This is a genomic window from Bradyrhizobium iriomotense, from assembly GCF_030160715.1.
GTDB lineage: Bacteria > Pseudomonadota > Alphaproteobacteria > Rhizobiales > Xanthobacteraceae > Bradyrhizobium > Bradyrhizobium iriomotense.
This window is the reverse complement of the sequence record NZ_BSOW01000045.1, coordinates 1-56,097: the sequence shown is the minus strand read 5'-3', so window position 1 is coordinate 56,097 and position 56,097 is coordinate 1. Positions and strand designations below refer to the sequence as shown.

Sequence of the window (56,097 nt, the reverse complement as noted above, 5' to 3'; positions counted from 1 at the left end):
CCGGCGACCGAGGTGGCCGCAGCGACCCCCACCGAGCCTGAAGCCGCCGAGAGCGAAGCACCGGCACCGGCGATCGCCGTTCAGCAGACCCGGTTTGCCGTGGATCTCGGCAGCGCCAACTCGATCGGCGGCTTGCGTGCATTGTGGCAAGGACTGATCAAATCCAATCCGGAGATCGCCAACCTCCGCCCGATCATCATGATCCGGGAGAGCAAGACCGGCGCCGGCATGCAGCTGCGCCTCGGCGCGGGTCCGCTTGTGAATGCGGCCGCCGCTGCCAAGATCTGCGCCGGCCTCACCGAGAACGAACGGGCTTGCGAGACCACCGTGTTCGACGGCCAGCGGCTGTCGATGCGCGGCGGCCAGGACGCGTCGCCGCAGCAGGCCTCTCCCCAGGCCGAGACGCCGCCGGCCACAGCCAAGCCCGAGAAGCCGCAGCACCGGCGAAGCTACTCCTCCAGGCGCGCCAAACGCGAGGAGCCGCCGCCACCGCCTCCACCGCCACCTGCGACGCCGCCCAAGCAGGAGACGACGGCCGCCTCGACCATATCCTCGTTCTTCAGCCGCAACAAAAACTGAAGTCAGATCAAACCATTACCGCAAGAACCTGAGGCGAGCTCACAAGGCCTTCGCCTTGCCTGTTGCCCGCATCCGCCTTCCCGACCATATTGGCCCCATGAAGAAGAAACCGTTCCGCCTCACGCCCTACCAGGTGCAGTTCCTGCTCGTGGTCGGCTTCGTCACCGTCGGCTATGCGATCTACCTGCGCTATTTCGCCATCGAGTTCTCGCAAGTCTCGCTTGCCTGCGATGCCGGCCTGCAAACGGTGATGTGCAAGGCGCGCGCGACCGCGACCGTGCTGTTCAAGAACTCGGTTTTCGGCATCGTCGCGCTGGTGATCGCGACGCTGAACCTGATGCGGCCCTCGATCGTGCTGTTGACGCTGGGCGTGGTCGCCGCAGGCCTCGGCATCGTGCTCTACAACATCGCGTTGTCGGGGATCGCGATCGGGCTGCTTATCCTGGGCTTTGCGCGGCCCGCGCCCGCCACAGCGTAAGCGCGAGCAGCAGATACATCGCGCAGGTCCACAGCGACTGCCAATTGTCGCGACCCTCGTTGATCAGCACGTAGGCCGCCGACAGCGCCAAGAGGCCGGCAAAGACCGACTCCGCGATCGGACGTGCGCCGGTCTGCGGGCGGTTCAGCATCAGAAGCGCAAACGGCACCACGGCCATGGTCAGCGAGGCAAACGGAAAATCGCGGTAGCGCGGGTCGAACACGAAACCGAGCGCAGTCTCGGCTGCGATCACGGCGGTCACCGCAAGCGTCAGCCCAAGCGCCGCGGTGAGCTTCGACCATTTGCGCTCCTCACGGGGACCCAGGATATCGAGGAAAGTCGGCAGCCCCCGTCCCGACACCAGCGCCTGCGCGCAGAAGATCGGCGACAGCACGCCGGCCGCAAGCAGCGCACCCCATTGCAGCCAGCCACCCCAGCCGTAGCTCTCGTAATACATCTTGTCGGCGGCGATCCCGAACAGCATGCCGGCTGATGTCGCCGAGATGCCGACGCCGAGCCAGGCCGAGAAGCGCGGCGTCCAAGGCCGGCGGCGTAACGTCAGGCCCGCGACCGCGAACACCAGCACGCTGACGGCCATGCCGGCGCCAATGTACCATTTCCAGAGCGGGAAATTGCTGATCGGCTCGCCCGGAGGGTATTTCAGGGCGCGCCGGACGGAATCAAACAGGCCCCAATAGCCGCCCATGGTGCCCTCGATCTGGCGTTTCCACGGCTGGTCATAGGCCTCGATCAGGTTGACGCGAAATCCCTGCTCCTTGGCCAGGCCCAGGATCTCCGACACAACCCGCGCCTGATTGGTGCGCGAGGGCAGCGCGCCTTCGCGCATGCGCCCTTGGCTAGGCCAGCCGGTCTCGCCGATCAGGATCTCCTTGCCGGGGAACGCCACCGCCATGCGCTGGCGGATCTGGTTGACGTGGGACGCCGCGAACTTCGCGCGGATCGGAAAGTCCTCCCAAAAGGGCAGGATGTGGATCGTGACGAAGTCGACGGCGTCGTAGACCTCGCGATTCTTCAGCCAGTATTCCCAGACGTCGGCATAGGTCACGGGAACGGTAACCTGAGCCTTTACCGAGCGGATGATGGCCACGAGATCGGCCGTGGTCATCTCGCCGCGCAGCAGCACCTCGTTGCCGACCACGAGCGAGGTGATGGTGTCGGGGAATTCCTTGCTCAGGCGGACCGCGGTCGCGACCTGGGAGAAGTTCTTGGAGCGGTTGCTGCCGAGCCAGATGCCCTGGATCACCTTCAGCCCGCCGACCTTGGTAGCGATCGCGGGCACCTGGTCGAGCCCGTTCTCGATCGAATAGGTGCGGACGCAGTCGGTGATCTCCTTGAGCTGCCGCAGGTCCTGCTCGAGCTGGGCGGCCTCGATATGGGTCGAGGGGTCGAGCGGCGTCTGGTCGCCGCGGAACGGCGCGTAGGAGACGCATTGCAGCTTGGAACTGGGATCGATGGGCGCGCGCGCGAGCGTGATCGGCGTGGCCAGCCACCACCACACGGCAGCAATCGCACCCAACGATATGAGCAATAGCGCCAGTGGCGTACGAAGAGAAATCGGTTCCGTCCTCCGCGAAGGGTCCGTCGATTACCTGCTTGTAGGCCGTCTGCCAAGGGGGGCCAGTACGGCCAGGCGGCAATTGCACCCGCCATCCCGCATGTTTCGCCTGCGGCGCTTCGACCGGCGCATAGGATGGTGACTTTGCTGGACAAAATTCGAAATACCAGTCAATGGATTTCGCGGGACTTTTCCGCCGCATTGGAGACCCATTTGGACGGCATCACACCGCGCGTCCTTGGCGTTCTCGCGCGGGCGGCCAGAGAGATCGGGGAATTTATGCGGCGACGGGTGCTTGAGTTGACGAATGCGGTCCTGCGGCATGTTGCCGTCCCCTCCCTTATCGTTCTGCTCGGCCTGTCAAGCGCACTCGCCCAGAGTGGCGGTCCCGCCGCCCAGGACCAAGGCAAGCCGGCCGCAAACGCACCGGCCGATGCCGCCAAGGATGCCAGCCAGAACCAGCGCCGGACCGACGAGTTCGCCGAGGCCGCGCAGGCCATCAACGGCCCGGCCGGAAACCCCGAATGCGTCTGGCTCGGACGCCGCGTGGTGCGGCTGATGTGGCGGGACGACCTCGATACCGCGTTCCGCCATCTCGATCTCTATGACCGCTTCGGCTGCCCCGGCGGCCACATCCAGGCGGCGTTCCGCTGCCTGACCCGCTTTGGCGGCCAGATCGATCCCAAGGTCGCCGAGACCCTGGACAGCCGCGTGCACGCCTGCTGGATCAATCCGGCGGCGCAGCCCCAGCAGGCCGCAGCCGCCGCGTCCCAGCCGCCGGCGCCGACGACCGGCACCTCGCCGCAGCCGGCCGCAAGCCCTGCGCCCGCCGCGAGCCCCTCGCCCGCCGCCCCCCAGAAATAGCCGCGATCACTTCACCCGCCGTTCAGGAACGATGGGCGATACCGGCGATTGGCACTGCGCGTGCTTTTCAGATCGTCGGTGCCCTCAAAAGGCCATGCCGCTAAACGACACGGCGTCATGACAGTTGTGAAAAGGCGTGGCAGAGGTATCTTCCGTTTGCCGCGGACTCGGTCGGATCTCGGGGTCGGATCCGCTTCCCTGCCATCTCAGCCCCATTTGGTTTAGCCGCGATGCGTGCCGTCGTCGCCGTTCTGTTGCTCGTGTCCGCGCTTCACGCCGGCCTGTGGGGAATCCTGCGCGACAAGGAGCCCGCGCCGGACTTCAAGGGCCTGTTGCCGAGCGTGTCCTATGCGCCGTTCGAGGGAGCGGCCCATCCCGACATCGACAACCTCCCGACGGTCGAGAAAATCCGCGCCGATCTGAAGACGCTGTCGACGATGACGCGCGCCATCCGCCTGTATTCGTCCACGGGCGGCGTGGAGCTGGTGCCGCCGATCGCGGCGGAGTTCGGCCTCAAGGTCATGGTCGGCGCCTGGATCGACAAGAACGACGAGCGCAACAAGCGGGAGATCGAGGCCGCCATCAACCTCGCCCGCAAGAACAGCAACGTGATCGGCGTCGTCGTCGGCAACGAGGTGATCTACCGCGGCGAGCAGAAGGTCGAAGACTTGATCGACATGATCAAGAAGGTCAGGAGCGCGGTCCGCGTGCCCGTCACGACCGGCGAGATCTGGAACACCTGGCGCGACAATCCGGACCTTGCCTCCAACGTCGACTTCATCGCCGCTCACGTGCTGCCGTATTGGGAAAATTTCCGCTCGGACCAGGCGGTGGATCAGGCCGTCGACCGCTACAACCTGTTGCGCAACCTGTTCCCCGGCAAGCGCATCGTGATCGCCGAATTCGGCTGGCCGAGCGCGGGGTACAATTTGCGCAACGCCGACCCCGGTCCGTTCCAGCAGGCGCTGACGCTGCGCAACTTCGTCAGCCGCGCCGAAGCCCTCGGCATGGAGTACAACATCGTCGAGGCGATCGATCAGCCCTGGAAATTCTTCGAAGGCGGCGTCGGTCCGTATTGGGGCATCCTCAACGCCAGCCGCGAGCCGAAGTTTTCGTGGACCGGCCCGGTCGAGAACCCCGACTATTGGAAGCTGATGACGATCGCGCTGCTCGTCGGCATCCTTCTGTCCCTGCCGATCCTGCGGCTTGAGCAGCCCACCGCCAGGCAGGCATTCCTGCTGTCGGCGACGGCGAACGGCGTCGGCGCCTGGGTCGCGACCGTGTTCGCCTATTGGAACGGGCACTATTTCCTGTTCGGCTCGGCCTTCGCGCTGACGCTCGGCATGATCCTCCTGGTTCCGCTCGTCCTCATCGCGATGGCGCGGATCGAGGAGATCGCCGCGGTCGCCTTCGGCCGGCCGCCGCGCCGGCTGCTGGCCAAGGACAAGCCGGTCGAAGGCGTGCCGGACAACTACTTCCCGAAAGTCTCGATCCACATCCCCGCCTATTACGAGCCGGTCGACATGCTCAAGCAGACGCTTGATGCGCTGGCCCGGCTGAACTACCCGAACTACGAGTGCGTGGTCATCATCAACAACACGCCCGACCCCGCCTTCTGGCAGCCGATCCAGGATCACTGCCGTGCGCTGGGCGAACGCTTCAAGTTCATCAACGCCGAGAAGGTGCAGGGCTTCAAGGCCGGTGCGCTGCGCATCGCCATGGACCGCACCGCTGTTGATGCGGAGATCATCGGTATCCTCGATGCCGACTATGTCGTCGATCCCGACTGGCTGAAGGATCTGGTGCCGGCCTTCGCCGATCCGCGCGTCGGCCTCGTGCAGGCGCCGCAGGATCACCGCGACGAAGATTTGTCGATCATGCACTACATCATGAACGGCGAATATGCCGGGTTCTTCGACATCGGCATGGTCCAGCGCAACGAATTCAACGCCGTCATCGTGCACGGCACGATGTGCCTGATCCGCCGCGCCGCCATGGACATGGCCGGCGGCTGGTCGAGCGACACGATCTGCGAGGACAGCGACCTCGGCCTTGCGATCCAGGAGCTCGGCTGGACCACGCACTATACCCGCTACCGCTACGGCCAGGGCCTGCTCCCCGACACCTACGAGGCCTTCAAGAAGCAGCGTCACCGCTGGGCCTATGGCGGCTTCCAGATCGTGAAGAAGCACTGGCGGCGCTTCCTGCCCGGCGCGAGCCGCCTGACACAGGACCAGAAACGCGAATATGGCCTGGGCTGGCTGAACTGGCTGGGTGCGGAAAGCCTCGGCGTCGTCGTTGCCCTCCTCAACCTCGTCTGGGTGCCGATCGTCGCCTTCGCCGACATCGCGATCCCCGACAAGATTTTGACGCTGCCGATCATCGCCGCCTTCGTCGTCTCGCTCGCGCACTTCCTGTCGATGTACCGCCTGCGCGTCGCGGTGAAGCCGGGCCAGATGCTGGGCGCCATGATCGCGGCGATGAGCGTGCAGTGGACGGTGTCGCGCGCGGTGGCGCAGGGATTGATCACCGAGCACCTCGCCTTTGCCCGCACCTCCAAGGGCGGCCTGTCGCGGATGTCGATCGAGTTCCAGGCGTTCTGGGAAGCGGTGATCGGCGCGCTGCTGCTGATCGGTGCCGGCGTGCTCGTCGCCTCCAACAGCTTCCGGCAGATCACCGAGATCTACATCTTCGCCGGCGTCCTGGTGCTGCAAAGCCTGCCGTTCCTGGCGGCGGTCGCGATCGCCATCCTGGAGCTCAGCCGCATCAACTCCTTCCAGTTCTGGCGCGACAGCGCCGTGCGCGCCGCCGAGCTGATCGGCCTGCGCCCGGTCGCGCTGCCGAGCCCCGCCGGTTCCTCCCAACCGGTCGCAAGCGAGGTCCGCCGCGAGGCGAACTAACCGCCCCGGGGCCGGCTGGAGCGTGGGTCGAGGGCCCTGTCATGAACCGGCTCGTTCTTCGGCGTGGATGATGTCCGGCCGGCAGGATGAAAATCCCGCCCTAAACGCCGGAAACGCCGCGGGAATCCCCGCCCCTACCGCGATCCTCGGCGACCGCGCGCGCTATTGACCTGCGCGGCCGCTCCCCCTACACAGCGCGGGCCGAAAGCATGATCCGGAAACAGCCTGCCGGTTTTCCCTGCGACGCGCGCGTTACGTTGCGGCAAGACATGCTTCTCGAATGTCCGAAGACGATGGCGACTGATTAGCGAAGCCATCAAGCGGCCATGGGAGCGCGTAGCTCAGCCGGTAGAGCACGTGACTTTTAATCACGGGGTCCTGGGTTCGAGCCCCAGCGCGCTCACCAAGCAAGATCAAAGACTTAGCTGAAATTTCGCCTCTAACTTTTGCTCCGATTTGGCTCGGGGCCACATCGTGGGCCACAACCGATGAAAGACGAGCTAGAAAAAATCGATCCGCTAAAGAAAATCGAGCAAGCCATCAAACGCCCGCTTCGCGAAGGGGAACGCGCTCGAATAGGTGGCCTAGTCCTAGCAGATCAGTGGCCACGTGACCGACGGAAGCGTCGACGTGCCTGGCGAAAGGCGCTGAAGGAAGCCCAAGCCGACAAGCCCTAAACCACCGGCGGATATCGTCGACCGGCGTGTTTCCGTTGTGGGCAACCTGCGATAGCGTAGGGGCTTTCCGGGGGCTCACGTGATCGTATTGATAATCTGGTTTGTCCTGACGCTCGTCGTGGCTGGGGCTGCGGAAGCTCGCGGCCGAAATGCGTTTGGATGGTTTGTGATCGCCTTTTTCCTCTCGCCGTTGATCGGGATTTTGCTGCTTCTGGTTTTCCCTAATTTGAAGCAGCAGAGGTTGTTGGAAGCCGCCGTCGCGCAGCGGGGACCGCCTCCTCTTCCAAAAGCGAGTTTTCTCGGAAGGTCTGACAGGGTGACGATTGATCGGACGCCACGACCATTTGAACCCGACGGCGTGTTCGCCGGAGTGCCGTACAAGGTAGCCGACGACGGATCGATTCACGCGATCATGCAAGGCGCGCTCGTCCGCTTTCAGGACTTCGACAGATTCACCGGATCGCTGAGTTGAGCGGTTCCCGCGAGAACATTAATGATTGAAACTGACCGACGGGAATCGGCTCGGCGCTATCTAGACGCGGCGGAAGGTTGGCTCCGTCGCGTCATCGAAATGAAACTGACGAAACAGTTTGGGGCAAACTATTTAGCTGCCGACGAAGCCGGCGGATGTCGCGCGATATCCAAAGATATCCGGCGGCAAATAGGTGGTCGATTTGAAACAGATCGGTCACGATTCTCGCGCCTAATCGATGCTGCCGACCTAGGTCACGCGATAACAATCGCACTGCATCCAGAGCTTTACCCTGGGAATTTTCGCGACGCTCTGCTAGGGGCCTTTCCGGACGGCCCCGCCGAAGCGAGGACGTTTCTTAGCCGGCTCGAGGAGATTCGAAACAAACTTGCTCATGGTGGCACGTGCAGCGATCGGGACCATGAACGCGCCGTTTGCTACTCAAACGACCTCATCGATTCGATCAAGCAACACTTCAAAGAGCAAAACATGGAACGGGAATTCAATGTTCCAACGTTCGTTCGCGTCGTCGACAATCGCGGAAACGAATTCCATCTAACGCACGATCCCAACCGACAAATGCATTTTTTTGACTTGCGCCGACAAGGAAACGGCGACCTATATGTGGGTGACGAACTCGTGCTTGAAGCTGAGGTCGATCCCAATTTTACTGGCTACACGCTCGATTGGTTCACTTTTAATGGAGATCATGGTCAAGGTCTCCCGATGAGACTGCAGATCGGTATGAAGCACGTGGGACTTCAATTTATTGTTCGTCTCAACGTCCGATCTTCCGAACCATGGCACCGGCTTCACAACGGAATCGACGATAGCATTGAGCTTCACTACCGCGTTCTTCCTCCGACCTAGATCAGCGAAAGCGGTTCGACTATCGTCAACGGCCCCTGCGTCGCCATCCAAAGCGTGATGGCAACAGACAGCACCAAGTCATCATGCGCGCCGACACGCGCAGTGTAGGTCGTGCGGCCGGCCTCCGAGATCTTCCGTTTGAAGTCCTTCAACTCGTCTTTCAAAGCCGCGGCATCGTTCACGGCAACGCCGATACGCAGTTCGCCTGCATGTGAGTGCGCCTCGAGGTTTGAAATTAGCAGCCCCTTGGGCACATGCCAGGTATTGGCGCCGTGCTGCGTCGCCTCGAGCCCGGCGGTGATGGTGATGCGGTTCGGCCGCAATCCCGCAGCATCGAACATGTCGCCGACTGGCCGGCCGACACCGGTCTCGTCAATGACCAATTTGGGTTTAAGCAAATTCAGGGGCGGTCGAGCGAGCAGATCGGCGACGCGCTGAATTTGCTGCGGGTAGGACATGCCGAGCGGCAACCGCTCCAAATGGCGCACATCAAAATACTCGGTGCGTTCCTGTCGCGTCGTCCTGGTCGTTTCGTTTCGTGTCCACTTATCGAGCGGGATCACCCGATGATTTAGGACGCAAATCGCCGTCGGGTCGGTGCTCTGCCCGAGGTCAACGCCGACATACCAGCGGTCAACCGCTCTCGCTTCGATGCGGCGCCAATCGGCAACCCTCGTAATCACGTCCATAGCGGCAGAACCTCGTTCGTGAACATGGAATCGATGATGGCCGTCGAAAACGCTGCATCCTCCGTGTCGACGAATGCCAGTTCGTATTCCTGCGCGTAGCGGGTCGGGCCCAGCTCGCGGAGCTGTTCGGCCAGGAATTCTTTCGAGATGCGCGGGCAGTCCGTCGCCGGCACCCGGAAGCGCCGCCAACTGTCGTCGCCGCTGTGCCACTGCTCATAGAACCACCCTCGTTTGCCGTTGGGGGTGCTTAGGGCGATCAGTTGGCCGTTTGAGACTGCCAGCATCGGGCGAAGCGCCTGGATCAGATCGTCATCCGCGAACGCCGCCTCGTCGACAATGACCAGGGCCGGCGCCGATAGGCCGCGGATCGTCTTGGCATCGCCAGGTAGCGCCAGGATGCGGGAGCCGTTGGCGAACTCCAGCTTAAGCACGCTGTCGCCTGGTAGCTCAGGAGCACCATCCATACGGCTATGGCACTCCCGCACCTTGCGAAGCATTTCACCCGATTGCCGCTGCGCGGGCGCGCCGATCAGCACCAACGAATTGGGGACGTGGCAAGCTGTCTCGAGCGCCACAACGGCCGTGGTGGTGGTCTTGCCGGATTGGCGGGAGCAGCAGAGCAGCGCTTTCCGGGGCCGGTCACGCAGTAGATCTTGCTGCCACGGATCCGGCTCGATGCCGCAGTCACGGGCAAACAGGACGGGGTCGAGCGACCGGGCCATGTCACGGGCCATCAGCATGGCAGCGAAACCGGACAGGGTGGCAGTGGCTTGGCGTCAATGACCAACGGCGGCTTGCCGGCGCGCTGCGTGATGTCCTTGGCCGCGTCGCTTTCCAGTTTGTACAAGACCGCAGCCACGGCGCGCGCGGCCTCCGGATAGGGTCGGAGCGCGGTCACGATCGCCTGGCGCGTGGCCAGGTAGTCGGCGCTGATATGCAGCGACGTCGAGCGCACGTCGTGCCGCTGCACGATCATGCCCAACAGCTTGCCGACCAGAGCCAGGTTGGCCGTAATGGCACCCTCCGCGCTGATCGCCGCCTTGATGTCCCCGAAGTCGATGGCGGTTGCCACATGCTGTTGCAGGCGCGCGCGCTGGTGCACGAGCTGCGACAGCAAGCCTTCCTGCTCGCTCGCCTGCAGCGCCTCCAGATCAATGGTGGTGGGCTGTTGTGCGGTCAGGATGGCCGCGCGCATGGCGGGGCTGACGTGGTTGGCCGCGTGGCGCCCCACCGCATCGGCGCTCACGTTGAAGCGACGGGCGAGCGCGTTGTGCGCGATACCGTGCGCCAGGCCGATTTCGATTTGATGCCGGTGTTTGGAATTGCAGACGGTACACTTCGGGCCGGTCTTGCCCATTACTCACTCACTGACTTAGTGCGATTTGGTGACGCGAGTTGCGCCATGTGGCCCTCAAGTGGCCCGAACCGATCGACGTTCAAATCATGCCACAAAAATACTTAAAAATCAACGTCTTGAGAATTTGACCACGTGATTAAAGATGATGAAGCGCGGTGAAATCGGTTGAAAGAAGCGCGGCAAGGTCGAAGAAGCGGCGCGGATTGAATAGCGCGCTCGAGCGCTTGAATGGACTTGACGCTGCTCACTACTTCGCTGTTGAGTTGCATCCTTACTTTATTTGCTACCAGTTTAAGGATGTCCCATGAATGGAATTGGATTTCGTCGCGCGTTGCTAACCACCCTTTGCCTGATGGTCTTATCGGGCGGGGTCGACGCCCGAACGAGAACGCCTCGGACCGGATTTACTCTAGACTGCGACACTACGCTTAAAGTGTGCAAAACTGGAATAATCGAAGTGCATGCTGATGACTTCCACCTTCCGCCAACGACGGCGGAGTGGGTCTTTAAACCGCCCGTCGGCGTGACGCTCGATGACGGAAAAAAGGGAGGAGTTGAATTGGAAGCAGGCGGCGCTGAGCATTATGTTACAGCGCTAGGTGCGGGTCCATCCTGGCTAAAGTGTAAATGGTTCGCGAGGAAAAAGCCCGGCGGGGATAATGGCCTTGCAAAGGGATACTGCTGGGCTTCGATGAAGTAGTACGGTGTGGGATGCGGGGCACGTGGGGCACAAGCCCATATTTGAGACGTACGCACGTTATACGTATAGACGGTCCATATATGAGGAAGTGCCCCACGTGCCCCAAGTCACCGAGGCATTGGCAACGGTGGTAATTGCGAAGCCACGTACGCCGTGACGCATAGTTTCGAGGAATTGTTTAGGGTGCCAACGTGCTCTCTCGCCCTCTTTTCCAGTTTACTCCCAAGCTGGCGACGATCACCGTCACAGCGTCACACCCTAGGGATATGGATGTGACGTGACGGCCATGGCGGGGACGTAAACGTCCCCCCGCGCCATTATGGTTCGTCACACGAAACGTCACAGCATGCCAACTGGTAAGTGCCCAATACTCAAGCGCTTTTCCGATTTTCGTCACATCGTCACAGCCCGTCACATCGTCACCTGTGACGGCTGCAATTTCATGTTGATTCCTTCGAAAATCCGGGCGCTGCCGTCACAGCGCTGTGACGGTCCAAATCGTTCAATTCCCGCTCGCCTTTTTGGGTGATTTTCCAGCTATCGCGGTGCTCGGCGACGAGCTTTTGATTGACCAGTGTCTTAAGCGCGCGCTGCACCCGCATCTTGTTCGGCCGGTTGTCCCGCCCATACGTCCAGGCGAGCGCCGTCGCAAAATCGGCCAGGGAGCCACCGGGGTGCTTTTCGAGAGCGCGCAGCATCTCATCCTGATCACTACGGGTCTGGGCCGCCAATTTAGCCCGCGCAGCATCGTCGATCGGGCGCGCCACGATCGTGGGAATGGGCCGGCCTTTCGCGTCCCGCAGCTTCGGGTGATGCACCTCATCCAGTTCAAACATCAGAGGCGGAAATTGAGGGCCGCGGAATTTACCTTGGACTTCCAGCCCCACGGCCCTATCCACTTTCCGGCACCCAATGTTGCCGTCGAGTTCCGCCAGCAGCGCCCCGCCGCCTCGCGGCGTAAGGTCGTCATCTGCCGCCCGCTTCGTCGGATGGCACAACAGCACGACGCACGGGCCACCAGGCAACTCGGTCAGCGTCCGTACTGTCAGGGCGTGCGCGACTGCTTGAGTGTTGCTGTTCTCGTCCTCGGCGCCCGAATACGCAGCAGACGTGTCGACAACGACCATTGCTGGCTCAATGCCCATTTCAAGCACTTCCGCCCGGATTTGTTCAGCGATCTCGCCCAGCGGGCAGCGTCTGGTGATGAAATGCACGTCGACCGTATCGGGATCGATTCCCATCGCCTTGGTTACGCCTAACCAGCGCATTTGCACGTCAACGGGGTTTTCGCCAGCAAGATAGACCACTGTGCCGCGGGCAACCTCGATGTTGCCGAGCGAACGACCGGTGGCGACGTGCGCGGATAGGCGCATCGCCACGGCTGTCTTACCTTCGCCCGTCCGCGCAGTGATTGCGTAAAAAAAACGCCGCTGCAAGATCCCGTCTATGACGTATTCTGGCGCCACAAAATCGGCGATGAAGGCAGCACTAGACTTGATCAGCCTGGCGGGAGGTTCGTGCCACTCACACGGCCCCGGCAACGGCGCGCCAGGGAGAAGCGGAACAAGCGGTGGAGAAGGCAGCACCAGTTTGCCGTTGAGCACATCCACGGTATCGCCGAACATCCAATCGATGTCTCGGTCCAAGTACCAATGCAGCGTGCGGTCACCTTCGGAATATTCGGCAGGGAATTTGTCCCAGCGGCGTGCGGCCTGATCCACATCGTGGCTCATGCGCTGAAACAATTCGATGCCGTCGTCGCCGAAATGCAGTTTCAGCGCGGCGCCGAGCATCGTCCAGTCTAGTTGGGACAATGCTGTAGGATCATCCTTCCACTCTCCCGCAACCTTGCGATCTATCCAACGCGCAACGCGGTCGTAATTAAACCCGTCGAGCGCGGGCGCGGTGTTGGTGCGTTCCGCACGCTTCGGCCAGGCCGGGCGCAGTATCTCGCCGTCGTAGAGCGCTTCATTACCCAACCACACATAATCGCCGGCTTTCTTGTGGGGTTCATTTTTCGGGTTGGCAAAATTGCTCGGCGGGCACATTGCGTTGCCGCTACCCACGATCAAATCACCCCAACCGGTGTCCTTTTCTCGCAAGGTCGTCAATCCCGTGGCGTCACCGAGACGAAAATAGGTATGCGTACCGCCCGAGGGGCTGCGCACGTGCGGCGCCGGGATTGCGTAGCCAGTGACCCGGCGAAACCATTCTTCGGCGATTTCTTCCTTGCCAGCTTCAATGTCGAGCACCGCGATCCGCGACGCCCCCGGATGTAAGCCGATGTTGCGGCCACCGGTCAGCCAGCCACGCCAAGCGGTCGAATCCGACGAATGAAGATGCTGCCAGCCCTTGCCGACCGGGTGCTTGTCGCCAGTGTGCACCTCGTGCAGCGCTAGCCCGTGCCGCTCGGCAAACCCGAGAAAATTGGTTGCGATTTCCAGATTGTTAGTGTACGAATTGTGCATTGATTTGCGGCCTCCAACGCCGCGGTCACGAAGATTACAAGCCCCGGCGCGTGCCACCGCGTTCGGGGTTTTCTTTTGTCAGCGCCTCAATTGCGGCGGCGGGGGATATTTCGGCGGTAACTTCTTTGCTGACCAGGGGAGCGGATGGCTTCGGCAGAATTCGAGCCATTCAAGATTTTCGACCAGCTCCTTACAGCGCGTCCGCCATGCCGTCGGCTCGACCAGAATTTCGGTGCGATATCTCTCGACGTGCTCCCGGAGCAGCGTGTAGGCGTGCTCGCAAGCTTTATTGATTTCTGTGCCGTTCACGTCAGACCATCCGAACGTTCGCGGCCTGCGGCTTGCCGGTCCGCGAGCTGATCTCGATTTCGAAGCCGACATGCGATCCCACTTCGAGCGCGTCGGTACCGTGCGGGAGTGCCGTGACGTGGCAAAACACGTCGTGTCCGTCAGTTGCGATGAAGCCAAAGCCACGCTCGGCGTTCCACTTTTTAACTTGTCCGATCTTCATTTCCGATTTCCTTTGGTGGGAATTGCAATTACGCGCAGGCTGCCACCAGGCGATGGCTACGCGGCTGTTTCGAACATTGAGAAGAAGATGCGGGGCTTAAATGCCCATCGGCCGGCGACCTTTTGCGCGCCGGCAAGTTGCCCTCGCTCGAGCATTGCGAACGTGGCCTTTTCGCCCTTGCCGATCACCTGAGCGATCGCGCGGGCGCCCCAAACGACTTCTGGCTGATTGCTGTGCATCTGCGAGACTCCGATTGAGTGCTCGCTTTGCATGGATGCTAGGGCGAGCACAGATGTGTGCTGAACGCTCCCGCGCATCCCGCGCTTCGACTTTCACAGACCCGTTAAGGCATCCCGCCTCGTAGTGCCGTCCCGGCAACGGTTCCGCTATTCGTCTGGAAACAGCGGCATTCTACAGCGCTCTAACTAAAATTTGCCTAACGTCTTCGACGCCCCGCGCTATTCAGCCAGGACAGATCGCACGCGGCCATCGGCCGGGATAGCTGGCGATCGACCGGATCTGGCCCGCGGGAATACCGAGCGCGAACAATGCGGCCACAAGCTCAAGCTGGCTGCCGCCATGTGCGAACGTCTCCACGGCATCCTCATATGTATCCAGATCGGTGAGACTGCGTAGCGCGACGACGTCGGGATATTCGGCGCGGATCGTTTGAATGAATGCCTGGCTGTCCATGTGATGCTGCCCGCTTTGGCCGAAAATCGACCATGAAGAGATTTCATCACCTTAGACGTTCATCGTCAAGCAAAATTCGGATTTATGGAAATTGTCAACATAAGTATTGATTGTCAAAACGATCACCCGCTTCGCAACAGGTAACGCGCTTAACCTTGAAACCTTAGGTTAATTGTAGTGCTGACTTGCCGGCTATATCGACCGCCTCTAAGGAGGCGATTGTCGCACAGAGGGGTTCGGGCTGGAACCACGATTTCAATTGCGCGACGCGGACCACCGGCATTGTCGAAAGTCCCGGCGGGTCCATTATTTTGCAAGAAGGGCAATGCTCGACCGCCCACACAAAGAACACGACGACGATCAGCGTACAAGCGCCTTCGAAATGATGGGCGTGGGCTGCTTTGCCGTCGCAGCGGTCGTTGCCACGATAGGATGGTTTGCTACGCTCTGCTGGCTGACTTGGATGGCGCTCGCCTGGCTACTCTCCTGAGAAGTGAGGCCGCCAATTGGAGGCGGCCTTAGTGTTTTTGTTGTTCTTGTAATTTCTGCTCTAGGAACTCAGCCATCTTACGGTATTCCTCGGCCATATTCTCGAACACTCTGCGCGTTTCCTCATTGCTGGTTACGCCGGCCTGTCGTTCACATGTCCGCTGGAGGTGTCGATAGTCTGAGACCGTTCGATGGTCTGGAGCCATTGAGTCCAAAGCACGGTTGGGCCGATCGTTCCCCAGCACTCCAGTTGAAAATGAAGGAGGCCACCAACGGCCTTACTATGCGGAGAAGCTCATAAGCAATCCCGCGAGGAAGAGCGCGGCGCCAAGGATGGCAACGGCAAGACAAATACGCGCTGGGATCGAATAGGTGTCGTATTGGGGCTGTTCGAGCATGGCGCCCCTCCCTTGCTGCGCAGGCGGGAGCGCGATGGTCTCTCAGCCACCGACGCCTACGGGCAGAGCCTCGGCCGGTGATGCGGGAATACTATACCTCTTCCCGGTAGGTTCCTAACTAGAAATAGGACATTTGGGGTTAAACAAACGGATAGTACAAATAATGACCGATCGAGGCTGGGGCCGATCGTTCGAAGATCCGATTGACGTAGACGGCCGCAAGCTGGTGACGCTGCGCGATGCCGGCAAGTACATCGCTGCGTTGCCGAAGAAGGAGCACGACCGGCCGGAATGGCGCGCCGCGATGGAAGCTCTGCTCCTGGTGGTCGAGCGAGGTGGCCCGACGATGCTTGCAAGGATTGGCGTCATGAGAGCATTGAACCGCGGGAGGTCGCTCCCCGATGCCGAACCAAGGCGCAAGAAGGCTAAGGCGTACAGGGTGGTGCGATGACCGTCTGCCGGTCACCGCTCGTGGGGTGACTGACGCCGAAGCCACGAGTCTTCGAGGGAAGCCCGCCCCCAAGTCAGGGGAAAAACAACTGGAGGCGGGTGTTTGAGTATCGCTTAATCAGAGCAGGCGGCAGCCCGGTAAGCCTGCTGCCCGTTTTCATCCTAAGCATCATGGATAGCGCTGTCTGCCCGATAGGCGACAAACGAACGGTATAATTGCCACTTATTCCCGACTTCGTGAGCTGCCCTTTGACATACGTCAAACACGGCGAAGCCGGCCGCCCTCTTTTCCCCATCATGAGGAAGATCGAAACAGATATCTGGGTACTGATCGCCAGGTACTCATGGCTGCTCGTACTTGTCGCAACCCTTAGCGACGTGGTGTCCCATTGAAGGCCCGCTGCTCACGCTCCCGGGCTTCTCTCGCAGCGGGACACGAATTGTTGCATACCGAATCGACGGCACTGGACGACTCGCCCACACTGATGTCATCCGGGATTTTGCATCATCTTCCCGGGGCTAAAGCACCGCCCGCGTTCATTTCAGGCGGGCGGCGGGATTGTCTTCTGATTGAACGAGGTATCCATGAAATCCCCCGTCGTGAAACGATCCATTGTTGTCGCTGGCCACAAGACCAGTGTCAGCTTGGAAGCGGCCTTTTGGAATGGCATGAAGGAGATTTCCGGCCTGCGCAACATGACGCTGTCGGAGTTGGTCGACGAGATCGACCGCAACCGCCCGCACGGCAATCTGTCGTCCGCGATACGTCTGTTCGTCCTCGACCACTTTAAGAACCGCGCCACGGCGATCCAGCCTCAGCAGAATGCGCCGGCACTGCAGCCATCCCTCGATGGAGCGTGAACTGTGATGGAAAGGCCCGCCAGCGAGAACCGGCGGGCCTCGTGTTCACCGCCTCAGCCGTCGGGCATGTGTCGCCAGTCGGTAGCATCTCTTCACTACGAAAAAGAACCCGCCCGAAGGCGGGTGGCGCAAGGTAGTGCGATACTGTCGTAGTTAAGACGTTGACTCTTCCAGATTAGGTCATTGGGCTGGCTACATCGATTGGTTAGTTCCCCGACATTCGTGTCTCATCCTCGGAAGATGCGCGATATTGGATTCGGCCCCTGGGGTCGATTCGTTTCACTCGCGCGGGCGTTGTCCTAATTCGGACACTCGCAAACCGAGATTAGGCCACTTCAAGTTCTGCCCATGGTCTGCGGGCGTTCAGCTTTTGTGACGGCCACCTACCCCTAAAGGGGTAGGTACGTTCGGGTATGTTCTCGGCGGACTGCACCCATGCATCGGAACCAAAGGCTCCACCGGATCTTTGTTCCAGACTGGGCCGTTTTCGTCCGCCGTTATGCGCGCATACCGCGTGGCGCAAACCGCATATACAGTCCAGACCGGCAGCGTTGCCGAGGAATGAAAGCGCTGTTGGGAGAAACAAAAAATGAGTGACGAAGCGGCCGAAGCTCGATTCTTCGTTCGGCTAGGGGGCAAAGGATGGATGGTCTACGATCGAAAACTGAAGGGGCCAGCAATGATTGGCACCAAACTAAAACTGGCCGCCAATCTGACGAGAGAGCAAGCCGAACACGTGCATCGGATTCTGATTGCTGGGGCAGATCCGAAAAGCATTTCTTTTTAAAACGAGTTAGACCCGCCAGTTGTACTGGCGCGCGCCTGTGGCACGGCCATTGCGCAGTCAAATCAACTGGGATTTCAGCGCCCAGTTTGAGATAAGGCGCTGCCCGGGGGAACTGGCATTTCGAGCCCGGCAAGCGTCCTTCGTTTAGGGCTCAATCCTCATCAATAGTGGGGCTTAAAGTCCCGCACACCGACTCCGGTCGGGTCATTTATGACGACATAGCCGCCGACCGCTTCGACGCTGGCGCTGCCTTGAGGCGACGTAAGCAATATGGACGTCCCCGACGGAACGATCGTCAGAGTCTCAGGCCTGTTTTCATCCAAGTAAACGCGTGCTGTCGAATCCGGCATCGTGCGAACGTGGAATCTTGCGACAGTGCGGACGGAGATTTTCTCTCCTGCGCTAAGCGTCCAAGGTTGACCTTCCAAATATCCACCCATTGTGGTTCTAACTCCTGTTGGTGATGCCGGCTGCGGTTATGGATCGTTTCCGGGACATTCGGTGACGATCACGCGGCCCGCTATCGCTTCAACTTTCACGATGGCGCGCCAGGGGAACGGGCCGATTGTCGCCGTCGTGCCTGCCGAAACCGATACGTTAGCATCTGGAATCCGCGTATCGCCGGACGAGTGTGCTTCCATCAGCCGGGTAACCAGTCCTGTGCAATCCGGAGCCGGCGCCTGCACGCGTAAACGCTGGCGTGCAGGCAATTCAAACCGGTCGGGTTGACCGTTCTGAACGGTGACAGAGATGTTTCCCCATTCGTGATAGTTCACGGCGTAAACTCCGATATCTGCTTGTCGGAGATCGCGACGGCGCGATCGTGCCAATCATTGACGATAAGGCGTGGCGCGAACTCCAAGTGTTGCAAGGCGCGGAGCCCATCCTCGAGCTTGTTGCGTGATGCGAAATGCCAGGACCGAATTGCCTCGCCCTGCGCAACGTTCGAATTGGATTGCGTTCGGTCGATCGCGGCCAGGCGTGCCCATGCTTCGCGGAACGCCTCCGCTGCTTCGGCGTAAGCCTGGCCGGCTGCCTGGCGCTCGACCTGGAGCTGCTCGCGGTTCACGACTGCTTCCAAAGCTGCTCGATGCCGAGCGCTTTCCGAACCTGCGGCGACGACGGGGGCGTGTTGGCCGGCATCGTCGGCTGCTTGACGTTTGCGGCCGCATTGAAATCGACAACGGGCTGCAGCGGCGCGGCGGCCTGCTTGGCGAATTCGTCGGCATTCAAAGATTTAACCATGTGATTTCCCTGTGTGTGATGGTTGGGTTTAGGCGGCGAGTGCGGTTTCCCGCTCCACTTCAGCGAGTATGTGCCGTTGATCTGGAACGGTCTCATTGAGGAAGGCGTCAAGCGCGTGGATATTGGGCATGGCTGCCAGGTCACGCGCGGCGTCGGACAGCGCAGCGGTTGCGCTGGCCAGCAGGCGCACACTGTTGCGCTCTGCGTCCAACTCGGTCGTCTTCCCCGGGTGGACAATCTCGATTGCCCCGTTCCGTACCGCGTCGACTGTCTCGCGATCGGCGGCGCCGACCAGTTCGGGCGCTTCTAGGATTGCCTGTAAGTACAGCAGCGACATTGTGGGGACGAGCGCGCGGATTTCCTTCGCCGTCTTGCCGTTGAGCCGGTCGCGGACCTGGCTGCGCAGCGCGGCGCCGGCCGCGTCCGTCTTGTCGATCGCGGGCAACTGGATCTTGGCGCGCTTCTCGTCGAGCCGAGCAGTAAGCCGCTGCACGGTCGCGTTGGCGCGGATCAATTCGTGCGCCCGCTTGGTAAGGAAGGATCGAGATTCCTTCGTCTTTCCCTGCGCGCTGAGATCGGCATTAGCGCGGACATTGGTGGTGGTCGCCAAGATGTCGCGATGAAGCGTTGAGACCTTCGTCAAGGCGCCCCGCACGGCGACGTCTTTGACGCTCGCGGTTTGGCTTTCGATGAAGATAAAATAGCGGTCGTGCATTGGGGATTCCTGTGTTGACGTTTTGCGCGAATGTTGTTTGTCAACGTCACGCGGCGATGGGCTGACGACGCGCGGCGATGCGATCCGCGAGCCACGCATCGATTTCGGACTCGACCCACGCCACGCGCTGAGACGACAGGGCAACACGTCGCGGAAAGCGGCCCGCGCGCTCCCAGCGCCAAAGCGTGACCTTGCTGGCGCCGACGCCTCGCTTGACGATGTCTGAATAGCTCAAGAGGGTTTGCGACATGGCGGCTCCGAAATTCAATGGAGCCCACCGTGCTTCAATGGTCGCAATTTTTGGAGGGAGCTAACCCGCCCAAGTTTCGAGGTTAAGTCCCTCGCCTTGCAGCTTTAGGACTTTGTTAAGATGCGCCGAAAGGTCGTCCACGTCGTGTTTGGGATCGGCCCGCCGGAAAACTTCGCTCGCGAACTCCATGAAGCGCGTGTCCTTCGACCGCGGCGGAGGATTGCCATTTTGGCGGCTGTACCAAGCAACAATTCTGGCCATAGCGACGGTGCGCCGGTGGTCTCCCGGCTTTCCGTCCTTGGTCGGCACTGGATCCTGATTTGCGAGGCTAATCAACCGGTCAAGATCACCCTCGAAGCGCCGAAGAAATTCGCGCGTCTCGTCGGCGGGTCCGCCTTGATCAAACGCTTCGCCCCATTTGGGCGCCCCAATGGATTGCTCAAGCGCCAAAAAGCCTCCTCGAAGGGCCGAGCGGAGATTGTGGGCAGAACTGTATATTTTGCTGACGGCCTCATTTTGCTGACGAGCCGGAACGACGCGAGGTGCCTGCAAAGCGGCGCCAACCTTACCGATCAAGATTTGCACGTCAGGCCGGCCGAATAGATCATCCTGTGACATCACCCGACCGCTTCCGCATGCATCGGCACCACGTTATCGGCCGGCGGATTGAGGATCATATCCAGCAGCGAAGCCAGCGCCTCAAATGCCTTCCGCTTCTCGTCGAGATATTCATATCGGTCGTAGGTCTCGCGCACGCCGCCGATGACGTGGCCCATGCAGCGCTCGGCGTGGTCGGCGTCGACTTTGGCCCGGCTCATGAGGCTGCGGCCAGTTCGGCGCAGGTCGTGCAACTGCCACTGCTTCATCGGCGCCCTGCCCTTCTCCTTTCGGATCTTGGCAATGATCCGGTCTAGCTCCTTCTTCGCCTTGCTGAAGCCACTGAAGGACTTCGCCCCGTGTGTGGTGGAGAACACGAACCAAGAATTGCCATTGCAGCCGGTGGGCTTCTCGCCAATCAATGCCTTCAATGCCGGCGTGACCGGGATGACGTGATCCTGCTTGTTCTTGTACCGGGACGCGGGAATGATCCACAGATCCCCCTCTAGCTCGTCGGTGTGCATCCGGGCGGACTCGTTCCGGCGTGTCATGGCGATCAGCAGGGACTTCACATAGCGCGGATAGCAGGCCGGCTGCTCGATTTGGTCCAACCCCGCCCAAACGTCCCTGATCTCGTCGTCCGCCAGGCTGCGCTTGCGGGCTCGCTCTTTCGGCTTCGTCTTGGCCATGCCGCGGACGATCGGCGACTTAAATTCGTCGTCTTGGATCATTTGCCAATTGAAGGCCTTACGGACGTGCGCCAGCACCCGATCAGCCATCACAGGCCCGCTGTCGGCCTTGATCTCGTTGAGCATGGTCGTGATGTCGCTGCGCTTGAGGTCATAGATGGACTTATCCCCAAGGCGTGGCCGGACGTGGTTGGCGAAGGCGGCCTTGACCTGATCGCCGCTGCGGAGCCCTTCCACGTGATCCTTCTCGAACGCGTCGAGAACGGCATCGACCGTCGTTGCATCCTTCGCGATCTGTGACCGACGGTTTTCATCCTCCACGCGGGCCGGATCTTTGCCGTCACCGATCAGCTTCAACCAGTTCCGGGCCTTCTCCCGGGCGTCTGCAAGCTCGATCTCGCCAACCTTCCCGATCTCCCGCCGGCTGGCGTTAGTTTCACCGGGGTACCGCGTCCGGAGCACGAAGGTTTTGGATCCCTTCTCCGTCACGCGCACGCCAAACCCGGGAACGATTGAGTCCGCGACCCAAAGCCGCAGCTTCGACGGATCCGGCTTAAGCCGCGCGATCATGGTGGGGGTGAGTTCTTTGCGATGCTTTTTGACAGGCATGGGCCACCCCGGGGCCACAAGAATCTGAAAAAGCACGTGCCCCAATGAAAAGGGTTGCTAGCATGAAAAACGATAAATATCAATATATGCAAACACTTATGAAAGGCAATGAAAGAGGCTGAAGATCAGTGAAATCCGGAAAACCATAACTTTTAATCACGGGGTCCTGGGTTCGAGCCCCAGCGCGCTCACCAAGCAAGATCAGCTAGTTAGCGGTCGATTTTCCTTTCTATCTTCCTGTTGAAAACTCTCTTGGGGCAACTCAGGGGCGACCGCCGGGGACGAATTGGCCGGATGAGGCCGGTCTTGCAGGTTTGGGCACGGCGCTTGACAGTTGGGATCAGGACTGGCACCTTAGATCACAGAAAGTTGATCGCGAGTGGATTGACTTTCGGAGCGCATGTTCGACGCAGTGAAGCAGTAATTTTTTGGGTCGCTCCAAAAACCCCACGTCACGTTACGGAGCGAACCCCTATGCCCAACGGCCACTCGTCGGTCGACGAGTCTCAATCGTCCCCAAGCGCCAAACTGTTCTCTGTTCGAGGACACGCCGCCGTGGAGGCACGTGCCGCCAAGGTGGCCGGCCACAAGCCACTACCGCAGATTCCCCCTGGATTCCCCCACCCCCATCGGCTCGGCGATTGGGAATTGCTGCAGGCACTCCTCGGCCGTCGCATCCCGCGATCAACCCGCACCGATTGGACGCGCGCAGGGATTATTCCGAAACCGGATAAGATGATTGGGCGCCGCGCGTGGTGGAAGGAAACGACGCTGGCTAGCATCGTTGCCGTCGAAGACCAGGCGGTGTCAGCATGACCCTTCGATCGGTCCTCCTGCCGGAGAAGCCGGCCAACCGGATCACCTTCCTGGAAGATGGCACCGCTTGCCTCTTGGTGCTCCCGTTCGCGCGCGAATGCACCGACGACGAACAGCGCACGTTTGAGACCGCCCCCCGCGCACGCATTTTCTTGTACGCGTGTGGCGATGCGCCGGTCCCGGAAGGAGTTTCTCGGCCCAGCTCCATTTATGATTTGCCGCGGACGACTCTGTCGTGGGCGGTCCGCAAAGCGACATTCATCGCCCCTGGAATAGTTCCCGAGAATTCGGAGAACACGGAGGCTGACCTCGCCGATGTCCTGCTTCAAATCCTCGAGCAGACCCCCGAGGGTACCGATCACCGGTTCCACGTCACCCTCATCGTCGACGATCCGGCCGAGCTTGGTCAGTATCTAAGCCGGACGCGGCCGAACCCGCCAAATCGCGGCATCGCCGTTGCGCGCAGCTTTAAAAGGGGCCGCAAACGATGAGCGCAGTCTTCGCCAAGTTCGCGCTCCTTCCTGGCACACTCATCTCGGAACGCTCGCAAGCGGCGCTATTGTCGGCGGACATCATCGAGATCGAGATCAACGCACTGAATCATTCCATCCGCGATTTCGCGCCGGCGGCGCTCGCGTTCGTGTTCAACAACGCCGATCGCATCTTCGGGATCGTCGATTGCTGCAACAAGAACTTGGACTACTGGGAAACTCTTCTCGACAAGATGACCATTTCGGAGCGGGGCGGATGCCGCTGGACGGTGCGCTTACTGGCCAGTGAGCCTTCCGGCTGGGAAGACCGCATTCAGTTTCACGGTCCCAAAGGTCCGTTCGAACTTGTGTCGCCGAATTACGTGGAGGATGGGGCGAACGCATAGGCGGATCGCGCACGAGTCCTTCTCGATGCCAGTGCGATCTACGCGATCGCACGTTGCTGTAGCGGCCTTCGCGCCGCGGCGGTCCGCAACCGCGCCCACCTCGACTACGTCGTCGATTATCGGACCATCAGCTACCGGGTTGCCGCGTGCTCTTTGCTCTAAAGCAAAAAGCCCGGCCGGAGTGACCAGCTCCGAACCGGACTTATAGGATCTTGCGAGTGCCCAATATACATGAAAACGACGCGCAACACAACGTTGCGTGGAGCTTGCTGCCTGCAATCCTGATTCCGCAGAACGGCACCTCCCTTCACACGATCGCGGTACCCGACGGCGTCAAAGTGCTTGCCAACGTCGACATGCGTACGGGCCGCGGGCTTCCCCGCAACGCGCGGCGCCTCGCGATCGCGGCGCACGACGTCTGCCAGGTGTTCATTCACGCGGACATTCACGATGCCGACGGAACGCTCCCGGCAATACCCGATTTCCACGCGCCTACGCTGTTCTGGGCTATCGAGAACGCCAGACAAATCGCGCTGTGGTGCGAACGCGGCACGGACCTCCATCCGGAAGTGAGCGCATGGATTGTGAACGCCGCACACAAGGGCTCACGCTTTCAGACCGCGATCAACGCTACGCCTGAGAATGCCGCCAGCTGGCTCGCTCACATCAATCGGTGGAAAAGCAAAGGCGCAGAAGTTCGCGTTTTCGGGCCGGAGGCGCAACAATGACCGGCACCTCGATGTCCAAGGCAGATTTCGCGCTCGATATCGCAGCGGGCGGTCTTCCCGCGTTCCCGCTCGAGCCGAATTCAGAGGATCCTTTGATCCCGAACTGGCGAAAAGTAGCAACAACAGATCCCGAACAAATCCGGGAGTGCTGGAAACTTTGCCCTGATGCGAATATCGGCATTTCAACGAAAGGTCTCTTAGTCATCGATTTCGATGAAGACTGCGGTCCCGAGTCCATCGCCAAGCTGAAAAGCATCTTCGCTGAACACTCCACCCCATACTGGCAAACCCTCGGCGGCGCCGGCGTCTGCACCCGCGAACGAAAAGGCAAAGGCGCTTTCATGATCTACGCCTTACCGCCGGGCGCCACCGTCGAGACAGCAATCGATTTGCTTGCGCCTCACATTAGTGTTTTCGGGAGCAACGATTTCGTTGTCGGCCCTGGCTCGACGATCGATGATATTCGGTGGACGTTTGCCCCTGCCAACGCCAAAGTAGAACCCGCACCCTCGTGGCTGATGGACATGTGCGGCGTACGATTGCCGAAAAGCAAATCAGTGAGCAACGTCATCTCGTTGAGAAAGGCCGCTGCGCCAGAGACTGCACTGAAAACAAAGCTGGATTGGGCCAAGGAAGCGGTCGCGCGGCTCCACATCGATGTATTCCCCGTCCGCGGGTATGTCGACCCCGGCCCCGATGCAACGCCCGAAGAACGCCTGGCCGCCGCAAAAGCCGCCAAAACTCCGCTCATCGCCAACTGGCAAAACGAGGCAACGCAGGATCTTGCGAAACTAGATGCCTGGTGGGAGGAATGGCCAGACGCCAATATTGGCGGCGTTACGCAAAACCACATCGTTGTCGACATTGACAACCGCAACAGTGGCGACGTCACCTTCGCGGCGTTGACCGATATCGGATACGATTTCCCTGACACCGCGACGACGCGCACTCAGGGAGGCGGCCAACATCTCATCTACGTAGCACCGGATGGCCCGGTGAAGGGTGGCACCAACAAGCTCGGCAAGGGCATCGATATCAAAGCCCGCGGCGGTTACATCTTGCTGCCAGGGTCCACGATTGAATGCCGGCCCTACGTTTGTGAGAACGCGCGGCCGCCGGCCTTTGCTCCGGCGTGGCTGGTCGACCAACTCAAAACAGCCAAGCCGAAGACGAGCGCCGCGGGAAAGCGCATCGTTGAGGAAGACGAAATTTCTATAGCGATGGCCGACAACTACCTGCGGCACCATGCGCCGAGGGCCCAATACGGCAACATCGACGACACAACGAACAAGGTCGCAGCGATGCTGTACGATTTCGGCTGCACGCAGGAGACTGTCTACGAGAAGATGCTTGGCTGGAATGAAACGCACTGCGAGCCTCCCGGCGACATCGACCGTCTGGCCGTCGTGGTCGAGTCATCAGGCCGCAACAGGGATAACGCCATAGGCTGCAAACACCCGCTCGCGCCTGGCTTCGAAGCCCGCGCGATCGACGAAAGCAAAGCGCCGAGATTTGACGTCATGACCGGGGTAACCTCGGCAACCGCGCCTGCCGACTGGAACGAACCGACCGACCTGTGGGTCGAGAATTCCAGGCCGGCTTCGTTGCCGTCTCAGGCCCTTCCTGACCTGGTAGAGAGTGCTGCGCGCGATCGCGGCCGGCGCCTCGGCGTCGAACCTGGCGCGCCAGCCGCCGCACTGCTAACGGTCCTAGGCTCACTTGTGCCGGCTGGAAACCGGCTGCAGATGCGTCAGCACGATACGGAGTGGACCGTAAAGCCCATTCAATGGACGGCCATCATCGGCCCCCCTGGCTCCAACAAGTCAGCAACCATTGGCTACGCAGTCTCTGCGGTCCAAAAGCTCGAGACCGGATGGCGGAAGAGCTTTGCCTCCGCAGAGCGCAATTGGAAGGTGGCTGAAGCCCGGCGCGCAGCAGCGGCAAAAGCCAAGCCCGAAAATCCGGATCAGATATTCGCCGGCGAGCCGGGTCCGGAGAAGCCGCGGTTTCGACAGAAGCTTTTCAATGACGCGACGACGGAGGCACTGGCTGTCGCGCTGTCCGAAAACCCGGAAGGGCTGCTGTACCACGCTGACGAACTCGCCGGCTGGCTCGGCAGCATGGACGCTTACCGCGCCAAAGGCGGAAAGGATCGGCCATTCTGGCTTCAGGCAAAGGAAGGCGGCCCACTCACGATCAACCGGAAGACGTCCGAACGCATTTGCGTTGAAAATTGCGCTATCTCGGTGCTCGGCGGCATCCAGCCGGACAAGATCCGGGCGCTCAAGCTCGGCATGTCAGACGACGGTCTGCTGCAGCGCTTCGCGCCCGTCATCATCCAGCGGAACGGGAATGGCCTCGACATCCCGCCGGACGCTGCAACCGCGGAACGCCTAGCGACCACGGCCGCCGGCATTGCCGAGTCCGAGAAGGACGTCTTGTACCGGTTCTCCCCTGAGGCGGATGCCGAGCTGCACTCCATCGAAGCTTTCAAAGCCAGGGAGATCGCGCGCCCCGACGGTTCGCCGATGCTGCGCCAGTGGCTGGACAAGATGCCCAACGAATTCGGCCGGCTATCTCTGATTTTTCATTTCATCGAGTGGTACGCTTCGGACCTGAGCGCCGATATCGGCGGCGGCCCTGCCGAATTCATCAGCTTGGGGACCGCGGCGCGCGCGCGCCGATACCTGACCGAGTTCGTCTATCCGCATGCGCGGACGTTCTACTTGAAAGAGCTTGGCACCTCCGAAGTGGACGAGCATGCGCTCTGGATCGCCGGCTTTGTCCTGTCGCGCGGGCTGAAGACGATTAAGACCCGGGACATCTACCGGAGCTATCCCGCGCTGCGCGCACAGGAGCAACGGAGCCAAATCGCAACGACGATGCGCGTCCTGGAAATGTACGACTGGGTCCGGCCGATCAAAGAGCGAAAAGGTGTCGACGATGAATGGGCAATCAACCCCGCGGTACACGATGGCCGGTTTGCAGATACTGCAGAATTGGAGCGATCGCGTCGGGGCAATGTTCGGGAAACGATACAGCGGGAGGCGGAAGCGCGTCGGTCAGCGCCGGCGGATTAAAGCCAGGGGGTTAGATTCGTCACCATTGTCACTTGCGCGCGCGAAGACAGGACACAAACACACATAAATATATCCCCCTGGCTTCTCCTCTCCTCCTACCACTGGAAAATCCTCAAGTGACAATGGTGACAAATCTTGCCTGCTCGCGAAAATACGGCCTGCAGTGCTTGTTTCAAATAAAGCAGCCCTCAACAGCGGAGCGCCCGTGGCTGCGGCCTGTCAGCGGCCGCGGCGGCGCGTCCCGATGGGTCACGGTGAATTAGTCGCCTTTTGCCAGAGAACGAACAGGCTATCCCCTCCGCCAGCATTGGCCAAAATGGCAGATGTCAGCCGCTCAGTGCCGATTGCTTTGAACCAGAACTGCGCCAAAAGGATTTCCTAGATTGCCCGCGTTCACTTTCGACCCAACCACGATTTGGGAGGCCGTTGCCCGCTTGGCGCACGAACACGACCACAGTTGGCGCTTCACCAAAAAAGGCGACAAGCGTCTGCTGTGCGACATCGAGGCTTCAGTCGCAGCCAAGCGGCGCATAAAGGCAGTGAAGCAGCTGGCGGCGGCGGAACGCATCCAGGCTGCAACTCGAGCGCGTTACGTGTGGCGTGCCCTGCCCGGTCAATCGATCGCCGAACGCATGCTACGGGTGATGCGGCCGGGCGAATGGTACGGCCAGGGGGATATCGCCCGCATGGCCGGCGTCGGCACGAGCGCACGCAGCAAGGTGCATCAAGTTTTGCTGCGTCGCCGATGGGTCGAGAAGGTTCGCAATCCGGCGTACCAAGGGATTCTAAACCCCTGGCGCATTAACGCCGGCGCCGAGCCGGAGCCGTTGCACCTCTTTCGGCTTACGGAGCTGGGCGAGCGGATAAAGGCGGCCTTGCCCGATTAAGGAAACCGGCCAGATGGCGATCTATTCAGCGCGTTGACCAAACACACGCCAAACCGCGCCGAACACCAACAAGATGCCAAAGAACACGCCATGGCCGTATCCACTAGCGGAGCCGTCGTCTCGCCAGAGATGCGGCACGTTGTAGATCAACATCGTGATGCCAAGCGCAGCCAAAACGGCGGCAAGTTTCATTTATGTCCTCCGCGGGCGGGACGCGAATCCCGCGCCGGAGTGGCGCGGGTCCGTGTCGCGCACGTTCAGCTATTCCGCCTCTTTTTTCCAGCGGAGCTCTTCGCCTTCGTCTTCGCTGCCGGCGTCCGCTTTGCCTTGTACGCCTCGAGCCCCTCAAGCATCAAACGCGCAATTTCCATCGGCACCAGGCCCTCTATCTCCGCAAAGCCTCCGGGCTCGACCTGGGAAACGCTGAAAGTTGGCGGGAACGTCGACCAGTCGATCTTCTCAACTTGAGGCATTTCTTCCTCTGCTCTTTTCACAATTCTGGGGACGAACGGAATGATGTTGGTCATGGCTGTGCCTTTCCGCTTTCGGGCGGGGATGAGGTGAACGGTCCCGGTGCGAAAAGACCTGCACACGGTCCGCAGCGCCTTTGGACTTTCGTCTTGGACATGTCGCTGCCACCGGGACTTTGAATTTGAATACGCGTGCTACTTCGGGTTTTCGGCCCGCGCTCAAAAAAATGCGCCGAATCCCGGATAAGTCAATAAGCTATTGATATCGTTATCATTTTTTCTCTCAATTCTCTACACACGCGCGGGAGAAAAGCCACCTAGTTCAAAAGCTTGCGCCTGTTGTCTGGGCGAAAAATTCTTTTCGAACTCTACAAAGCCCGACATGCGAGGACACGTTATGCAGCCCCATACGGAAAACCCTGCTTCGAATCAGCGCCGCCAAGTATTGCGATCACTAGACAATTTTCGCGCACCTACTGCATACGCAAACCATTTGTTTTCCGTATGCAGTTCACCTATGGTGGAGGAGCACGAAGCGCGCCAGGGGTCAGCCGTGAAGAAAGTCGCGATCTATTTGCGGGTGAGTACCGATAGCCAAACGACTGCGAACCAACGCCGTGAGCTGCAGGCAGTCGCCGCCCGCTCCGGCTGGCAAATCGTCAAGGTCTATGAGGACGCCGGCATCAGCGGTGCCAAGGGGCGCGACAAGCGTCCCGGCCTCGATGCCATGATGAAAGCGGTCAACGCGAAAGAATTCGATATGGTCGCCGCCTGGTCCGTTGACCGCCTGGGAAGATCGCTCACGGATCTGCTCGCCATTCTCCAGGCGCTCCGCGACAAAGGAGTCGATCTCTTCCTACACCAACAAGGAATCGACACCTCGACAACAGCCGGCCGGGCTATGTTTCAGATGCTTGGCGTCTTCGCTGAGTTTGAACGCGGCATCATTCGCGAGCGGGTCAACGCTGGCCTTGCGCGGGCCAGGGAAAAGGGCACACGCCTCGGACGCCCGCGTACACCAATCTCGGTCGAGAAGCGCATACGCGGCCTACGCGCCAAGGGCATGGGCGTCCTCAAGATTGGCCGCACCCTAGGCGTCGGCACCAGCGTCGTGCAACGCGTCGTCGACGCTATGTGATTGTCTCCAGCAGGTGGGTAACCCCTACCCCCGCCCACCCCCCTCCTCGACGGTTCTAAAAGTGCCGTATTGCCTTCCGACTAGTGCGCGATTTTTTGAGATTCAGGGTCGCAAGTCCATGGTCGACGGATTTCCGCTTTGATTTGCAAATCGGACTCAAATTGAAGATTGAGCGGAGTCCGAAAAGGGCCAGAAGCGGAAGTCGCGTTCTCCTTGTCGCCGCGTGCGGGTACCGTGGCTGCAATGGTCATTCGGGCAGTCCGGCCTTCCGCAATCCTTCTTCGTATCGCAAGAGGTCTTCGGCGCGTCGATAAGGGCCTAGCACCTGTTTGAGAGTGGAAACACGAAGAGCGGGATTTAGTTGCCGCAGCCAAGCCACCGCCTTATGAGCTTGCTCCAGCCGTCCAGCCATTGCATTGCTGGCGGCGCCGATCCGTAATCCAGTTTGAAGATCCGAACTGTCCTGCAATGCCATCGCCGCCCACGATGCCGCCTCGTCATAGCGGCCGAGGAAGAAATGTGAATGCGCAGTCCCGGCCTGCATTTGTGTGATCCACGGATCAAGGGGGCTTAGGCGCATGGCACGTGCAAAGCGCTCGATCGCCAGTTTCGGCTCCCCGAGCCAAATTTTCACCCAACCTCCGCCATACCACGCCTCGGCCGAGTTGGAATTGAGCGCCAGCGCGCGATCGGTTAAGGCGGCGCCTCCCTCGAGATCGCGAGCAACATACGCTAACGCCCGCCCGCTGAGGGCGATCGCAATTGCGTCATCCTTGCCCAACTCAACCGCCCGCTGAGCGAGCCTCGACACTTCTGCAATCTCGTTGGCTGTGGCTGAAATCCAGCCACAGGACTTGGCATCGACATAGCAAGAGGCGGCGCGGCCGTAGGCGGACGCAAAATCTGGGTCCAGCTCAGTCGCCTTGTTGAACAGGCGCAACGCCTCGTCGTTGGCTTGCCGATTGTTAAACTGATAAAGCTTGGCTAACCCCCTTAAATGGAGCGTATAGGCGTCAAGACTCTCGGTTGGCTTGCGCTTGGCACGCTCGATTTCGGCTTTTTCCACCGCTGGAGCAATCGCCGCGACAACGCTTTCCGTCACCTGATCTTGCAGATCGAAGATGTCGCTGAGCCCACCATCAAACCGGTCCGCCCAAAGATGTGTCCCAGTCGCGGTATCGACCAGCTGTCCCGTGATGCGGACTCGGTTTGCCGCCTTGCGGACGCTCCCTTCCAGCACGTAGCGCACCCCAAGCTCACGCCCTACCTGCTTTACGTCAACGGCTCGTCCCTTGTAGGTGAAGCTCGAGTGGCGGGCGATAACGAACAGCGCCTTGAAGCGGGAGAGCGCGGTGATGATGTCCTCCGCCATTCCGTCGGCGAAATATTCCTGCTCGGGATCGCCGCTCATATTCTGGAATGGTAGCACGGCGATAGAAGGCTTGTCCGGGAGTGGAGGGGCCGCACTCAGCCTCTCGGTCACGGTGCCATGCGCTCCCGCGCGGACAGCGTAGGCGCGGACCGGCTTGGCGATGTTCTTGAGCTGCTGCTCGCCGCGGCCTTCGAAGCCAACGTCGAGCTTGCCTTCGACTTCGCTGTACACCTTTTCAGAGATCAGGATGCCGCCTGGATCGGCAGCTCCCTCCAGCCGGACGGCAATGTTGATGCCGTCGCCGTAGAGTTCACCGTCCGGCCCAACGATGACGTCACCAAGGTTGAGCCCGATGCGCAACTTGAAGGGACTGCTGCTGGAGGCGAGATGATCCTGGATATCAACCGCGCATCTCACGGCGGCAAGGGGGCTCGCGAACTCGGCGAGCGCGCCATCCCCCGTTGTCTTGATTAGTCGCCCTTTGTGGCGGGAGAGGCTCGGCTCGATCAATTCACGCTTGAGCCGCTCGAACTCGACGTAGGTGGCTTCCTCGGCGCGTTGCATGAGCGCGGAGTAGCCGACCACGTCGGCGGCCAAGATTGCCGCCAGTCGCCTTTGAACCTGCTCCTCGGTCACGGCAGCCTCTCGCAGACACCTGCCCACAGGCGCGCGAGTGAATTCCCCACCGCCACTTTTGACAGGCTCTGTCAGCCTAGCACATTGTCGAGGCCTGCTAAAACTGTTGTCAATTTCTGCTCAGGGTCACTCGCGTCATTTTCGGCCTGTCCGCCGAATGTCTGCTTATCCCTTGTCAGCGGCGGAACAGCAGACATCCCCGAACCGCCGCTGCGGGCCAATTGCGGACGTCCCCATAATCGGAGCCCCGGGCTTTCACTTCATGCTTGGCCGCGCCACACCGGCGCCGCGGCGTTCACGCGGTTGACCAGCGAAAACCCCGATCAATTAGCGACGGCGCGCGATAACAGCAATCTCTCTGCAAGTAGATCAATCGCTCTGGAGCAGTTGCGGACCCGGTTCGGTAGGATCCGGCACATCAACGGCAGCCTAACAGTCCAGCGGCAAACACCGCTCTTCTCTCACCCAAACAAAGGAGTAGCCAAGATGAGCACGATCACAACCAAAGACGGCACAGAGATCTATTACAAGGACTGGGGTACGGGGCCCGTGATCACATTCTCCCACGGTTGGCCGCTGAACTCCGACGCCTGGGACGGGCAGATGTTATTTCTTGCCCAGCACGGGTATCGTTGCATAGGCGTCGACCGTCGCGGGCACGGCCGCTCAAGCCAAGCATCGGCGCATAACGACATGGATGGTTATGCCGACGATCTCGCCGCCGTCATTGAGGCCCTTGATCTCAATGGGGCAACGCTGGTCGGTCACTCCACGGGCGGCGGCGAAGTTGCTCGATACATCGGTCGGCATGGAAGCAAGCGCGTGAAGAAAGCGGTACTTGTCGCAGCCGTGCCGCCAATCATGCTGAAGAGCGAAGCAAATCCCGAGGGTCTGCCGATGGAGGTATTCGATAAGATCCGCGCCGGTGTCGCGGGCGACCGCTCGCAGTACTACAAGGATCTTGCTGTAGCATTCTATGGAGCCAACCGCCCTGGCGCCAAAGTCTCCCAGGGCATCCTCGACCAATTCTGGCTCTGGAGCATGCAGGCCGGAGCGAAGAACGCCTATGAGAGCATTAAGGCGTTCTCCGAGACCGACTTCACCCCGGACCTCAAGAAATTCGACGTGCCGACGCTCGTGCTGCACGGCGAGGATGACCAGATCGTCCCGGTCAAGGACTCGGCCAGGAAGTCGGCCAAGCTCATCAAGGGTGCCAAGGAGATTTACTACCCCGGCGCACCGCATGGCCTCACCGCCACGCATGCCGACCAAGTCAACGCTGACCTGCTTGCGTTCCTCCGAAGCTGATGTTTAGGCACAGTTGCGCTGGCCTCGCGCTCCTCGGGCGACGAGGTCAGCACCACCGGCTTTTCGTATTTCATTCGAGCAATTTCCCGCCACTATGAGGCACCCGATGTCAGCTTCGGGTCGATACTGTTGAAAAAGTCAAAAGTACTACGGCCGCAAGAATCTCGCCGAAATCAGCGCAGGTCGAGTAAAGGTTATAAGAGCCTTCGCGGTAAAGCTAGGAAGACCTCACAGCGATCCTGCGCGGAATGACGTGGCCCTCCGCGTCGAACGACATCGAGCGCATCAGTAACCTTTAGAAAATAGGCATGCGCGCCACATGGGACTTTTTCAACAGAATCGGCCAATAGACGACATTTCAGGCTAAACCTGCTAAAGTTTGGCCTGATCCGGTACTACTCCTGGCGAACCGAGCTCTATTCGAAGAAGTGTCTCGATCGGTTCAGGATGCGTCGCGAGCGCGATCGCCGACGGGCTATTCCGATTCCAGGCGGCCTCAGACCGTTGTAGCAACGATCATCCGGAGATTGCGCACCATTTTGCAGTTGTGAGCAAGGAGACTGCGCCTTGAACCTTCTTTGCAAGCTCCTCCTCTCGAGTACTCTTGGCTTGCTGGCAACGCTCGTCCATGCGCAGGAAGGTGAGCAGAACCAGGCCGCTCATCGCCACCATCCCGCTCAGGATCAGCTTCTGCACGAGAGGTTTTATTCGACGTGGCACATGCCTGATAATCCGGCGTTCAGCTGTTGCAACAATGCGGACTGCTACCCGACCGAAATCAAATCCGTCGACGGCAAGATCTATGCGAAGCGCCGGGAGGATGGGAAATACATTCTCATTCCACCCCAGAAAATAGAGCGGAACAGGGATAATCCCGACGGCCGCAATCACCTTTGCGCTCCACCGCCGGGCTTCGCGAAGAACCCCGTCGATACCGTCTACTGCTTCGCGTTGGGGGGCGCCACATGAAATTTCGTATTGGTGAATGGCATGCCCGCGATGACTTCCGGTCAGCCCCGATGAGCGGACATCTTCAGTGCCTACCCAAGGTCTTAAACGGGCCAATCGCGTCGTTTTGGACCGCTCTTAGGTAGGTCCGATTTACCCGTCAAAGGCGACATGAGGCGACAGACGGATTCAATCGCATCCGCAAACGTCGAACTTTTGATCCCGGCTGCTCATCACCTTGGGTCAGTTCGGCCGCTGCTTCGGGGGCATCGAAGCCAAAGTGGATGACCAAGTGCCCCGGGCTTGCTCTCGCCGAAGGTGGTGGAGAAGATGGGGTATTTGATGGGGATCGTGCGGGAGCGAGCGTGACTCGCCCGCATCACGCTGTGAAGCATGAACGCTGCTAGCAGCCACTTTAATTCGTCGTGGTCTTGCCGCCGCGCATGGACACGAGCTTTTCCTCACGAAATCGGAGAATGAGCCATGCGGTCTCATCGAAACCGCCTGCGAGCTTTCCGACGTGAGAATACACCATCTGAGCAGCTTCCAACTTCGACGGCGGTCCCAGCGCCGGGACTACCTCCAAACGCGACATACCTAAATGCAGCTTGCCGTCGAAGACGAGGGGCGCGAACTTTTCCGGGATGATGGCGCAATCGGTCGAGGTCTCGGTGTCTTTCTCGGTGAGCGGCTTCAGAAGCCACCGGCCGCTTGTCTCGTCTACGCCCAAGAGCGGAAGCAGCGATGATGACGCACTGCATCAGCTAAGGGTCAAAAGGGGGGGCAAGCGCCAGCAGTTTCCGGTCTACCTCCGACAGCCGACGTGCTGACAGCCGTTGATGAAAAACTTCCTCTAGAGTACAATTCTCTCCTGGCCGATTTAGTCGCGTCGCCGGCGGCGTCTCTCCTCTCGAGGATGCCCCGTGTCTCAGCCGCCGGCCTATAATCGATCTTTCAGCTTCACCAACTTCCAAGCCACCAATCCGACCCTGCCACCGCCAGGGTCTGCGATCGACGGCGAGCTGAACAACGTCAAAGCGACCCTTGACGCGACTCGTACAAATCTCGCTCAGATCCAACGCGACGACGGCGCCCTAAAAAACGGCTCTGTCACGTTCGACACGCTGTCTCCAGCGCTGCAGACCGCCGGCCTGGCGCCGGCGCTCCCCTGGGTCACTTCGACAACGTACGCGGTGAACGCAAGCGTCACTCATGGCAGTGCGTTCTATCGCTGCCTGGTCGCCCACACCTCCGGTGTCTTTGCCACCGATCTCGCCGCCGGCAAATGGGTGCTGATCGTTGATTTTTCGACAATCGCGCTTGTCGCCGCAAGTTTGATCGCCGTCACGCCCTCCGGCACGCTCACCAGCGATGTGCAAACGTCGCTGCAGGCACTCGACACCGGCAAGGCGGCGACGTCGCATACGCACCTGTCTTCCGCGATTTCCGACAGCACCGCGGCGGGCCGCGCGCTGCTGACGGCAGCCGACGCCACGGCGCAGAACAACTTGCTCGGCACCACCTCGCTTGGTTTCCAGTCCGGCGACGTCAAGGAAACCGCGGCGCTTTCGCTGCCGATCGGCTGGTACTACTGCGATGGCTCGAACAAGAACCGCGTGACCGACGTCAACCTGTTCAACGCGATCACAATCCGGCAGAATGGAACACTCACCAACGCTTCGCCCGTCGTCACCGGGCTAAGCGACACCACCAACGGCAGCGGCAGCCCTATTTCGCCAGGCATGCCCGTCAGCGGCACCGGCATTCCGGCCGGCACCGTCGTGCAGTCGGTTGATAACAGCACGCAGGTTACGCTGTCGCAGAACGCAACCACGACCGCGAGCACCGCCCTGGTGTTCGCACCCTACGGCGTTGGCGACGGCTCGACGACGTTCGGCCTGCCGAACCGGGCATATGTCGCCGTCGGGCGCGACAACGCCGGCGGTAGCGCGTCGAACGTGCTGCAAGTTTCTACCAATATCGCACTCACGAGTGGCAGCACTGCGGCGACCGTCGGTTCGGCAACTGGCCTGTTCGTCGGCATGTACGTATCGCACCCAAATGTGCCGAACGGGACGAAGATCAACGTGATTTCCGGGACCACGTTGACGCTTTCGGCGGCCGCGTCTGGCACCGCATCATCGACAGGCCGGTTCTCACCGATCCTGGACGCGCAGACCCCTGGCGCGACCGGTGGCGAGCTTTCGCACGTTACCACGACGCCGGAGATGCCGTCGCACACCCACGGCGTTAGCGATCCAGGCCACGTACACAACGTTCAGATCCCGACGGGTCTCTCGTCCACACCGGGCAACCTCGAACTCGCGGCGTCGGCGAACACGACTTCGCTCAGCTTCAATACCGCGTCGGCGACGACCGGCATCAGCCTCAACAGCACGGGGGGATCGCTGGCGCACAACAACCAGCCGAAATCGATTGTCATGAACTTCATTATCAAGCGGTAACGACGGAATGCCCCGCATCATCAACGCTTACGAAGAAAACTCCGCGCTCGGCGATTCGCTGTCGCGGCTCGGCGAAGCTATTTATGGCGACCAGGCGGAGAAGGAGGTTTATCGTCAGAAGGCGTTCGGTCTGAAGCGCGAAAACGACAATGCAGAGCCCTTAGCGGCCGCGGTCCGGGCCGGAAATCGAAACGATATCGGCTATTACGGCGTTCTCGCCGGGAAGACCGGCCAAGACGCCGCAGACTATGGCCGCCTCGCCGCAGCCAACCACGCATCAGACTTTGATGATCCACGCCTCGCGATTTCGATGATGGGCGCCGGCGGTTCCGCGGCAAACACCGCGATCGGCCAGCGTCGGTCGCTCGGCAATGCAATTGCGACCACCGGCATGAACAATCGGACCCAACTCGAAGCGCAACGCATCGCGTCGGATCGCGCCCGGGACACTCAACTGGCGATCGACCAGAGAACGTTGACACCCGTCCTCGATGACAACGGCGTGGCTCACTATGTTCCCAAGTCGCAGGCGGTCGGTGGCGAAGCGCCCATGACTTCCGACAATGTGGTCGCGAACATGCTCCGTCGACAGGCCGCCGCAGCGCAGCCTGGTCAGACGTCGCTAGATCCGCTCGGCAACGTCGATCCCCGCATCCTGAAGAAGGCCGGTCTCGATCTGCCAGAGCAGACTTTGATCGAGCCGCGTACAGGCCAAACTGCAATTTCTCGCGACGGCGGTCGAACCGCAATTCTGCCCGACGGCCGCACGTTGTCGGCGACCGGATTCCAACCGGTGAGCACGGATGCGGCCCTGGCCCAAGCTCGCGACAACAACGTGCGCTCGAGCGCGTCGACACCACTGGTGGTTGGCGATGCATCCAAGAGCCAAGCGGCCACTGACGCAGCAACGACTTCCGGTATCGGCCCCAAGCTCGCGACGTACTTCAACGAGGACTTCGGATCGCTACCCGGCGCGACTACCGTACTCAAGGCAGCTACCGGTTCCTCCGAAATTGCACCTGGCATTCAGCGGGCACGATCGTCGCAGGACATCCGCAATAATCAAGCGCGCGCTGTTCTGCTCGGCGCACCCGGCCGACAGACGGTTCAGGCACAGCAGTGGGTGAATGACTTGCTGCCGCAGGGCAACGCCCTCAGCAATCCGGAGACCGAGGCGGCGAAAATCCCGACTATCGTGAAGGCTCTCCAAGGCGACCATGAGCAGATACGCCAGTTGGTCGCGGATCCCAACACAGCGCCGGCCGAGCGAACGAAGCTGGTGCAGCAACTTCACCAGATCGAAAACACGATCAGGATGTACACAGAACCGGCCGCGCCGACTGCTCCGGCAAATGGCATCCCGCCGGGCGCCGTCCAGCTACTGCGTCAGAATCCGAACCTGGCCAAAGATTTCGACGCGAAGTATGGCGCGAGCGCTTCCGCCCGAGTACTCGGAGCCTCGACCACCGACCCGCTAGTGCAGGCGCGCGACGCGATCGCGCGCGGCGCCGACCCCGCGGCCGTGAGGCGGCGGCTGCGGCAGAACGGCATCGATCCGTCGGGACTCTAGACATCGGCTGTTGACAAAATCTGCACGCCGGCACCACGTCGGCTCGGGACTGGTCGACAGGGCCAACTAATAAAGTGCTCAAGCCTATGCTTAGCATTTCACTCTCTGTTGATATCCGAATTGTAAGTTGCGGACTTGGCCCAGTGTTGATAGCAGCGCCGTCTCTATCAAAAACGGAGCTAAGCGTTGAGAACTACTAGAGCAAAGAAGAGCAACTCATTCGGTCGCCGCGAATGGACAGCTGCTGATCTGAGAGATCTCAAGAAGCACTCGAAGGCAAGAACCCCTGTCGTGAAAATCTCCAAGGAGACCAAGCGTACGATTGGTGCTCTGAGGCAAAAGGCGTTTCAGTTGGGCATTGGCCTCGGCCATCAGCGCTAAGCTTTAACGCCGCGCGACGTACGTGGTTGCGCGGCGGCCCGATGTTCCGCCCCATCGACAAGGGCGGCACGGTGCGTCCTTCGCGCTTGACGTGTCGTTCCGTCACCCACCTTGTGAAGGCTTATGCGGAGCGCGCCGGTCTCGATGCCGCGCTTATTCAGGGCATTCGCTGCGATCGGGCTTCCTGACCTTCGCGGCGGGCAAGGGAGCGTCAGTCTTCAAGATGATGGACGTGAGCCGCCACAAATCTGTGGACACTCTGCGCGGCTACGTCAGGGATGCCGAGCTGTTCAAGGACCACGCTGGGGCGGGCTTGCTCTAAGCGGGTTTAAGCTTTCCAAGAACGATGGTGCCTGGGCATTTTGCACGGACTGGTCCTGTGCTCGTGCATCTTGTACGGGCCGGACCTGTCGAGGCTTCTGCACATGTCGGATCTCCGCCCGCGAATTTTGTACTGGCCGGACCCTTCGGTGCTTTTGCACGGGCCGCACAGGTGTTGGGGCATTTTCCACGACCTGTGCTGGGGCATCTTGCACGGGCTGTACGGGCTTAACCTGTGCACGAGTATCTTCCTCGGCCGCCCAAGCTTGATATTGCTTGAACAGCGCTTCAGATGATGGCTCACTGTTTTCCGTCTGACGCTGACCGGCGGGTTCAGAAGCGGCAGCAATTTCGTCGCGGGTCGGCGCGTCCTTTGCCGTCGGCGGCAAAGCCTCAGCGTCGGCGGTTGATTGAATTGTAGGCGTCGGCTGATCGGTGCCGGGCTGAAGCGTTGATCTGTCGATTAGCGAAGCCGTGACGTCCGCAAAGAGCGTCACTGGATTTCCCACCGATAGAATCGCGACGCCGATCGCTGTCGCAGTTACAGCCAAAATGCTCGTCTTGAGGATTCGCGACGAGATAACCGTTCTGTCCAAAGCTTTCCAGATACCCTGCTGCTCAGGTTCATCGGCCGAGAGAAAGAGAGGTAAAGGATAGTCCGGATCAAAACTGTCTTTCGTCGGCATTGGGTAATGCCTCCTCTTAATGTTCTTGTCGACCTGTACCCTGTTATTGGGGTCCAAAGAGCGGAGAAATCTTGATTTCACTTGGGCCGGGGAACTGCTCGATCACGCGGTGCCGGCACGCTTTCGCCGCTAACAGGCCAGAATCACAATTGCAATTAGAGCGCGTCGAGGACCTCGGTCGATTTCCGCGCTGGTACGATCGAAGCCCCTGACTCCCCGCTCCATCGCTATACAGCCCCCAGCCCCAGCGATGGAGCGGTATCAACAAGCGTGGTGGAGGGCCACCGGCCAACAAATCTTGCAAACTTGTAACGACGTGAACACCGAGGCGCCGCCGGCTCGGCCAAATACTGGCGAAATGTCGCTGCTTATAAGAGACCTCACCTGCGCCCCACAGAAGCCACTCCGATGTTATTTCAAGCCGCAATTGTTTGTTTGATCGTACTCAGCATTAGCATTCCAGTCGCCCACGCGGTCGACGCTCTTAGGACGTAACGAGCCCGCCCGCGTGAACCGCCGTCCGTCCAGTCACCGGGGCTGTCAGGGTTTTGCGAGTTCAGGGCCCGAACCCTGGCCTCTGGCTTTTGACGTCTGACGATCGCGCGCCGCGGCCAGTTCTTTCTGGAGCTTCAATTGCTCGTCGGCCGTCATGGCAGGCCCGCGCCTCGGCGGCACGTCTTCTACGGCCGGATAACCGCTTGTTTTCGGGCGCGCCGGTGCCTCCGCCCGCGCGTCCATCGGTGAAGAGCCAGCGGTTGAAGTTGCGCACCCGCCAAGCGAAGGGCCGAGCAGCAACAACGTCGCCGCAGCTAACGCTGTGATTCTTCCGCCCTTCGACATCACGCTCAACACGCACTTTGGGGGACAGTCATGTGCCGCTATCGACGCGCGCCAATTGTGACCTTAGCCGCCGAGACGACACCGGCCGTTCGCCCCGCGGCATAAGCCAGGTGAGGCGCGCCCGCCTAGGCGCGCTCCCGTTTGCATATTTTTCCCAAAGTAGTGGTTATTGCGGGTGCAACCTATTGATCTCGCGCGTCGGTTGAGCTTGGATTGCAACTGAAAGAAAAACGGTCGGGGGCTGCTCATGCGTACGGTTGGGGTTGCGGTGCTTTGCGCCGCCTTAGGGGGGTGCGCCGCCGCACCGAAAATGGGCTGGATCCGCGTCGACGGACAGTCCGCCCGTGAAAATCCGGTTCTCCAAACGCAATTTGAGGTCGACAGCACCGCCTGTCTTGGCGAGCGCAATAAGGCGGCCCTTTCGGGCGTCACCGTCGCCAGTGGCGGTCTGGCGGGCGCCATTGCAGCAGCCGACCGATCTAACGCCGCCGACACGGTCGCGCGCGGATGCATGGCCGAGAAAGGCTACTTGCTCGTCCGAGAGGACGAGGCGGACGCGAAACGCGCAGAGCTGGCCAGGATCGCCGAGATGAAGAAGCAGCAAGAAGCTGCGGCAGTAGCCGCTCAGACCTCAAAGCCGCGCAAGCCGGGGACTAAGCTCACAGCGGCGCCGGGTACGTGAGATGATCCGACAGATCGCGCTGGCGCTCGTCGCGTTCGCCACTTTGATATCCTCTCGTGACGCGCGGGCACGCGAGTTCGGTGGCTACGACTGTACCGACGATTGCTCTGGTCACGCCGCGGGCTACCGGTGGGCGGAAGCGCACAATGTGACTTCAGATTCCGGCTGCCCTCTACGGGGAGGCGCGATTTCCTTCTATGAGGGTTGCTTGGTGTACGTGGAAGATCCATTTCGTGGGGCCGACGAAGACGACGACGGCAACGATATCGATTAGTGAAACCTCAGCGCCCCCTTGCGCTCGCCCGACCGCTCGGGGATTTTTCTTAGATTTTTTGCGGATTGTGCCCACGTCACGGCGGCCGGATTGGATTTTGGCGATTTGGCTGTTTACGGCTTTGTGCCCGGCGGTTTCCGCCGCCTCGCTGAAGTCAGCTCAATTGAAAGATGGTCGCGTGGTGATCCTGATATCAGGAGAATTGACCGATGGCGACGCCGAGGCCTTCAAGAGCGCGGTCAAAGCTGCCAATGACGCGGGCAAAGTTGTTTCGTCGATTAGATTGAATTCGCCAGGCGGCAGCCTCCTTGAGGGCGCGGAACTTGCTGATGCTGTTCGGTTTGGAAAGATTGTTACGAACGTCGGAAACGGAGCAACTTGCGCCTCGGCCTGCTTTCTAGTGTTCGCAGCAGGCCATGCGAAATACGCAAACTACACCGCGCGCATCGGTGTTCATGGCGCGTCAGATCAGTCTGGTGAGGAAACGGTGCGATCCGGTGCGGCAACTGTTTCGATGGCGCGGATGGCCAAAGAGTTGGGTGTTCCGGCCGCAATCATCGGCAGAATGGTCGTCACTCCTCCTTCCGATATGGTGTGGCTAAGCCCTTCAGACCTGCAGTCAATGGGCGTTTCCTTAGTTAGGAAACCTTCCCAAGTGGCGCAGACTGATCAGCCGCCGGCCCAACAGACTGAGACCACGGACCCTGTTGACATCACGCCGAGCGCAAAGGCTACCGCTACGCCTCCGACCTGGAATGAATTCGTCAACGCTGCCATCGATCTATCTGCGAAGCAAAACAACGGCAAGCCAAGAACGTTGAGAGGGTGTCAGCCAGAGCTAAAGCTTTGCTTTAACGTTGTGACCTATCTCGACAAGAATGGAGTTGAAACCGGCGTCAAAGTTATAAAGGACATGAATGATAAGATCGTCATGAAAGAGGTCTGCACATTCAACGCGACCAAGGATATTCGGCGCTGCCTCAACTGGGACACGTTGGCCGTTCGCCGCGACATGCAAGACACATCTGGCAACTGGACCAAAATCGCTGACGATTAGCGTCCTTATCTCCCTGCCCATGAACCGCATCGGCCGCCGCACGATCATCTGCATGCTGGCGCTTCTGGCCGTGGCGATCGCTTGGAGCTTGTTGCGCTGAAGGCCCTTGCCCCCCTCGCCCTCCGTCAGTTGGGGAAAACTTGCCGGTGCGTCAGCGCATCTGCATTTTCCGAATCGGCAATCCGTGCTCGCTCTCGCTTAGATTTCTAGGCGTATACGCGCGTGAGCCAGTTTGTCTCAGTGCTTTTGCTTGCCACCGCGCTGACCCTGACCTTGTGCGTCGGGGTGGCAGCTTGGCGACTGTCGGCCGGCACAGACGTCGACATCACCGCCACGATTCCCCATCAGGAATACGGCTGGAGGCTGAGGCGGTGAAGCATATCCTTGCGGTCGCTCGGATCGCGACACGCCGCGTTTTGTAGTGGCGCCATCCTAGATTTGTCTCGGACTTAACTCAGAGCCTCATTGACACCACGTCGCCTCCTCACCCGACGGTCAAAACAATCCAGGATACGGTTGCGGCAAAGAGTGCTTGCGAGCTGATGCCGAGCGGCCACCTAAGCCTCCACTTCGTGTGGAACCATTTATGAAAGCGCTGCAAGGTCGTCAGGGGCTGCTTCGGAAACACGCTGTGCACGACCTGCAGCGGGTCGGGCGCCATCCCTGCGAAGGCGCCGAGTACGATCGCTCCAATCGTCGCGGGCGTCGCGAAAAGCCAAATTGCTATCAATAGACCCGCGCAAGCATCGAAACCGATAAGGGCCAAATCGCGAAAAAGCTTCGGATCCGCTAGCAGGCGATTGTGAGCGCCGGGCTTCCTAATCGCTCGAAGTGGATAATCCCAATGCGGAATCGCATCGATCGCAAAGTGGCTTGCGAAGGCCGCAACCGCAACGAGGACTGGGTGCGACGGGAACAGGCTGGCGATGGCGCCGCCGACAACTGCGTGAATGCTTAAGATCATATCGCCTCGGCTCGTTTAGCCACGACGTTGCTTTCCCTCTCCGCCGGCGGGCCTGGCACAATAGGCTGCCCTATTGGCCATTAACCGGCGCTGCTGCTTCTCGCGCACGTCACCGCTGCGGTAGGCGGCCTCGACCTTGTTGGACACGCTGTGCGCAAAGGCCATCTCGGACATCTCGTTCGGGTAGCCGGTGCTTGAAGGTCGACCGAAAGCCATCAATGGTCAAGTCGGCGCCGAAGCCTTGGAGCAACTCAAGCATGGCCATGTTGGACCAGCGTCGCCGCCTCGTTTCGATAGTTCGCTGCGAGCTCGCGTAGCGCGCCGGCCTCGCCGGGCACCTGCTCTGCTGCGCCAGATCCAGGCAGATGCGCTCAAACCGCTTGAGCTCATCGATGATGTTCTGATCCCGCTCCACGCGGCCGAGCAGACTCCCGCGCGCCCTCCGACGTCAAGACCGCCAAGGGTACTGTCCTAGTTAGGACACCCGCGGAGGCAGACCAGGACACTCCATTATTGGAGTGTTAATTTTAGATTTCCGCTTCATTGGCATAAAATGCATAGGCCCCCCGGCTGGCTCCTGCCCCCCCCAGCCCCAGCCCGGAGAGCAGGCGGCCCTACCACGCTCCCGGCGAGGCGGGGTCGCTGCATTGTACGGCCGACAGATACCGCGGGTGACCACCCGGCCACGGCGACTATTTGTGTTTCCTGTGCCGCTAGCGGACCCATAGGGCCACGAGGGCGCACGCGAAGCCCACCACTAGAATGCCCGCAGCCGTTACCGTGACTAGGTCAATTGACCAGGGGTGTCCTTTTCCACCAATCAAGTCGAAGTGTCTGGAGCGGCGGTCGTCCCTGAATGTCTGAAGGTACATGACACGCACTCCCGTGTGTGCGCGTTGAACGAGCGGGCCCTGTATGCCTAGGAGCCCGGGCCCATAACCTCAACGGCGGCTATACCGTCGCTCGGCTATGAGACACCTATGCGCCGCATAGGCCGCCCTGGCATTCAACTAAGTGAATTAGGGCGGATCGTACCAAGCGCGGGTCGAGCTCGCCATCCTGCACCGGCGTCCGCCCGGTAAACGCCCGTGGCGACCACCCGGTAACCGGCGCAAGCCGCGTCTCGTTCGAGGTATGAGCTGGGCCGAACCTCTGTTCTCGCGCTGTAGTTGCGCGCTGCTTATCCACAGGGTGCGAACAGGGCTGGCGGCCCGGCACACGCCCCCGCCGAAGATGTGCCGAGCCTAGCCGTGCCAGTGCGCTGGTCGATCCGAACCGGCTGGAACCAATCATGGCGACAATGTGGCTGCGCTGCTAGAGCTTCGATGCAACACTGTCGATGGAAATAGAAACCCGCCGGCGTGAATCCGGGGCGCGCACGTCAAGCGGACGCTGGCCTGTTTTTTAAACCCCCAGTGGCCTGATTTCATCTAGGAACGTTGTTCGCGGCCCCTGGTTGCCCCGGATGAAAACGCGCAAAGAGTGCCTTGAACTTGCCGAGCGCTATCGGAACGCAAGAAGCGATACCAAGGACAGAACCGCTCGCCACCTACTTGAGACCCTAGAAAACAGCTACCGGGTCCTTGCTCAAAGCAGCCTTGTTCTAAACCGATCAAGAAGAGTGCAAAGAGCGCTTGCAAGACTACATAAGTAACGCCGCCAACTGAGAGGCCGAGGCCGTCTTATTCTGCAAGGTCTTGAACGGTCCGGATTTGCTCGGCGCGATCGGCTAGTTCGTCGTAGTTCTTGGCCGCCCTGCGCAGTGTTTCCTTGGTCTGGCCGTGCTCCGCGTTGTCAGCTTTCGTGCGGAACTCCTCAGCTCGATCCCGCCAATAACGAGGCGGGTGCATACGCTCAACTCCCATGGGAGCGCCTCAATGCCGTTTCGACTGAGCGCATAACTGCCTGCGGGCCGATTTGGTTCATCCCTTAGAAAAGGCCCGCCAGCGTCTCGGTCACCGCCCATGGTGACCACCCGGACACGGCCCGATCTGATCCACCACCCGTGAGGCCTTCACGCGGTGGATTTTGTGTTCTCTGATCTCTCGCCCACGCGGCCAGACTCCCGGGCGCCCGGAAGATCAAAGTCAACTGCTAGAATTTAATTTGCCTGGTTTGCGGAGTTCTGGTCTTCTCGAGGCGTGCCCTCGCATCTGGGAGGCCACGATGATTGATGTTCGCGAACTTGATCGCTTGGAGCATCTCGCCTTCAAGTTCGGTGCGCTCACTGCTCCTGAAACCCGCCAGGCGCTGCTCACATCAGTCCGGCTTTTGAAGGCGCCATTGCCTGACATCTTCTTGGGCCGGCCAACTTTCGAGCCGCCCCTGGAAGACACGAGGCACGGTGAGGCCTCGCCCTCATCTGCGGGAACGAGCGGCAATAATCTGAGTTTGGCAACACTGATCACGTTTCCACAACGTGACGCCGACACAAAGGCCTCAGATTGGCGCCAGCCCCGAGCTGAGGCGTTTCGGATGACTCGACTCTGGAGGAGTTGAGCGGTGACGGAAGGGAAGGAAGCGAACCTCCCAAAACAACAGACGCAGGACCATGGCCCTCGTTGCCCAACCTGCGCGGCCTTTCCCCGCTTGGCCCATTCCTTTCTCGATACCCGTAACGGCAACACCGTCCGGCTGTACCAATGCCGGTGCGGCGAACGCATCTGGGAGGACTAGGGTTGCTTCGTTGGCGGCACGCCTTTCCCTACCCACGACGCCCAATGGCTCAAGGTGATCTGAGATAATTCGGGAGCGTCCTAACTCCAATCGCAGGATTCACATGTGTTAGTTCCCGCCATGGGTTCCAGTGCTAAGGTCTTGGGATCACCGCCCGACCCGTGGCATCTATCGGTGATGAGAACGCCTGTTACGCTCCCGCCCCCTCGCACAGGGAGCGGCGCCATGTTCAATCGGCGTCGCACTACACAGACTTCCTCACTCGAAGAACGGCTCGCTCAAGAAGCCGTCCGCCTGCGCAAGATGGCCCAGGGCACACCGTACGGCGTCGAGCGCGAGCGGATTATCCGCAAGGCGCGGCAGGCGGAGACTGCCTCGCATATTAGCGAGTGGCTAAGGTCTCCGGGATTGAAGCCGCCCAGCTAGAAACTATCCCTCCGATCGCTTCGTTGTCGAAGATCACTGGCACGAGATCTTGGGCGCCGGTGGCTGAGAGCTTTATGCGCTCCCGCCTCTTATGGGGAGTGCTCGACATGGCCCTCTATTTCTTCGACATCCAAAGCGGCCGGGACTTCTTTGCAGATGAGGAAGGATTGGATTTGCCCAACCAAAAGGCCGCCGAAATCGAAGCGATGCAAACGCTGATTGGGATGGCCAAAGATTCGGTCTTTGGAAGCGAACGTCCCGATATGGCGGTTGAGGTTCGCTCCACAATCGACCGACTGTTCTGCGTCTCCCTAGTCTATCGAAATACGGGGACGATGCATTGAGGCCGCCTCAGTTGGCGGCCTCTTGTCCACACCCACGACACGCAGTAGCTCCCGAGGAACAATCCTGGCCGGCGCCCGGTTACCTGACATCCCGGCAGGCACTCCCCGTAGGCGTCGGTGACCGAGAGATCGATCGCACTCCCGCCGGAGGCAAGGGAGCACCACATGCCTATTTATCGCTTATTGCAAAATCTACCGATGGGATCGGGCGAGATCAGTCGGTTGACCACGGCCTACGAGAAGACGTTGCACACCATCGGCCTTGTTGACCGGAGCGACCCGCTAGCCGAGATGATCGCCAAGAAAATAATCGAGATCGCGCAAACCGGCGTGCGCGACCCGGCGAGGCTTTCTGCGCTCGCGATCAAGGAACTTGGGGCCTCAGTTGGCGGCCTCAAAATGCCAAGACCAGCCAAATGATGAGCGCGGTGCGGGTTCCAACCGCAATGATGCTCGCTAGAGTAACCGGGCGCCCAACAAGCCGGTTTGATGTCGGGGCCTCAGATCAGGCCAAAAACGATGAAAATGCCGATCGCGATCAGGAGGGCCATGCCTGTGATCGCGGACACAAGAAACACATCACCCAACGTTGGAACGTGCATAGCTCGCCTCATCACTCTGCGAGAGGCGTCAGAGCTAGCGAGGATGGGTAACGTTCTGACCTCAATCAATTACAAGGACGGATTACCCCTTTCGAATGCCCATCACCGAGGTGGCAGCGAACAAACCGGACCAAACAGGAACCAATGCTTGCCTTGCCACTTAGCGATTCATAGCCGAACGACGGTACAGCCGTTGCTGAGGTTATGGGCTCGGCCTCCTAGGCATACCGGGCCCACCTTTGTTTTAAGGCCGCCTCAGTTCGCGGCCTCTTTCGGAGCGTGTATCAGACGCGCAGATTTTCCGCGCTGCTCTTGCCGCGCTTCCGATCGACCTGGATCTCATAAGAGACCTTCTGCCCCTCAGCCAGCCCCGAGAGACCGGCTCGCTCGACTGCGCTGATATGTACGAAAACATCCTGGCCGCCGTCATCGGGCTGGATGAAGCCAAATCCTTTGGTCGCGTTAAACCACTTAACAATGCCTGTAGCCACGTCGATTCTCCCCATTAATTCGAAACGTGAAAGGATGGGGTTAGAACTCTGGCGAAACAAAGGGCCCGGGGTGGCTTCCAGTTCTCCACACCTACGACCCGCAGTAGCTCGCTGCTGACTGACGCCGCCAGGAATCGATAATTTGCGAGCTACTTACATCGCCGCTTTGATTGCGGCATGCGTCGACCAGTCCGCCACCAGAACACCACCCTCCCCGATGGTCGCCCGATCAAGATCACCTTCGGCGAGATGCGCGAGATGGGCGTGCGCGGCGTCCTGATCTATTGCGCCGACTACCGGTGCAGCCACAACGTCGCTTTGAGCGCCGATCGCTGGCCGGACGAAATGCGCCTGTCGGATGTCGAGCCCCGCTTTACCTGCACTGCCTGCGGCCGCCGTGGCGCCGATGTCCGGCCGGACTTCAACTGGAATAAGCCGCCGACCGCCGCGATGGGTTATCGATGAAAAGTCCCGCCTCCGAGTTAATGGGCAGAACAGGGGACTGAATAATTCTGCCCAGCGTACTTTGAAATGTCCGAAGGCGGGGCACTTAGAACGTCCGATCGCATCAGACCCTAGGAGAGTGATGCGGGAGACAAGCTAGCATGGCATTCCGGGAAAAAGTGGTAGTGGGATCTAGCGCACCACAATTTGAAGCACACAGAAAATGACCGATCGCGGCTGCCGCCTTGGTATTTTCTTTCTATTGATCTAGCGCAATCCGGCTCAGTTATCCGGTGCGTCTGCTGCGGATGGATCAGCAATTCCGCAGGCACCCGATGACACGTGCCCGGCAGTGGATGCTCCATGCGATGACGTGGGCGCTGACAGCGATAGCCCTGCTAACGCTCGCTTCTCTGCTTTGATAGTGGGCCGCCAGCGTGAACCGGCGGGCGCATCTTCTCAAGCCCGAATCGCGCTAGGGCTAGTTCATGAAGCTCACCGCCGAACGTCCCTTCGCCGACCCTGAAGCCGCCGCCCGCAAGCTGCTCGAGATCGCCGCCGGCATCGAGCCGGTGCAGGACGGCCGCATCCACATCGAGAAGATCAGCGCGCCGTTCCTCTACTCGCTCAAAGCCAGCGGGCCGGAGTTTGGCGCCGGGATAAAGCACGCCATCGAACGCGGCTGGCTGGAGCTGCACGAGAGCGGCACCTATGTCCGCCTCTTGCCGCTAACTGAGGTTGATCTTAGTGCGTAGCGATCACGGGCCTCCCGCAAGCGGACCCAGCACCCTCAAAGCGCCAATAGGTCACCGGGCTGGAGGCATTGCATTCGCTGCATTGAAGACTTTGCTCACCGAGCATGTATCGCCCCCGGCGAAAGAGGTCGGGGTCGGCAGTCCTTTTGCATGAAGGACAGACCAACAACAGATTCCGCGCTCGCCAGCGCAGAACAAATTCGCTCAACACGGACAATCCCCAATTTGCAAAACAAACAAAAGCCGCCGGCCTGGGCTCGCATCCCCGGGGCGACGCCCCTAAAGTTGGGCATTGCCGAAAGTTCCCGCACCAACTTATGTGAATCGAGTTCGCAATTCACGCGCCGGATCATTAGCTTACGCACTACGCGTATGACGTGCGAAGCCGGCCCCTCGTCAACGCGCTGTCGCCAGTCAGAAGCAAGGCCGCTCAAACGGCCAGAGACTCTGAAAGGTTGCCACCAGTGCATTGTAGACCGCCGGCCGCGGTGACAGTCTCTGGCCGCTTGGACCAAGGGGCCCCGCAAGGACACGCTCCCCAGGTTTGGAGTGCCAGGCTCCCCGCAAGGAATACGGCCAACACATGCCCCCTGCCCCACAGGACACGGCACCGATCTCATCCATCACCCGTGACGCTGTCGCGCGGTGGATTTTGTGTCTTTTCCTCTGGCTCGCGGCCGGCTCGATCCCGCCCCATGCGGCCGATTAGAAAATGCTATTTCGCTTGAACGGAGGAGCCAGCGGGATTTAATTGCTGCATGTTGGAGCTGGGCCGCACCATCTACCGTCCGACCAACTTGGCTAGCGAAATAATCGAGCAGCGAGCCAAGGCGCAGAAGGTCGTGGCAAAGGCACTGGAGGTGCTCAAGCTCGAGGTCCCCGACACATTCCTTGGACGCAAGCATTACGAGATCATTCCCTTGCCAGATCGAGACGAGTAAAGCCGACTCAGTTAGCGGCCTCTTTCCAGATCACGATGCGCGGTACCTCGCGCAGTCTCGACCTTCCTATGAGTCGCTATTTTGCCAATCGTGCGCGGCACCGCTTCAATGGCGGTACGATCTGTGACACTTTCGGGCGCGCGTACATCCGCCGTCGCCCGGCCTTCCCAAAGGAGACTATGCAGGCGACTTGAGACCCGACGATCTTAGCCATTCGGACAGATGTACGGTGACCTCATCCTGTCGGGCTCTCCGAAGCATCGCCTCGCGCTGACGTCCCGGAGCAAGTGTTCGGGCTTCCGCGCGTAGGCATTTCGCGTGATTGGCTAGTCTCTCTTCGAGTGGTTGAGTTTGTTGCAGGCGGCGGCGCTTCTTCACGTGCAACTCCGTTCTCCGCATACATTTCGGGAAACGGTAGAGCCAAGGCCGCGCCACACGCATTTACATGTATCATGGGCAAATTGAGTAAGTAACACCGTTTAGTAAGTCGCCTCCCGATAGAAGTGAGCCAACAACATGGGTTAACGACCATACCGCGATGCAGCGGTACGCTGACCTATGCTTGGGTTGCCATTCTCTTCGCGGCGCTAGACCGCGCCATGGACACAAACGCGTTCTTTATCGCCGCCGATTGCGCAGGGCTCGCGGTGCTCTTGATCGTGCTTTGGCGGTTCTGGTGAGTGTAGGCGTGGCTCAATACGCGAGGGAATAATTCACCGCCGGCGCTAACCTTAACTACAACCATCCCTTGATTAGACAAATCATAAAACTCATAGCTGCGGTTTTTCAGTATGGAATCTCTTGATGATGGTCCGCTTACCCATCGTCGCGGTCATCTCGGCCGATGGGAAAAGGTCATACTGGGTTGCCGCGGTCGAACCTGAGAAGGCGACCGAAGCGGTTGCGCTGGTCGTCGGCAACGGCCACAACACCAAGCTCTTACAGCACCGCCTGCGCGTGAAATCAGATGCGCTTCGACCAGGCGAAGTCCGCCGCCTCGGGCTCTGATCAGAAACCTACCCACTTAAGGGCATTCATCTGCCTCAAAAGAGCCGCCTTCCGGCCCGCCCGCTAGTCTATCTATCTGTCACCGGCATTGGCGGAGCGAGATCAGGCGTGCTCGCGGCCGTCCCTTTCAAGAGGGAGTCGTGCAGATGACTCGCTTCTTCTTCCACGCACACGGCGGGATTTCCGTCTTCGATGACGTCGGGCTGGAGCTTCCGGATATTGAAGCTGCCCAAGCAGCAGCAATCGAATTGAGCCGCCAAATTCTCAACGAAGGACCAGAGGGACCATTTTGGCAAGACAGCAAGTGGCGCGTCGAGGTTACTGACGGCCCCGGCATCTGCGGCCACACTTTCCTTGTCGCTCAGTTTTCAGTCACGCGCAAAACGAATATCCGTAGCTCCGCGGCCAGCAGAAGTTTGGGATCTAGGCACCGCAGTCACCCGGCAACGAAGCGCGAGCTATAGCTATTGCCTTCCGGCGCATAGGCCGCACGCCGGGATTGAAATCTCGTACCTCACCGAAGGGACACCATTTCAATCCCGGCCATCCCAAGCGCACGGGCGGCACTGGTGGACAGGTCTATGCAGCGCCCCTTGACGAATGGGCCGCGGTCATTGATGCGGACGGTGACACTTCGGCCGCTTGCTTGCGAGGTGACCGTGACCTGTGAGCCGAATGGTCTGCTGCGATGCGCTGCGGTCATTGCGTGGGGATCCATCCGCTCGCCCGATGCGGTTCGGCCACCGCCATATCCATAATGAGAGGCAATACACGTTTCGGCGAACGCCGATGCGGATAAACAGCAGAGCGCTAAGGCGGCGCCTAAGGGGCGGATCATTTGCCTCGTGTCCAGCATCCCGCCCAGATCGCCAACTTCTCCGATCCTTCGAAGTTCCTGTCGGGGCAATGAACGACGTGGGCAAGACTCAAGTCGAGCTGATATGATCGGATGGGCGATAAAGCCGGACATGAAAACAAAGCTTGCGCAGCCGCTGGCGGAACAGGTGGACAAGCAGCAGCACCCTCATTTGCGAATCCCTGCCCTGTGCTAGTTCGTCGGAACTGGAGGCGAGCGATCTGGATTCGTCCCGCGTGGCAGGAGTGGACCGAATGCTGATGATGAAGGAACGGCAGCCGGCGATCCGCACCGTCGCGGGCTGGGCCCGAAGCGTCTTACTTGAAGCGGGTGCCATTCGCGAATGTGAAGAGCATGGCTGGATGAAGGACCGCGCCGATCCACACGCGCATGAGCGCGCGCGCTTGGTCGCTCGGGAAGAACCGGCCTTCGGCCTTTCACCTGCCGAGGCGGAAGCCACCATTGACGAGATGCTTGCCTCAATCGGCGACGCCTGTCCCGAGTGCGAGCTCGACTAGGCCGATTTCCGCGGCCGTGTGCCCGGCTTCTTGGTCGCCGCTTCCTTCCTGGGCTTCTTGCCTTCGATCGGCATCAGCATTTCCTTCTGACCACTTGCGGCCTTGCGCGGCTTTTTGCTCGGCTTGGCAGCCGGCGCGGCCCCCTGGCCCACGCTTCGCCGCAGCGCCTCCATCAAGTCGACCACGTTCTCGCCCCGCGGCCGCTCCTTAGGCGTGATCGGCTTTCCGGCGCGCTTCTGGTTGATGAGATCAATGAGCGCAGTCTCGTAGTGGTCCTCGAATTTTTCAGGCTCGAACGAGCCGGACTTTTGGTTCACGATGTGCTTGGCGAGATCCAGCATGTCCTTGGTCACTTTGACGTCTTGAATCTCGTCGAAATACTCCTGCTCCGAACGCACCTCGTACGGATAGCGCAGCAGCGTTCCGACGAGGCCCTTGTCCAGTGGTTCGAGCGCTATGATGTGCTCTCGGTTGGTCAGCACCACCCGCCCTATCGCGACTTTGTCCATCTCTCGGATGGTCTCGCGGATCACCGAAAACGCGTCGTGGCCGACCTTGCCATCGGGGCGCAGATAGTAGGGGCGGATCAGGTAGCGCGGGTCAATGTCGGATTTGTCCACGAACTCGTCGATATCAATGGTGCGAGTGGATTCAAGCGCTATCTCCTCAAGCTCTTCTTTGCTGACCTCAATGAACTGGTCTTTCTCAAGCTGATAGCCCTTCACGATGTCTTCGTTTGGCACCTCGTCGCCGGTGTCGGCGTCGACCTTGAGGTATTTGATCCGGTGGCCGGTCGCCCTATTGAGCTGGTTGAACGAGATCTTCTCGGACTCCGACGTGGCGGGATACAGCGCGACCGGACAGGTGACGAGGGATAGACGCAGGAAGCCTTTCCAATTGGCTCGGGGGGCCATTTACGCAAAACTCCGGGTTGGGGGCGGCTAGGATTCAAGACGAATAGGAAAGACTGGTTCCGACACGCGGCCGTTCGCCTGCCGAAATAAAGTTGAGTGACGCGAGCCCGCTGAGTAGTTAAATCATACCGGTGGGGCGCAAAGCGCGTCCACCCCTGAGAGCCCTCCTTGTTCATGTGCAACCTCTACAGCATCACCACTAACCAGGCGGCGATTGCTGACCTCTTCCGTGTGGTCCGTCGCTATGAGGCCAATCTGCCACCAATGCCCGGCGTGTTTCCCGATTACGCGGCGCCCATCATCCGCAATGCTGGCAATGGCGAACGCGAGATGGTGTTGATGCGCTGGGGCATGCCGCCGCCACCACGCACCGGCGGTCCGCCTGTGACGAACATCCGCAACACCTCGTCGCCTCACTGGCGTGCCTGGCTCAAACCGGAGAACCGTTGCCTGGTGCCGGCCAATAGTTTCGCCGAATACGCGCCGGAGCCCAGCCCAGAGACCAAGAAAAAGGGCGTCGTCTGGTTTGCGCTCGCGGACGCACGACCGCCGTTCGCATTCGCCGGCATCTGGACCACTTTCAACGGCGATCGCGGGACAAAGTCGAGGCCGATCCCCGGCCCGCATCAGGTCTATGGCTTCCTGACGACCGCGCCTAACTCCGTGGTCGAGCCAATCCACCCAAAGGCGATGCCGGTGATCCTGACGTCTGCCGAGCAATGGGACGTGTGGTTGCGGGCACCATGGGATGAAGCCAAGGCGCTGCAGCGGCCGCTGTCCGACGCAGAGTTGAAGATTGTCGCGCGTGGGAGCTCTAAAGAAGACATCACGGTGTCCCTCCTTTGACGAGGCTCCCAGCTTCTCTCGTCGCTGTAGCGACGCTGCTCGCCGTTCTGCCGGCTGCTGTCGCACAGGACATTGTTGGCCGCGCCAGTGTGATCGATGCCGATACAATCGAGATCCACGGGACGCGCATCCGATTGTGGGGAATCGACGCGCCTGAGAGCGATCAGCTCTGCCGCGGCGATGACAGCGAGCTTTATCGGTGCGGCCAAAAGGCTGCTACAGCTCTCGCCGGCCTGCTCTACGCGATCCCGCGGCCGGTCATCTGCACACCGAAAGACCCGGGCCGATACGGCCGCACTGTCGCCGTCTGCAAGATCGGAGACCCCGGCCCAGACATCGCCCATTGGCTGGTCTCGAACGGGCACGCACTCGATTGGCCACAATATTCGAAAGGCCATTACGCCGCGGCGCAACGTGATGCCGAACGTGGCGTCAAAGGCTTGTGGGCTGGCAACTTTGTTGAACCGTGGCGATACCGGTCCTGCATGCGCGACGGCGGACGGCCGTCAGGATGTTCGGACGAGGCACCCGCGCGATAGGATGAACTCGAAGGTGCTCAAGCGGCCATCCCCAACCGCCTGATATCGCCCAAACGTCGTTTGATCGCTTCGATTACTGAAACAACGGTCCCATATCGTCGCAAGTCGAAACGCTCTCGGTCCCTCTCGCTGAACCTCAGGTCCCGCCCAACTATCCCGGACGCAGGCATCACGAGATAATCCCGAATCTCTCGATTACCATCCTTCAATCTGATCACGACAACAAGGCCGGGCGGAAGATGCCGGCCACGTATTATGGTCCAACTAGGATGTGTTGCCGCGGCAGCAAGCCGACGACGGGCTCATCTCACAGTCCTGATCGAACAGTCCCGTCTTCCGGCAATTTATCCGCTTCGGGGCTTCGTAGAAGCAGGCGGCCTGATATCGTATGGCGTCGACTTCAAGAAGATATTTATTGGGGCCGCTTCCTACATTGACCGGATTTTGCGCGGCGCTAGTCCAGCCGAACTGCCAGTTCAAATTCCAACCGAATTTGAGTTGGTCGTGAACCAAAAGGCAGCTCGGCAACTTGGCCTACAACTATCTCCCGAGTTGCTCGCGCGCGCGGACGAAGTGATCCTGTAGCGCCCTCTCTTTGCTGCGGTGCATAAGTCAGGTGTTGGCCCTTAGCGTCGTATTGCATCGCCGCACGACTTCAGTCGCAAACAGGGCATAGCGGAAGTCGACAGGCAGTGATCTATCGCACAGGGGGACGCTCGTGACCCGTGGCGGACGTAGCCTCTTACGGGCTCAGGATTCGAAGTTGTCGTAGGCGACATCATGTAATAAGTTTTTGGATCAGGCGTCAGAACGGTGGCGGTTAAGATGCGCAAGCTCGCGGCTGTCTTGCTGTTGCTTATTGCCGTGCTCGCCGTTCAACCGGCACGAAGCGAAGGTCCGCCCGCGTGGGCCTATCCCGTCAATCCGCCCGACTTCAAACCGGCGCCCGACGATGGCAAGCCACGATCGGTTCCGGACAGCCGCGCGTCCTATACCGTTCCGCAAACCCGCGATCTATTTCTGGCTCCGATCTGGCATCCCGAAGACCATGCTGCGCTTCCCGATATCGTTGCGCACGGGAGGAAGCCCGACGTGTTCGCTTGCGGTTTTTGTCATAGGGCGAATGGTCAAGGCGGCCCAGAAAATGCTGACCTCGCCGGACTACCAGCGAACTACATTGTTCAACAGATGGCGGACTACAAAAGCGGAATGAGAGCAACGGCGGTGCAAAATCGCGCTCCGCAAACGCTGATGATCTCGCTCGCGAAAAGCGCAAGTGATTCCGAAATCGCGGCAGCGGCGGCGTATTTTTC

The 56,097-nt window shown here is 60.2% G+C and carries 60 protein-coding genes and 1 tRNA gene (1 of these 61 only partly in view); 36 read left to right on the top strand and 25 right to left on the bottom strand.

The features are described 5' to 3' along the window. Window positions 1-579 carry the 3' portion of a hypothetical protein gene (locus QQL28_RS40315; protein WP_284274639.1) on the top strand. 792 nt of this gene lie to the left of the window's left edge, so only the last 579 of its 1,371 coding nucleotides appear in the window; the start codon falls outside the window, past its left edge; the stop codon is at window positions 577-579. A 97-nt stretch (window positions 580-676) separates the two neighbouring features. Next, window positions 677-1,057 carry a hypothetical protein gene (locus QQL28_RS40310; RefSeq protein WP_284274638.1) on the top strand — a complete coding sequence of 127 codons (381 nt, stop codon included), beginning with the start codon at window positions 677-679 and terminating at the stop codon, window positions 1,055-1,057. Here QQL28_RS40310 and QQL28_RS40305 read toward each other — a convergent pair. After that, window positions 1,017-2,576 (bottom strand): glycoside hydrolase family 17 protein, encoded by a 1,560-nt coding sequence (locus QQL28_RS40305; RefSeq protein ID WP_284274637.1) that lies wholly within the window; start codon window positions 2,574-2,576, stop codon window positions 1,017-1,019. The genes QQL28_RS40310 and QQL28_RS40305 overlap by 41 nt on opposite strands. A 336-nt stretch (window positions 2,577-2,912) precedes the next feature. Between QQL28_RS40305 and QQL28_RS40300 the strand changes: the two genes are divergently transcribed. From QQL28_RS40300 to QQL28_RS40280, 5 genes are all read left to right on the top strand, one after another. After that, window positions 2,913-3,497 (top strand): beta-1-3, beta-1-6-glucan biosynthesis protein, encoded by a 585-nt coding sequence (locus QQL28_RS40300; RefSeq protein WP_284274645.1) that lies wholly within the window; start codon window positions 2,913-2,915, stop codon window positions 3,495-3,497. A gap of 230 nt (window positions 3,498-3,727) precedes the next feature. Beyond that, window positions 3,728-6,397 (top strand): glycosyltransferase, encoded by a 2,670-nt coding sequence (locus QQL28_RS40295; protein WP_284274636.1) that lies wholly within the window; start codon window positions 3,728-3,730, stop codon window positions 6,395-6,397. 330 nt (window positions 6,398-6,727) lie between these two features. Continuing rightward, a tRNA-Lys gene (locus QQL28_RS40290) sits at window positions 6,728-6,803 on the top strand. A gap of 350 nt (window positions 6,804-7,153) precedes the next feature. After that, window positions 7,154-7,546, top strand: coding sequence for a hypothetical protein (locus QQL28_RS40285; protein ID WP_284274635.1), 393 nt, complete (start codon window positions 7,154-7,156; stop codon window positions 7,544-7,546). 21 nt (window positions 7,547-7,567) lie between these two features. Continuing rightward, complete coding sequence (locus QQL28_RS40280) at window positions 7,568-8,416, top strand: hypothetical protein (RefSeq protein WP_284274634.1); 849 nt, start codon at window positions 7,568-7,570, stop codon at window positions 8,414-8,416. Here the strand turns inward: QQL28_RS40280 and QQL28_RS40275 are convergent. From QQL28_RS40275 to QQL28_RS40245, 7 genes are all read right to left on the bottom strand, one after another. Next, window positions 8,413-9,105 carry a hypothetical protein gene (locus QQL28_RS40275; protein ID WP_284274633.1) on the bottom strand — a complete coding sequence of 231 codons (693 nt, stop codon included), beginning with the start codon at window positions 9,103-9,105 and terminating at the stop codon, window positions 8,413-8,415. The two genes, QQL28_RS40280 and QQL28_RS40275, sit on opposite strands and share 4 nt — an antisense overlap. Then, window positions 9,096-9,845, bottom strand: coding sequence for a terminase large subunit domain-containing protein (locus QQL28_RS40270; protein ID WP_284274632.1), 750 nt, complete (start codon window positions 9,843-9,845; stop codon window positions 9,096-9,098). The genes QQL28_RS40275 and QQL28_RS40270 overlap by 10 nt, the downstream gene beginning before the upstream one ends. Next, window positions 9,839-10,462, bottom strand: a complete 624-nt coding sequence (locus tag QQL28_RS40265) for a hypothetical protein (RefSeq protein ID WP_284274631.1) — start codon at window positions 10,460-10,462, stop codon at window positions 9,839-9,841. Before QQL28_RS40265 ends, QQL28_RS40270 begins: the two co-directional genes overlap by 7 nt. 1,140 nt (window positions 10,463-11,602) lie before the next feature. Beyond that, window positions 11,603-13,630, bottom strand: a complete 2,028-nt coding sequence (locus tag QQL28_RS40260; RefSeq protein ID WP_284274628.1) for an AAA family ATPase — start codon at window positions 13,628-13,630, stop codon at window positions 11,603-11,605. A 310-nt stretch (window positions 13,631-13,940) separates the two neighbouring features. Beyond that, a complete protein-coding gene (locus QQL28_RS40255; RefSeq protein ID WP_284274626.1) occupies window positions 13,941-14,141 on the bottom strand; it encodes a cold-shock protein in 201 nt (66 codons plus the stop codon). 56 nt (window positions 14,142-14,197) lie between these two features. Further along, window positions 14,198-14,380: a DNA-binding protein gene (locus QQL28_RS40250; RefSeq protein WP_284274625.1), complete on the bottom strand. Its 183-nt coding sequence runs from the start codon at window positions 14,378-14,380 to the stop codon at window positions 14,198-14,200. Between the two features lie 223 nt (window positions 14,381-14,603). Beyond that, a complete protein-coding gene (locus tag QQL28_RS40245; protein ID WP_284274622.1) occupies window positions 14,604-14,834 on the bottom strand; it encodes a hypothetical protein in 231 nt (76 codons plus the stop codon). A 1,050-nt stretch (window positions 14,835-15,884) separates the two neighbouring features. Between QQL28_RS40245 and QQL28_RS40240 the strand changes: the two genes are divergently transcribed. From QQL28_RS40240 to QQL28_RS40230, 3 genes are all read left to right on the top strand, one after another. Next, entirely contained in the window at window positions 15,885-16,172 is a 288-nt protein-coding gene (locus QQL28_RS40240; protein ID WP_284274620.1) for a hypothetical protein, read from the top strand. A gap of 584 nt (window positions 16,173-16,756) precedes the next feature. Beyond that, complete coding sequence (locus QQL28_RS40235; RefSeq protein ID WP_284274619.1) at window positions 16,757-17,032, top strand: ribbon-helix-helix domain-containing protein; 276 nt, start codon at window positions 16,757-16,759, stop codon at window positions 17,030-17,032. A gap of 589 nt (window positions 17,033-17,621) precedes the next feature. Next, entirely contained in the window at window positions 17,622-17,819 is a 198-nt protein-coding gene (locus QQL28_RS40230; RefSeq protein ID WP_284274617.1) for a hypothetical protein, read from the top strand. A 476-nt stretch (window positions 17,820-18,295) separates the two neighbouring features. Here QQL28_RS40230 and QQL28_RS40225 read toward each other — a convergent pair whose 3' ends face one another. From QQL28_RS40225 to QQL28_RS40195, 7 genes are read right to left on the bottom strand one after another with little or no spacing between them, the layout of a single operon-like run. After that, on the bottom strand, window positions 18,296-18,595 hold the full coding sequence (locus QQL28_RS40225) for a hypothetical protein (RefSeq protein ID WP_284274615.1): 300 nt from the start codon (window positions 18,593-18,595) through the stop codon (window positions 18,296-18,298). Continuing rightward, window positions 18,592-18,888: a hypothetical protein gene (locus QQL28_RS40220; RefSeq protein WP_284274613.1), complete on the bottom strand. Its 297-nt coding sequence runs from the start codon at window positions 18,886-18,888 to the stop codon at window positions 18,592-18,594. Before QQL28_RS40220 ends, QQL28_RS40225 begins: the two co-directional genes overlap by 4 nt. After that, entirely contained in the window at window positions 18,885-19,064 is a 180-nt protein-coding gene (locus tag QQL28_RS40215; RefSeq protein WP_284274610.1) for a hypothetical protein, read from the bottom strand. Before QQL28_RS40215 ends, QQL28_RS40220 begins: the two co-directional genes overlap by 4 nt. Before the next feature lie 28 nt (window positions 19,065-19,092). Next, entirely contained in the window at window positions 19,093-19,779 is a 687-nt protein-coding gene (locus tag QQL28_RS40210; protein WP_284274608.1) for a hypothetical protein, read from the bottom strand. 46 nt (window positions 19,780-19,825) lie between these two features. After that, window positions 19,826-20,029 carry a helix-turn-helix transcriptional regulator gene (locus QQL28_RS40205; protein WP_284274606.1) on the bottom strand — a complete coding sequence of 68 codons (204 nt, stop codon included), beginning with the start codon at window positions 20,027-20,029 and terminating at the stop codon, window positions 19,826-19,828. Window positions 20,030-20,089: 60 nt separating this feature from the next. Then, a complete protein-coding gene (locus tag QQL28_RS40200; RefSeq protein WP_284274603.1) occupies window positions 20,090-20,647 on the bottom strand; it encodes a hypothetical protein in 558 nt (185 codons plus the stop codon). Further along, window positions 20,647-21,924 (bottom strand): tyrosine-type recombinase/integrase, encoded by a 1,278-nt coding sequence (locus QQL28_RS40195; protein ID WP_284274601.1) that lies wholly within the window; start codon window positions 21,922-21,924, stop codon window positions 20,647-20,649. Before QQL28_RS40195 ends, QQL28_RS40200 begins: the two co-directional genes overlap by 1 nt. A gap of 474 nt (window positions 21,925-22,398) precedes the next feature. On the opposite strand from QQL28_RS40195, the gene QQL28_RS40190 reads away from it, so the two are divergent. From QQL28_RS40190 to QQL28_RS40165, 6 genes are all read left to right on the top strand, one after another. Further along, on the top strand, window positions 22,399-22,740 hold the full coding sequence (locus QQL28_RS40190) for a hypothetical protein (RefSeq protein WP_284274599.1): 342 nt from the start codon (window positions 22,399-22,401) through the stop codon (window positions 22,738-22,740). Continuing rightward, complete coding sequence (locus QQL28_RS40185) at window positions 22,737-23,231, top strand: hypothetical protein (RefSeq protein ID WP_284274598.1); 495 nt, start codon at window positions 22,737-22,739, stop codon at window positions 23,229-23,231. Before QQL28_RS40190 ends, QQL28_RS40185 begins: the two co-directional genes overlap by 4 nt. Further along, window positions 23,228-23,617: a hypothetical protein gene (locus QQL28_RS40180; protein ID WP_284274596.1), complete on the top strand. Its 390-nt coding sequence runs from the start codon at window positions 23,228-23,230 to the stop codon at window positions 23,615-23,617. Before QQL28_RS40185 ends, QQL28_RS40180 begins: the two co-directional genes overlap by 4 nt. A gap of 218 nt (window positions 23,618-23,835) precedes the next feature. Then, complete coding sequence (locus QQL28_RS40175) at window positions 23,836-24,345, top strand: hypothetical protein (RefSeq protein ID WP_284274594.1); 510 nt, start codon at window positions 23,836-23,838, stop codon at window positions 24,343-24,345. Further along, the gene (locus tag QQL28_RS40170) at window positions 24,342-27,425 is read left to right on the top strand and encodes a bifunctional DNA primase/polymerase (RefSeq protein ID WP_284274592.1); all 3,084 of its coding nucleotides are present in this window, start codon (window positions 24,342-24,344) and stop codon (window positions 27,423-27,425) included. The genes QQL28_RS40175 and QQL28_RS40170 overlap by 4 nt, the downstream gene beginning before the upstream one ends. Window positions 27,426-27,808: 383 nt before the next feature. Then, complete coding sequence (locus QQL28_RS40165) at window positions 27,809-28,312, top strand: hypothetical protein (RefSeq protein WP_284274590.1); 504 nt, start codon at window positions 27,809-27,811, stop codon at window positions 28,310-28,312. A gap of 21 nt (window positions 28,313-28,333) precedes the next feature. Here the strand turns inward: QQL28_RS40165 and QQL28_RS40160 are convergent, their stop codons facing one another. Next, window positions 28,334-28,504, bottom strand: a complete 171-nt coding sequence (locus QQL28_RS40160; protein ID WP_284274587.1) for a hypothetical protein — start codon at window positions 28,502-28,504, stop codon at window positions 28,334-28,336. A gap of 65 nt (window positions 28,505-28,569) precedes the next feature. Continuing rightward, entirely contained in the window at window positions 28,570-28,839 is a 270-nt protein-coding gene (locus tag QQL28_RS40155) for a hypothetical protein (protein WP_284274584.1), read from the bottom strand. Window positions 28,840-29,335: 496 nt separating this feature from the next. Here QQL28_RS40155 and QQL28_RS40150 point away from each other — a divergent pair, with 496 nt between their 5' ends. Further along, a complete protein-coding gene (locus tag QQL28_RS40150; protein WP_284274581.1) occupies window positions 29,336-29,920 on the top strand; it encodes a recombinase family protein in 585 nt (194 codons plus the stop codon). Between the two features lie 247 nt (window positions 29,921-30,167). Here the strand turns inward: QQL28_RS40150 and QQL28_RS40145 are convergent, their stop codons facing one another. Next, window positions 30,168-31,928, bottom strand: coding sequence for an adenylate/guanylate cyclase domain-containing protein (locus QQL28_RS40145; protein WP_284274579.1), 1,761 nt, complete (start codon window positions 31,926-31,928; stop codon window positions 30,168-30,170). A 486-nt stretch (window positions 31,929-32,414) separates the two neighbouring features. On the opposite strand from QQL28_RS40145, the gene QQL28_RS40140 reads away from it, so the two are divergent. After that, on the top strand, window positions 32,415-33,236 hold the full coding sequence (locus QQL28_RS40140) for an alpha/beta fold hydrolase (protein WP_284274578.1): 822 nt from the start codon (window positions 32,415-32,417) through the stop codon (window positions 33,234-33,236). A 516-nt stretch (window positions 33,237-33,752) separates the two neighbouring features. Here the strand turns inward: QQL28_RS40140 and QQL28_RS40135 are convergent. Together QQL28_RS40135 and QQL28_RS40130 are read right to left on the bottom strand one after the other, a co-directional pair. Then, complete coding sequence (locus QQL28_RS40135; protein WP_284274577.1) at window positions 33,753-34,127, bottom strand: hypothetical protein; 375 nt, start codon at window positions 34,125-34,127, stop codon at window positions 33,753-33,755. A gap of 472 nt (window positions 34,128-34,599) precedes the next feature. Continuing rightward, window positions 34,600-34,914 (bottom strand): hypothetical protein, encoded by a 315-nt coding sequence (locus tag QQL28_RS40130; protein ID WP_284274575.1) that lies wholly within the window; start codon window positions 34,912-34,914, stop codon window positions 34,600-34,602. A gap of 193 nt (window positions 34,915-35,107) precedes the next feature. On the opposite strand from QQL28_RS40130, the gene QQL28_RS40125 reads away from it, so the two are divergent. Together QQL28_RS40125 and QQL28_RS40120 are read left to right on the top strand one after the other, a co-directional pair. Continuing rightward, window positions 35,108-36,649 (top strand): hypothetical protein, encoded by a 1,542-nt coding sequence (locus QQL28_RS40125; protein ID WP_284274574.1) that lies wholly within the window; start codon window positions 35,108-35,110, stop codon window positions 36,647-36,649. A gap of 7 nt (window positions 36,650-36,656) precedes the next feature. After that, complete coding sequence (locus QQL28_RS40120) at window positions 36,657-38,219, top strand: hypothetical protein (protein WP_284274569.1); 1,563 nt, start codon at window positions 36,657-36,659, stop codon at window positions 38,217-38,219. A gap of 671 nt (window positions 38,220-38,890) precedes the next feature. Here the strand turns inward: QQL28_RS40120 and QQL28_RS40115 are convergent. Continuing rightward, window positions 38,891-39,607 (bottom strand): hypothetical protein, encoded by a 717-nt coding sequence (locus QQL28_RS40115; RefSeq protein WP_284274567.1) that lies wholly within the window; start codon window positions 39,605-39,607, stop codon window positions 38,891-38,893. A 1,087-nt stretch (window positions 39,608-40,694) separates the two neighbouring features. On the opposite strand from QQL28_RS40115, the gene QQL28_RS40110 reads away from it, so the two are divergent. From QQL28_RS40110 to QQL28_RS40100, 3 genes are all read left to right on the top strand, one after another. Next, complete coding sequence (locus QQL28_RS40110; protein ID WP_284274565.1) at window positions 40,695-41,129, top strand: hypothetical protein; 435 nt, start codon at window positions 40,695-40,697, stop codon at window positions 41,127-41,129. Window position 41,130: 1 nt separating this feature from the next. After that, window positions 41,131-41,403: a hypothetical protein gene (locus tag QQL28_RS40105; protein ID WP_348522557.1), complete on the top strand. Its 273-nt coding sequence runs from the start codon at window positions 41,131-41,133 to the stop codon at window positions 41,401-41,403. Between the two features lie 97 nt (window positions 41,404-41,500). Further along, window positions 41,501-42,460 (top strand): COG3904 family protein, encoded by a 960-nt coding sequence (locus QQL28_RS40100; protein WP_284274564.1) that lies wholly within the window; start codon window positions 41,501-41,503, stop codon window positions 42,458-42,460. Between the two features lie 484 nt (window positions 42,461-42,944). Here the strand turns inward: QQL28_RS40100 and QQL28_RS40095 are convergent, their stop codons facing one another. Beyond that, entirely contained in the window at window positions 42,945-43,424 is a 480-nt protein-coding gene (locus QQL28_RS40095) for a hypothetical protein (protein ID WP_284274562.1), read from the bottom strand. 2,166 nt (window positions 43,425-45,590) lie between these two features. On the opposite strand from QQL28_RS40095, the gene QQL28_RS40090 reads away from it, so the two are divergent. From QQL28_RS40090 to QQL28_RS40075, 3 genes are all read left to right on the top strand, one after another. After that, window positions 45,591-45,923, top strand: coding sequence for a hypothetical protein (locus tag QQL28_RS40090; protein WP_284274560.1), 333 nt, complete (start codon window positions 45,591-45,593; stop codon window positions 45,921-45,923). 710 nt (window positions 45,924-46,633) lie between these two features. Then, a complete protein-coding gene (locus tag QQL28_RS40080; RefSeq protein ID WP_284274557.1) occupies window positions 46,634-46,870 on the top strand; it encodes a DUF6894 family protein in 237 nt (78 codons plus the stop codon). A gap of 165 nt (window positions 46,871-47,035) precedes the next feature. After that, window positions 47,036-47,290: a hypothetical protein gene (locus tag QQL28_RS40075; protein WP_284274556.1), complete on the top strand. Its 255-nt coding sequence runs from the start codon at window positions 47,036-47,038 to the stop codon at window positions 47,288-47,290. A gap of 466 nt (window positions 47,291-47,756) precedes the next feature. On the opposite strand, the gene QQL28_RS40070 is transcribed toward QQL28_RS40075, so the two are convergent. Beyond that, window positions 47,757-47,963 (bottom strand): cold-shock protein, encoded by a 207-nt coding sequence (locus tag QQL28_RS40070; RefSeq protein WP_097668860.1) that lies wholly within the window; start codon window positions 47,961-47,963, stop codon window positions 47,757-47,759. A 177-nt stretch (window positions 47,964-48,140) separates the two neighbouring features. Here QQL28_RS40070 and QQL28_RS40065 point away from each other — a divergent pair, with 177 nt between their 5' ends. The 5 genes from QQL28_RS40065 to QQL28_RS40040 all read left to right on the top strand — a co-directional run bounded on the left by QQL28_RS40065 (window position 48,141) and on the right by QQL28_RS40040 (window position 51,575). Next, window positions 48,141-48,428 (top strand): hypothetical protein, encoded by a 288-nt coding sequence (locus tag QQL28_RS40065; RefSeq protein ID WP_284274550.1) that lies wholly within the window; start codon window positions 48,141-48,143, stop codon window positions 48,426-48,428. Window positions 48,429-48,895: 467 nt separating this feature from the next. Next, window positions 48,896-49,162, top strand: a complete 267-nt coding sequence (locus QQL28_RS40060; protein ID WP_284274548.1) for a hypothetical protein — start codon at window positions 48,896-48,898, stop codon at window positions 49,160-49,162. 758 nt (window positions 49,163-49,920) lie between these two features. Further along, on the top strand, window positions 49,921-50,103 hold the full coding sequence (locus QQL28_RS40055; protein ID WP_284274546.1) for a hypothetical protein: 183 nt from the start codon (window positions 49,921-49,923) through the stop codon (window positions 50,101-50,103). A gap of 804 nt (window positions 50,104-50,907) precedes the next feature. Beyond that, window positions 50,908-51,111, top strand: a complete 204-nt coding sequence (locus QQL28_RS40045) for a hypothetical protein (RefSeq protein ID WP_284274539.1) — start codon at window positions 50,908-50,910, stop codon at window positions 51,109-51,111. A 146-nt stretch (window positions 51,112-51,257) separates the two neighbouring features. Next, window positions 51,258-51,575, top strand: coding sequence for a DUF6894 family protein (locus QQL28_RS40040; protein ID WP_284274537.1), 318 nt, complete (start codon window positions 51,258-51,260; stop codon window positions 51,573-51,575). A gap of 50 nt (window positions 51,576-51,625) precedes the next feature. Here QQL28_RS40040 and QQL28_RS40035 read toward each other — a convergent pair whose 3' ends face one another. Continuing rightward, the gene (locus tag QQL28_RS40035; RefSeq protein WP_284274643.1) at window positions 51,626-51,949 is read right to left on the bottom strand and encodes a septal ring lytic transglycosylase RlpA family protein; all 324 of its coding nucleotides are present in this window, start codon (window positions 51,947-51,949) and stop codon (window positions 51,626-51,628) included. Window positions 51,950-52,221: 272 nt separating this feature from the next. On the opposite strand from QQL28_RS40035, the gene QQL28_RS40030 reads away from it, so the two are divergent. Next, on the top strand, window positions 52,222-52,485 hold the full coding sequence (locus QQL28_RS40030; RefSeq protein WP_284274535.1) for a hypothetical protein: 264 nt from the start codon (window positions 52,222-52,224) through the stop codon (window positions 52,483-52,485). Here the strand turns inward: QQL28_RS40030 and ku are convergent. Beyond that, entirely contained in the window at window positions 52,482-53,399 is a 918-nt protein-coding gene (gene ku, locus QQL28_RS40025) for a non-homologous end joining protein Ku (RefSeq protein ID WP_284274533.1), read from the bottom strand. The two genes, QQL28_RS40030 and ku, sit on opposite strands and share 4 nt — an antisense overlap. A 174-nt stretch (window positions 53,400-53,573) precedes the next feature. On the opposite strand from ku, the gene QQL28_RS40020 reads away from it, so the two are divergent. From QQL28_RS40020 to QQL28_RS40010, 4 genes are all read left to right on the top strand, one after another. After that, complete coding sequence (locus QQL28_RS40020) at window positions 53,574-54,245, top strand: SOS response-associated peptidase (RefSeq protein ID WP_284274531.1); 672 nt, start codon at window positions 53,574-53,576, stop codon at window positions 54,243-54,245. Between the two features lie 89 nt (window positions 54,246-54,334). Next, on the top strand, window positions 54,335-54,784 hold the full coding sequence (locus QQL28_RS40015; RefSeq protein WP_284274529.1) for a thermonuclease family protein: 450 nt from the start codon (window positions 54,335-54,337) through the stop codon (window positions 54,782-54,784). Window positions 54,785-55,039: 255 nt separating this feature from the next. Next, window positions 55,040-55,369 carry an ABC transporter substrate binding protein gene (locus QQL28_RS46390; RefSeq protein ID WP_431309721.1) on the top strand — a complete coding sequence of 110 codons (330 nt, stop codon included), beginning with the start codon at window positions 55,040-55,042 and terminating at the stop codon, window positions 55,367-55,369. A 240-nt stretch (window positions 55,370-55,609) separates the two neighbouring features. Then, the coding region (locus QQL28_RS40010; RefSeq protein ID WP_348522556.1) for a c-type cytochrome at window positions 55,610-56,097 on the top strand (488 nt) is incomplete at its 3' end.

Coding starts and splice junctions, on each gene's coding strand:
- QQL28_RS40310 (WP_284274638.1), top strand. CDS start 677: ATGAAGAAGAAACCGTTCCGCCTCACGCCCTACCAGGTGCAGTTCCTG.
- QQL28_RS40300 (WP_284274645.1), top strand. CDS start 2,913: ATGCGGCGACGGGTGCTTGAGTTGACGAATGCGGTCCTGCGGCATGTT.
- QQL28_RS40295 (WP_284274636.1), top strand. CDS start 3,728: ATGCGTGCCGTCGTCGCCGTTCTGTTGCTCGTGTCCGCGCTTCACGCC.
- QQL28_RS40280 (WP_284274634.1), top strand. CDS start 7,568: ATGATTGAAACTGACCGACGGGAATCGGCTCGGCGCTATCTAGACGCG.
- QQL28_RS40275 (WP_284274633.1), bottom strand. CDS start 9,105: ATGGACGTGATTACGAGGGTTGCCGATTGGCGCCGCATCGAAGCGAGA.
- QQL28_RS40270 (WP_284274632.1), bottom strand. CDS start 9,845: ATGCTGATGGCCCGTGACATGGCCCGGTCGCTCGACCCCGTCCTGTTT.
- QQL28_RS40265 (WP_284274631.1), bottom strand. CDS start 10,462: ATGGGCAAGACCGGCCCGAAGTGTACCGTCTGCAATTCCAAACACCGG.
- QQL28_RS40260 (WP_284274628.1), bottom strand. CDS start 13,630: ATGCACAATTCGTACACTAACAATCTGGAAATCGCAACCAATTTTCTC.
- QQL28_RS40255 (WP_284274626.1), bottom strand. CDS start 14,141: ATGAAGATCGGACAAGTTAAAAAGTGGAACGCCGAGCGTGGCTTTGGC.
- QQL28_RS40250 (WP_284274625.1), bottom strand. CDS start 14,380: ATGCACAGCAATCAGCCAGAAGTCGTTTGGGGCGCCCGCGCGATCGCT.
- QQL28_RS40245 (WP_284274622.1), bottom strand. CDS start 14,834: ATGGACAGCCAGGCATTCATTCAAACGATCCGCGCCGAATATCCCGAC.
- QQL28_RS40240 (WP_284274620.1), top strand. CDS start 15,885: ATGACCGATCGAGGCTGGGGCCGATCGTTCGAAGATCCGATTGACGTA.
- QQL28_RS40235 (WP_284274619.1), top strand. CDS start 16,757: ATGAAATCCCCCGTCGTGAAACGATCCATTGTTGTCGCTGGCCACAAG.
- QQL28_RS40230 (WP_284274617.1), top strand. CDS start 17,622: ATGAGTGACGAAGCGGCCGAAGCTCGATTCTTCGTTCGGCTAGGGGGC.
- QQL28_RS40215 (WP_284274610.1), bottom strand. CDS start 19,064: ATGGTTAAATCTTTGAATGCCGACGAATTCGCCAAGCAGGCCGCCGCG.
- QQL28_RS40210 (WP_284274608.1), bottom strand. CDS start 19,779: ATGCACGACCGCTATTTTATCTTCATCGAAAGCCAAACCGCGAGCGTC.
- QQL28_RS40205 (WP_284274606.1), bottom strand. CDS start 20,029: ATGTCGCAAACCCTCTTGAGCTATTCAGACATCGTCAAGCGAGGCGTC.
- QQL28_RS40200 (WP_284274603.1), bottom strand. CDS start 20,647: ATGTCACAGGATGATCTATTCGGCCGGCCTGACGTGCAAATCTTGATC.
- QQL28_RS40195 (WP_284274601.1), bottom strand. CDS start 21,924: ATGCCTGTCAAAAAGCATCGCAAAGAACTCACCCCCACCATGATCGCG.
- QQL28_RS40190 (WP_284274599.1), top strand. CDS start 22,399: ATGCCCAACGGCCACTCGTCGGTCGACGAGTCTCAATCGTCCCCAAGC.
- QQL28_RS40185 (WP_284274598.1), top strand. CDS start 22,737: ATGACCCTTCGATCGGTCCTCCTGCCGGAGAAGCCGGCCAACCGGATC.
- QQL28_RS40180 (WP_284274596.1), top strand. CDS start 23,228: ATGAGCGCAGTCTTCGCCAAGTTCGCGCTCCTTCCTGGCACACTCATC.
- QQL28_RS40170 (WP_284274592.1), top strand. CDS start 24,342: ATGACCGGCACCTCGATGTCCAAGGCAGATTTCGCGCTCGATATCGCA.
- QQL28_RS40160 (WP_284274587.1), bottom strand. CDS start 28,504: ATGAAACTTGCCGCCGTTTTGGCTGCGCTTGGCATCACGATGTTGATC.
- QQL28_RS40155 (WP_284274584.1), bottom strand. CDS start 28,839: ATGACCAACATCATTCCGTTCGTCCCCAGAATTGTGAAAAGAGCAGAG.
- QQL28_RS40140 (WP_284274578.1), top strand. CDS start 32,415: ATGAGCACGATCACAACCAAAGACGGCACAGAGATCTATTACAAGGAC.
- QQL28_RS40120 (WP_284274569.1), top strand. CDS start 36,657: ATGCCCCGCATCATCAACGCTTACGAAGAAAACTCCGCGCTCGGCGAT.
- QQL28_RS40115 (WP_284274567.1), bottom strand. CDS start 39,607: ATGCCGACGAAAGACAGTTTTGATCCGGACTATCCTTTACCTCTCTTT.
- QQL28_RS40110 (WP_284274565.1), top strand. CDS start 40,695: ATGCGTACGGTTGGGGTTGCGGTGCTTTGCGCCGCCTTAGGGGGGTGC.
- QQL28_RS40105 (WP_348522557.1), top strand. CDS start 41,131: ATGATCCGACAGATCGCGCTGGCGCTCGTCGCGTTCGCCACTTTGATA.
- QQL28_RS40095 (WP_284274562.1), bottom strand. CDS start 43,424: ATGATCTTAAGCATTCACGCAGTTGTCGGCGGCGCCATCGCCAGCCTG.
- QQL28_RS40090 (WP_284274560.1), top strand. CDS start 45,591: ATGATTGATGTTCGCGAACTTGATCGCTTGGAGCATCTCGCCTTCAAG.
- QQL28_RS40080 (WP_284274557.1), top strand. CDS start 46,634: ATGGCCCTCTATTTCTTCGACATCCAAAGCGGCCGGGACTTCTTTGCA.
- QQL28_RS40075 (WP_284274556.1), top strand. CDS start 47,036: ATGCCTATTTATCGCTTATTGCAAAATCTACCGATGGGATCGGGCGAG.
- QQL28_RS40065 (WP_284274550.1), top strand. CDS start 48,141: ATGCGTCGACCAGTCCGCCACCAGAACACCACCCTCCCCGATGGTCGC.
- QQL28_RS40060 (WP_284274548.1), top strand. CDS start 48,896: ATGAAGCTCACCGCCGAACGTCCCTTCGCCGACCCTGAAGCCGCCGCC.
- QQL28_RS40055 (WP_284274546.1), top strand. CDS start 49,921: ATGTTGGAGCTGGGCCGCACCATCTACCGTCCGACCAACTTGGCTAGC.
- QQL28_RS40045 (WP_284274539.1), top strand. CDS start 50,908: ATGATGGTCCGCTTACCCATCGTCGCGGTCATCTCGGCCGATGGGAAA.
- QQL28_RS40040 (WP_284274537.1), top strand. CDS start 51,258: ATGACTCGCTTCTTCTTCCACGCACACGGCGGGATTTCCGTCTTCGAT.
- QQL28_RS40035 (WP_284274643.1), bottom strand. CDS start 51,949: ATGATCCGCCCCTTAGGCGCCGCCTTAGCGCTCTGCTGTTTATCCGCA.
- QQL28_RS40030 (WP_284274535.1), top strand. CDS start 52,222: ATGCTGATGATGAAGGAACGGCAGCCGGCGATCCGCACCGTCGCGGGC.
- ku (WP_284274533.1), bottom strand. CDS start 53,399: ATGGCCCCCCGAGCCAATTGGAAAGGCTTCCTGCGTCTATCCCTCGTC.
- QQL28_RS40020 (WP_284274531.1), top strand. CDS start 53,574: ATGTGCAACCTCTACAGCATCACCACTAACCAGGCGGCGATTGCTGAC.
- QQL28_RS46390 (WP_431309721.1), top strand. CDS start 55,040: ATGGTCCAACTAGGATGTGTTGCCGCGGCAGCAAGCCGACGACGGGCT.